Genomic DNA, 57,671 nt, shown 5'->3' with positions numbered 1-57,671 from the left:
CGCCACCGCCCTGCTCCGCGAGGCGCTCGACGCCTCCGGCATCCCCTACGAGGCCGCCGAGGGCGAGGCCGCGTTCTACGGTCCGAAGATCGACGTCCAGATCGCCGACCCGGCCGGTCGCGAGGCCACCCTCTCCACCGTCCAGATCGACTTCCACCAGCCCGAACGCTTCGACCTGCGCTACATCGGCCCGGACGGGGCGAAACACCGCCCGGTCATGGTCCACCGGAGCATCATCGGCAGCGTCGAACGAGTCGTCGCCCATCTCGTCGAGCGGCACGGCGGCGCGTTCCCGGTCTGGCTCGCCCCGGTGCAGCTGGTGATCCTGCCCGTGTCCGACGCCCAGACCGAGCCGGCGGAGAAATTTCTGCACCGGGCCCGCCGAATGGGTCTGCGCGCCGAACTCGCCGGGCCCGAGCACGGCACCCTGGGCGCCCGCGTACGCGCGGCACGCCTCGTGCCGTACCTGGCGGTCATCGGTGAGCGGGAGGCGCAGGGCGACCTGGTGGCCGTACGGCTGCGGGACGGGCGCAGGCCCGGTGTCGTACCGGGCGCCGAACTGGTGGACCGGATCGCCGCCCGCGTCGCGGCCCGCGGCCTCGCGCTGTGGGACGGAGACGCCGCATGACGCCGCGCGCACGCTGCCGCACGGCGACGCCATACGGCGACGCACTCCACCTGTACGACACCGTAAGGTCGGGTTCGCGGAACCCGCCACCGCAGAACCGCCAACGCACCCGTGTGAGGAGCCTCGCCGTGACGAACGCCGAAGGGCAGCCCATCCCGGTGATCATCGACTGCGACACCGGTGTCGACGACGCTCTGGCGCTGCTGTTCGCCGTACGCCATCCGGGGCTCGACGTACGCGCCGTCACCTGCGTGGCGGGCAACACCGACGTGGACGGCGTCGTACGCAACACCCTGACCGTGCTGGAGCTGGCCGGGACCCCGGACATCCCCGTCGCGCGGGGCGCCGCACGTCCGCTGATCGAGCCCGCGCGCTCGGCACGGCATGTGCACGGCGAGGACGGCATGGGCGACATCGGCCTGCCCGCCCCGACCCGCGCCCCGGCCGACGTGGACGCGGTGACGCTGCTGCGCCGCGAGATCCTGGCGTCCCCGCGCCCGGTCACCCTCATCCCGACCGCGCCCCTCACCAACATCGCCCTGCTGCTGCGCACACACCCCGAGGTGACCCGCAACATCGAGCGGATCGTCTTCATGGGCGGCGCCGTGGCCACCGGAAACGCCACGCCGGTCGCGGAGTTCAACGTCTGGCACGACCCGGAGGCCGCCGCCGTCGCGCTCACCGCGGGGGTACCGATCACCATGTACGGCCTGGACGTCTTCCAGCGGGTCGTGATCCCCGGGGCGGACGTACGGCGGCTGCGGGCGAGCTCGGATCCGGGTACCCGGCTCGCCGGTGACCTGCTGTCCCACCGCCCGGCCACCCCGGACGTCGCCGCCGACTCCGAGGCGGGCGGCATCGGCGACGCGGGCGCCGTCTGCACGGTCGTGGACCCGGCGGGCATCACCACCCGCCTCCTCCCCGTCGAGGTTTCCCTCGCCCCGGGGCCGACGCGGGGCCAGACCATCGTCGACCGGCGCCCCCGTCCCGGTGAGTCCGAGATCCACGAGGGCCTGCGCGAGCAGCAGTTGGTGGACGTGGCCCTGGACGTGGACGTCGACCGGTTCGTGAAGCTGTATCTGGCGACGGTGGAACGCGTCTGACCGGGTGGCCACCGGGCACAAGGGCCCGGTGCCCGTCGTGCACGGCGACCGCTCCCCCGCCGGGCACGCCCTGCGCCCCACGCAGGTGGATGCGGCCGACCGCGTCGGTGGCCCGCCGTCACACCGCAAAGGGGCCCGGGGTGATCACCCCGGGCCCCTTCACACACCATCGGTTTCACACCGTCGGTCAGGAACGCGTCGCGCGCTTCCGCCTCGACATCACGACGAACGCCGCGCCGCCCGCCACCAGCGCCACCGCGCCCAGGGCGATCGGGCCGGTCGCGCTGCTGCCGCCGGTCTCGGCGAGGTTGTCGCCGCCGCCGTTCGGCTTGGGCGCCGGGGGAGTCGTCGACTCGGAGGTCTCCGGCGTCGGGGTTCCGGGGGACGGCGTCTGAGAGGCCGGCGGCGTCGTCTCCTCGGCCGGGGTCGACGGCTCGTCCGTCGCGGGCTCCGACGGCTCCGCCGGCGGCGTGGTCGGGGGCTCCTCGGTGGCCGGAGGCTCGCTCGTGCAGTCCTTCGTGCCGCCGTTCCAGGCCGCGATCAGCTTGTCCTTGATGACCGGGCGGTCCGGGCCCTTGGGTACGTCGCCGTGGACGAAGCCGTCGTTCGCGTCGAGCTTGCCGTCGAACCTGACCGCGCCCCGGTACAGGTCGATCTGCGCGAAGCAGCCCGCGTCCGGGACGGCGATGTCGAGGGAGTCGGTCTGGCCGGGCTTGACCGTGACCGTGTCGAAGTCGACGAAGACCTGCTCGCCGGAGGTCGCGAAGGTCGCGCCGTGGGCGAGGTAGGAGGCGAGCGAGGCGGTGCAGGTCGTGGCGTCGGCGGCGGCGCGGACCTTGATGTGGACCTTGCCGTCGTCGGTGACCTTCAGGTTCTGGTCGTCGACCTTGACGGAGTCGTAGAAGTTCGAGCCGTCGAGCGAGAACTGGCAGCGATCGGTGGCCGTCTCCGTGCCGGCGCCGGTGCCGGGCTGGTAGGTGCCGCCGGACTTCCAGCCGTCGCCGCCGGGCGAACCGGTGGCCCAGGCTCCGGAGGCGGAGGCGACGGTGGCCGCGCAGAGGGCGAGCGACGCGGCGCCCGTCCCCAACAGGCGTCGCGCGATGACACGTCTCGCTATGGACATGCGTATCCCATCGTGGGGTGGTCGAAGAAGAATCACTGGGCTCATTGGTCACACACGCCACAGTGTCTGCACATCGTCGGGCGACGTGAGAAGGCTGTCAACCTGCGATAACGCCAGGGAAGTTCAAAAAGAAATCACAATTGCGTCACGCGGGGAATGATCTACTCCGCTCCTCCCGGTGTTCGCTTTTCCGGCCAAGTGGACAGAGTTCTCACTGTCGCCCGTACACACCCGACGAGGAGACCGCGTGACCGTCCGCACCACCACGATCGCCGACTCGACCCCCGACCTCTCCTCCAGCAACCCCGACTGGTGGCGGCAGGCCGTCATCTACCAGGTCTACCCCCGCAGCTTCGCCGACGGCGACGGCGACGGGCTCGGTGACCTGAAGGGCGTCGCCCAGCGGCTCAACCACCTCGCCGCCCTCGGAGTGGACGCCCTGTGGCTCAGCCCCTTCTACCCCTCCGAACTGGCCGACGGCGGCTACGACGTCGCCGACTACCGTGCCGTCGACCCGCGCCTTGGCACCCTCGACGACTTCGACGTCCTGGTCGCCGAGGCCCACCGGCTCGGGCTGAAGGTGATCGTCGACCTGGTCCCCAACCACACCTCCCACCAGCACGTCTGGTTCCAGGAGGCGCTGCGCTGCGGCCCCGGCTCCGCCGCCCGCGACCGCTACGTCTTCCGCCCCGGCCGCGGCGCGCACGGCGAACTCCCGCCCACCGACTGGCAGTCCGTCTTCGGCGGCAGCGCCTGGCGCCGGGTCCCCGACGGCGAGTGGTACCTGCACCTCTTCACGCCCCAGCAGCCCGACCTGAACTGGGAGAACGACGAGGTCCGCGCCGACTTCCGCACCACCCTGCGGTTCTGGTCCGACCGGGGTGTCGACGGCTTCCGCGTCGATGTCGCCCACGCGCTGGCCAAGGACCTCAGCGAGCCGCTGCGCGACCTCGGCGCCCCGGAACTCAGCCGCGAGGAGGCGCTCCCGGACCTCCCGCCCGGCACCCACCCCTTCTACGACCGCGACGAGGTCCACGAGATCTACCGCGACTGGCGCAAGATCCTCGACGCCTACCGCCCGCCGCGCATGGCGGTCGCCGAGGCCTGGGTGACCCCGGCCGCCCGCCGCGCCCTGTACGCCCGCCCCGACGAACTGGGCCAGGCCTTCAACTTCGAGTACCTGCAAGCGGGTTGGGGTGCCGAGGAGCTGAAGCAGGTCATCGCCGACTCGCTCGCCACGGCCCGCGCGGCGGGCGCCTCCGCCACCTGGGTGCTGTCCAACCACGACGTCGTACGCCACGCCTCCCGTCTGATGCTCCCGCCCGGCACGGACGACAACGCCTGGCTGCTGTCCGGCGGCCACGCACCGGCCGTCGACGAGGCGGCCGGCCTGCGCCGCGCCCGCGCCGCGACCCTCCTCATGCTGGCGCTGCCCGGTTCCTCGTACGTCTACCAGGGCGAGGAACTCGGCCTGCCCGAGGTCGCCGACCTGCCCTTCGAGGTCCTCCAGGACCCGATCTGGGAACAGACGGGCCGCGTCCGCAAGGGCCGCGACGGCTGCCGGGTGCCGCTGCCGTGGACGACGACGGGGCCCTCGTACGGGTTCGGCGCGGGCAGGTCCTGGCTGCCCCAGCCGGCGAGCTTCGCGGCGTACGCGGTCCAGGCCCAGGACGGGGTGGAGGGTTCGACCCTGGAGCTCTACCGCAGGGCCCTGCGGCTGCGCCGCAAGCTGCTGGAGGGGGAGGAACTTCAGTGGGCGCCGGACACCCCGCCCGGCGTCCTGCACTTCACCCGCTCGGAGGGCTGGCGGTGCGTGGCCAACCTGTCCGGTACGGCCGTGGAGCTGCCGCCGGGTGAGGTGCTGCTCTCGAGCGCGCCTTTGGAGGAGGGCGGCCTGCTGGGCCCGGACACGACGGTCTGGCTGACGTGACGGGAGGTCGTTTCAGGGCTTCAGGGTCACCCGGGGTTCGCCCGTATCGACCGACGGCCGACGCCCGGACGGGTGGTGCACAGGGCGCCGCGGGCCCGTACGGCCGAGCAGAGCGCGCCGTTCGCGGGGCCGGCCGCGAGAATCGCGGGCAAGGGTGCCGCCGAGGTGTGTGAGGAGCTCCGCCGACGATGAGCAGGTCCTGGAAGACGACGATCCTCGGTTTGCTCGCCGTCGCGGGCGTGGTGATCACGCCGGGGACGGCCCACGGCGGTGACGACCTGTGGGCGAGCGCGACCATCGAACCCGGACGGGAAGGCATCGTCGAGGTCGGCGGCTACGCGGGGACACCGCTGGGCGCGGGCTCGGTCCTGACCCTGACGGCGCCGTCGACGACGACCGTGACGGGGACGCCGATCACCGGTACCGGGTACCGGGGATCGGTGGCTCCGGGCGGGAGCACGGGGACGTACACCTTCGAGGGGGCGCCCGCCGCGGCCGAGGAACCGCAGGAGTCGGCACCGGTGGCCTGGAAGGACCGTAAGTACCCCTTCCTCCTGTCGGTCCCCGCGGACGCCGAGCCCGGCACCCGGCTCCCCGACTGCGCCCTGGTCCTGCGCGACGCGGACGGCACCGTACGGCAGAAGGGCACCTGCACCGTGACGGTCGGACTGCCCGCGCCGTCCTTCTCCCGCCCCCACTCGGGCGTGCCGCTGAACGCGCGGCCCAAGATGGTGGGGACGGCCTATCCCGGCGCCCAGGTCACGGTCCGCGACGCCGGGGAGGAGGAGATCTGCGCGACGACCACCGCCCCCAGCGGCGTGTGGTGGTGCACCCCGGGCCGCGCCCTCCCCCCGGGCACGGGCCGCCTCCAGGCGACGGCCACGCTGAACGGCGTGAGCGCGACGAGCGAACAGATCGACATCCTGGTGACGGGCTCGACGGACGGGCGGACGGACACGGTCTCGGACAGCGCCGGCGGCCGGCTTCAGAGGTAGGGGCCCGGTTGCCGCGGTCCCGCTGTCAGTGCGGGGTGCAAGACTCCCCGCATGATGGCAACGGACCCGAAAGCGGACCTCCTCCGCTATCTCCAGGACGCGCGTGACGCCCTCGTGTGGAAGCTCGACGGGCTCTCGGAGTACGACGTCCGCCGCCCCCTGACCCCCACCGGCACCAACCTGTTGGGGCTGGTCAAGCATGTCGCCGCCGTGGAGCTGGGCTACTTCGGCGACACCTTCGGCCGGCCGTTCTTCACCGAGGAGCCGCCACCGCCCTGGTGGTACACCGAGGACGCCGAACCCAACGCGGACATGTGGGCCACAGCGGACGAGTCGCGGGAGGAGATCGTCGGCCTGTACCGCCAGGCCTGGCAGCACGCCGACGGCACATTCGAGGCGCTGCCGCTCGACGCGACCGGTCACGTCCCGTGGTGGCCGGAGGAACGGCGCGAGGTGACGCTGCACCACCTCATGGTGCGCGTGATCGCCGACAGCCAGCGGCACGCCGGCCACGCCGACATCGTGCGCGAACTCATCGACGGCAGCGTCGGGTACGGCAAGGGCAAGGAGGACCTGCCGCAGGGCGACCGGACCTGGTGGGACAACCACCGAAGCCGACTGGAGCGGGCGGCGCGGGAGGCAGGCAACGGGAGCGGCAGCGGCTGATCAGGGGGTGCCGGCGCTTCAACGCCCGGTAGCGGCTCAGCCGTGCCCCAGGCCGCCCCCGCCGAAGGAACCGCTCTTTCCGGGCAGCCAGCGTTTGCGGTGCTGGTCCTCGCTGCGCCTGCTGCCGGCGTGGTGCAGCTCGTGCGGCAGGAGTCGTTCCCGGCCCTGCGAGTGCGGCACTTCGTCCGGCTCCCTGATCTCGCGCTCCTCGTGGACCGGGCCGGTCTCGGGGAGGTGCGGCTGCTCGTCGGGCGTGGGCCGGGGCAGTTCTCGATCACGGACCCGCATGCCGAGCTGCACGGCCCAGACCAGGGCGCCGGCGATGAACAGGCCACCCGCGAAGGCGGCGATCACGTTGAGTACTTCACTCGACGTGGCCGCAACTACAAACGTCGCTGTACTCATGCCCCAATTATCACAGAAACGGACGAATAAGCTCCCGGTAGGAGGGCCGGAATCGCCCCTGCCGCTTGTTCTCGCGGGTCTACGCGCGTTCCCCGGCCTAGGGCGTGTTGCGAAAGTCCCGCCTGCCGGGCGACGCCTGGCACGCCCTCTCGCCGCACCGGGCGAAAGCCCACGTACAACCAGTACGAGGGCTTCCGCCCGGCACGCCGAGAGCACGCACCAGACGCCGCCCGGCCCGCCCTTCGGGCGGACGACGGGACTTTCGCAACACGCCCTAGGCCTGACCGTCGACGCGCCGCCGGCCGCGCGGCCCGCCCGGCCTTTGTCGCGATCGTGGACCGGGCGGGTCCTGAGGCGTCGTAACAGCGCCGCCTGGGCCTGAAGTGAACGCCCCGGTGCGTCAGCTCCCGGTGTTGCCGGCGTTCTTGCCGAGCAGCTTGTTCATCTCCTCGATCTCGGCGGTCTGGGCGGTGACGACGGCGTCGGCCAGACCGGTCGCGGGGCCGTACTCGCCCTTCGCCTTCTCGTCCTCGGCCATCTCCACCGCGCCCTCGTGGTGCTCGACCATCAGGTTCAGGAACAGCGCGTCGAAGGCCTTGCCGGAGGCCTTCGACAGCTTGGCCATGTCGTCCTCGCCCATCATCCCGGGCATGCCGGAGGCGTCGGACCCGCCCGAGTGACCGGAGTGGTCCATGCCGCCGGGCGCCGCCGACGGCACGTCCTCGCCCCACGTCTTCAGCCACCCGGTCATCGTCCTGATCTCCGGGTCCTGGGCCTTCTCGATGCGGGCGGCGAGGTCCTTGACCTGAGCCGAGGAAGCGCGGTCGGCGGCCATCTCCGCCATCTGGAGGGCCTGCTGGTGGTGGGGGATCATGCCCTGCGCGAAGGAGACGTCCTGCGCGTTGTGGGCCTCGGTGGTCTGGCCCGCCCCGGAGGCCGCGGTGTCCGGCTGGTCGTCCGCGCCGCAGCCGACGAGGACGAACGCGGAGGTGACGGCGGCCGCGGCCAGGGCGGCGCGACGAAGCACGGTGGTACGGATGCTGGTCATGCTGGGAACTCCTGCGATGTACGTGAGTCGCCGCACCGCTCGCGGCGCGGCATGGGCATGGCTGAGTGCCGTACGCCCGCAGGTGACGGGGACGGACGGCTCGGCCTTGTCCTAGGTCCGCAGGATCTGAAGTTCGGCCAGCGAGGGAGGCGCGCGCCCGCCCTCGGTCGCGACGGTCACGGAACGGCGGTCGAGGCCCCCGGTGACCGCAGCGCCGCCCGGGTCGGGTGCCAGGGCGGGCAGCACGGGGCCCGCGCCCAGGGCACTGGAGGCGCAGGTGGGGTCGGCGTGCTGGGCGTGTCCGCCGCCCGGGTCGGCGCCGTGGCAGACGGTTTCGTCGGTCATGGACGTCGTAGGGCCGCCGCCCATGATGTGTGCCGACGCGTGATGCGGCGAGGCATGAGAGGCCTGAGAGGCATGTGACGCATGCGAGCCGGCCGCGACCACGTTGCCGGGTGCGAGCGCGTGCATCCCGAGCAGTCCGGCGAGCAGCCCGAGCAGCAGAAGCATGCGCCACGGCCCCGTCACGGGGAGCCGCGGCGCACGGTGGTGCTGTGCGCGGGCTGTCACGCCCTCATCGTACGTAGCCCGCGCGGGGCCGGTTCACCACCGTCGAAGGCGAAGCTGTTCCGGAGCCGACCCCTTGACCTCGGTGGCCCCGGCCACTAATTTGCGGTAAACGTCGACCCAAATCACCGAAAGGAGGCGACCGGCGGATGAACACCACCTCTGATCTTGGTCGCCTCGCCCAGAGCACGGTCTGGGTTCCGGGTCGCATCGCGCACGGCTGCTGAGTACGCCGTTCTGACGTGCCCTTTCGTGGCACGGTCCGGGTTTCCCGTCACCACCTTCCGGCACGCCGCGCTTGCGTGCCGTTCTGCGCCCGCTCTTCTCACGTGGCGCGTCTGCACACAGAAAGCTGCCTGGAATTGGCGAACATCATGAATCGACCTGTCACGCTCCGAAACGAAGGCCTGTCATGACAGAGGCGCGGATCACGGTCAACGGGAAAGAAACACCGATTTCACCGGCTGCACCCCACACCACCGTGCTGGATTTCCTGCGCGAGCGTGGTCTCACCGGCACCAAGGAGGGCTGCGCCGAGGGTGAATGCGGCGCCTGTTCTGTCCTGGTGGCCCGGCCCGGGGTGAACAAGCCCACCGACTGGGTGGCGGTCAACGCCTGCCTGGTCCCGGCCGCGGCGCTCGACGGCCAGGAGGTCATCACCTCCGAAGGTCTCGCCACCGTCGGCGAACCCGGCACGCCGCCCGCCCTGCACCCGGTGCAGGAGGAGATGGCGGTCCGCGGCGGCTCCCAGTGCGGTTACTGCACGCCGGGCTTCGTATGCAGCATGGCCGCGGAGTACTACCGGCCGAACCGCTGCGCGCACGCGGACCCGGCCGACGGCGCGGACTCGGCCGAGAGCGCCGACGCCGAGCACGGCCCGAACGGTTTCGACCTGCACGCGCTGAGCGGAAACCTGTGCCGCTGCACCGGTTACCGCCCGATCCGCGATGCCGCCTTCGCCGTAGGGGAACCCACCGAGGACGACCCGCTGGCGCAGCGCCGCGAGCAGTCCCCGCCCGCACCGGTCGCCACCGAGTACGCCCAGGACGACAGCGCGTTCCTGCGGAAGGACACCCTGGCCGAAACGCTGCGGCTGCTGCGCGAGCGGCCCGAGGCCGTGGTCGTCGCCGGCTCCACGGACTGGGGCGTGGAGGTCAACATCCGTGGCCGCCGGGCGGATTGCGTGGTCGCCATCGACCGGCTTCCCGAACTGCGCGAGCTGCGCGTCGAGTCCGACCACATCGAGATCGGGGCGGCGCTGACGCTCACCGAGATCGAGCGGCGGCTCGACGGTGACGTCCCGCTCCTCGCAGAGCTGTTCCCGCAGTTCGCGTCCCGGCTCATCCGCAACGGCGCGACCCTCGGCGGCAACTTGGGTACCGGATCGCCCATCGGAGACAGCCCGCCGGTGCTGCTCGCCCTCGACGCGGCGCTGGTGCTCGCCGACGCCGACGGTGAGCGCGAGGTCCCGCTGGCCGACTACTTCACCGGGTACCGGCAGAGCGTGCGCCGTCCCGGCGAGCTGATCCGCGCGGTGCGCATCCCGCTGCCGCTGTCGCCGGTCACGGCCTTCCACAAGATCGCCAAGCGGCGTTTCGACGACATCTCCAGCGTGGCGGTCGCTTTCGCGCTCGACATCGAGGACGGGATCGTCCGCAAGGCACGGATCGGCCTGGGCGGCGTGGCCGCCACCCCGATCCGCGCCCTCGCCACCGAGGCCGCCCTGGAAGGCAGGCCCTGGTCGGCGGAGACTGTAGAGGCAGCGGCCCGGGTGCTGCGGGGCGAGGGCACGCCGATGGACGACCATCGCGCCAGCTCCCTCTACCGCTCCGCCATGCTCGGCCAGAGCCTCAGGAAGCTGCACGCACAGACCACCGAGGCGGTGTCGTCATGAGCCATCTGTCCGAGCGCCCCGAGAAGCCGGTCGTCGGCGTCTCCATGCCGCACGAGAGTGCCTTCCAGCACGTCACCGGCACCGCGCTCTACACCGACGACCTGATCCACCGCACCAAGGACGTGCTGCACGCCTACCCGGTGCAGGTCATGAAGGCCCACGGCCGGATCACCAAGCTGGACACCAAGCCCGCGCTCGACGTGCCCGGCGTGGTCCGGGTGCTGACCGGTGCCGACGTGCCCGGCGTCAACGACGCCGGCATGAAGCACGACGAGCCGCTCTTCCCCGACGAGGTCATGTTCTACGGCCACGCGGTGGCCTGGGTGCTCGGTGAGACCCTCGAAGCGGCCCGGCTCGGTGCCGCGGCCGTCGAGGTGGAGCTCGACGAGCGGCCCGCGCTGATCACGCTGCACGACGCGATGGCGGCCGAGAGCTACCACGGTGCCAGGCCGCTGATGGAGACCGGCGACATCGACGCCGGCTTCGCCGACTCCGCGCACGTGTTCACCGGTGAGTTCCAGTTCGCCGGCCAGGAGCACTTCTACCTGGAGACCCACGCGGCCCTCGCCCAGGTCGACGAGAACGGGCAGATCTTCATCCAGAGCAGCACCCAGCACCCGTCGGAGACCCAGGAGATCGTCTCCCATGTGCTCGGCGTACCCGCTCACGAGGTGACCGTGCAGTGCCTGCGGATGGGCGGCGGCTTCGGCGGCAAGGAGATGCAGCCGCACGGGTTCGCGGCCGTCGCCGCGCTCGGCGCCAAGCTGACCGGCCGCCCGGTCCGCTTCCGGCTCAACCGGACGCAGGACCTGACCATGTCCGGCAAGCGGCACGGCTTCCACGCCTCGTGGAAGATCGGCTTCGACGCCGACGGCCGTATCCAGGCGCTCGACGCCACGCTGACCGCGGACGGCGGCTGGAGCCTGGACCTGTCCGAGCCGGTCCTGGCCCGCGCGCTGTGCCACATCGACAACACGTACTGGATCCCCAACGCGCGGGTCGCCGGTCGTATCGCCAAGACCAACACGGTCTCCAACACCGCCTTCCGCGGCTTCGGCGGACCCCAGGGCATGCTGGTGATCGAGGACATCCTGGGCCGCGTCGCGCCGCGGCTCGGCCTCGACCCCATGGAGCTGCGCGAGCGCAACTTCTACCAGCCCGACCAGGGCCAGACGACGCCGTACGGCCAGCCGGTCACCCAGGCCGAGCGGATCTCCACCGTCTGGCGGGAGGTCCAGGACAACGGCGGGATCGCCGATCGCAAGCGCGAGATCGCCGCGTTCAACGCCGCGCACCCGCACACCAAGCGGGCCCTCGCGATCACCGGCATCAAGTTCGGTATCTCGTTCAACCTCACCGCCTTCAACCAGGGCGGCGCGCTGGTGCTGATCTACAAGGACGGCTCCGTCCTGATCAACCACGGCGGCACCGAGATGGGCCAGGGCCTGCACACCAAGATGATCCAGGTGGCCGCGACCACCCTGGGCATCCCGCCGCACAAGGTCCGCCTCGCCCCGACGCGCACCGACAAGGTGCCCAACACCTCGGCGACCGCGGCCAGTTCGGGCGCGGACCTCAACGGAGGGGCGATCAAGAACGCCTGCGAGCAGCTGCGCGGGCGGCTGCTGGAGGTGGCCGCCTCTCAGCTGGGCGTCAACGCCTCCGACGTGCGCATCGTCGAGGGCGTCGCACGCGCCCTGGGCAGCGACAGGGAGCTGGCCTGGGACGACCTGGTGCACACCGCGTACTTCCAGCGGGTGCAGCTGTCGGCGGCCGGCTTCTACCGGACCGAGGGGCTGCACTGGGACGTGAAGTCCTTCCGCGGCACGCCGTTCAAGTACTTCGCCTACGGCGCCGCGGCGACCGAGGTGGAGGTCGACGGGTTCACCGGCGCGTACCGCATCCGGCGGGTGGACATCGTCCACGACGTCGGCGAGAGCCTGTCCCCGATGATCGACATCGGTCAGGTCGAGGGCGGCTTCGTGCAGGGCGCGGGCTGGCTGACGCTGGAGGACCTGCGCTGGGACACCAGCGACGGGCCGCACCGCGGCCGGCTGCAAACCCAGGCGGCGAGCACGTACAAACTGCCGAGCTTCTCCGAGATGCCGCAGGAGTTCAACGTCACGCTGCTGGAGAACGCCACGGAGGAGGGCGCGGTCTACGGCTCCAAGGCCGTGGGCGAGCCTCCGCTGATGCTGGCGTTCTCGGTGCGCGAGGCGCTGCGGCAGGCCGCCGCCGCGTTCGGGCCGAGCGGGGTCAGCGTCGATCTGGCCTCGCCCGCGACGCCGGAAGCGGTCTACTGGGCGATCCAGGAGGCCCGCGAGGGCGCCGCCGACCGGGTCCGGACCGACGTAGAAGCGCTGAGCGGTGCCTGACATGACATGGATCGCCGCGGTCGCGCGGTTGCGGGCACGCCGGGAGACCGGCGTCCTCGTGACCGTCGCGACCGTGCGCGGCCACGCCCCGCGTGACGCCGGTGCAAAGCTCGTCGTGGGGCGGACCGGGACATGGGGCTCGATCGGCGGCGGCAACGTCGAGGCCGTCGCGATCGACCGGGCCCGGGAGATGATCGCCGCCGCAAAGCCGGAGCCGGAGCTGATCGACTTCGCCCTGAACGACAAGGTGACCAACCAGCACGGCGTGCAGTGCTGCGGCGGCACGGTCCAGGTGCTGCTCGAACCGCTGCCGGTGGTGAAGGCGGTGGCGATCTTCGGTGTCGGGCACGTCGGTCTTGAACTGGCGCGCATCCTGGCACGTCAGGACCTCGACCTCCATCTGGTCGACAGCCGCTCCGACATCCTCACCGAGGAGCGGCTCGGGGTTCTGGCGGACGCGGTGGCGCAGGTGCACGTGCATCACACGCCGCTGCTGCCCGAAGAGGTGCTGGAGGAGCTGCCGCGCGGCACCCACGTCCTGATCATGACCCACGATCACGCCGAGGACGCCGCCCTGTGCGACGCCGCCCTGCGCACCGATCACCTCGGCTCCATCGGGCTGATCGGGTCGGCGGCGAAGTGGGTACGGTTCCGTAAGCGACTGTCCACCGAGGGCGGTCACGACGACGCCACCATCGACCGGATCAAGACCCCGATCGGACTGGCCGACATCACCGGCAAGGAGCCCGCGACCATCGCCGTGAGCGTCGCCGCCGATCTGCTGCGCACCTTCGAGACCGGGGAGAACTGACTCGCCCGCTGTTCATACGAATCTCCAAGCGGCGTCGGCCGGCCAGTCAACTCCTTCATGGTTTCGGTGACTGACCCTCGACGGGGCCCGGCGGGTGTACTTGCGCTGGGAGTGGCCCATAGGAGAAGGAGCGACCGTGACCGCGTACACCCAGGAAACGTCCGTCCAGGAGACCGAGCGCGTCTGGATGGAGGAGGCCATCGGCCTCGCCGTCAGCAGCGTGCAGAGCGGCGGCGGTCCGTTCGGCGCGCTGATCGCCAAGGACGGTGAGATCGTCGCGATCGGGAACAACAAGGTCACCGCGAACCTGGACCCCACGGCGCACGGCGAGGTGAGCGCGATCCGTGCCGCCTGCCAGAAGCTGGGCACCTTCTCGCTCGAAGGCTGCGTCCTGGTCACCTCGTGCGAGCCGTGCCCGATGTGTCTGTCCTCCGCGCTGTGGGCACGGGTCGACCGGATCATCTTCGCCGCTGACCGGGATGACGCCGCGGTGGCCGGTTTCGACGACCGCAAGTTCTACGACCTGTTCGAGAAGCGGCCCGCGGAGCTGTGGCCGATGGCCATCGAGCGCGTGGACATGCCGAACCGTACGGCGCCGTTCGACGCGTGGCTGGCCAAGTCCGACCGCGTCGACTACTGAGCGCCCCTTTGAACGAGGCCCCCGGGCCGCTGTGTTGTGACGTGCGACGTCTCCATACGGCGGCCCGGGGGCCTCGTCGGCTCTCTCCCCTTGTGTGCTTGTCCAACTCGCCCTGAGCTGCGGTTCCGTAGAAACCCACAAACTGCGGCCCCCAGGCCGATCAAGGTTTCATGTTTTCAACGCCTGGCTGGAATACGCCTGTTGGCGATGGACTCCTCGGACAAGCCGAAGCGACGAAGGGGAAAAGCCTTGTCCGAGAAGCTGCCTGCCCGTCAGATCGAGATCTCCTGGCCCGACCTCGGCATCACGGTCACCGCCGACCTCGACGACCGCAACCCGGCACTCGCCGCGGCCCTGTGGGACTCCCTGCCCTACCGGAGCCTCCAGGGACACGCCCTCATCGCGGGCGAACACCTCTACCACGTGGCGCCGATACCCACCCTCCTGCACACCCCCCACGCCACCCGTATCCCCGACCGGCGCGAGGCCCCCGACGGCACCGTGTTCTGCTCCGGCTTGCAGCACCTGGGCATCAAGTACGGCACCCTGACCGAGCCGATGCCCGCCACCCCCGTCGGCCGGATCCGTGCGGCGGACATGCCCGCCCTGCTGGAAGCCGGGGCCGCGATCTGGGACGCCGTCTACTCCACGAAGAAGCAGATCCTCGCCGAAGTCCGCCGCGCGGGCGAGCCGGGCGGCCACCGCATCCCGATGCTCCACGCCGCCAACACGGCCGCCAGCCACCTGATCGCCGACATCTACGCCGAGACCGAGAAGATCTGGCTCGCGCCCCCGGCCGAGCTGGACGACCTCCACCAGGGCATCATCCCCTCCCGGGCAGGCAACTTCGGCACCGTCCTGCCCACCTTGCTGTTCGTCAACGGCGAGACCCGGCCCCTGGGTTACGCCGCCTACGGCGGACTCGTCCGCGCCGCGGTCCAGGACATGCCCATGGACTCCCTCGTCCGCATGACCCGCCTCCTGGTCGGCGTCCCCGCCGAGTTCCTGGGCTACTGCGGTCTGGAGAAGCTGTGGGCGTTCACCCAGCGCTTCCTCGAGGTCCTCGACCGCCTCGACCGGGACGACTTCTACGCCGTCACCAGCCAGATGGCCCTCTACATCAACTGCCTCGGCGGCTGGAACCTCCAGCTGTACCCGTGGGAGACCGGAGACCACCTGCGTCAGCAGGGCGCCGGCGTCAAGGAAGGCGTGTAGACCGTGAGCGCCCTGCCTGCCCGCGCCGACGCCGTCGTCATCGGCGGGGGAGTGATCGGAACCTCCGCCGCCTTCCACCTCGCCGAAGCCGGCGTGGACACCGTGCTGCTGGAACGCGGAAGCCTCGGCGGCGGGGCGTCCGCGCACACGGCCGGCATGGTCCGCACCTACTTCCCGGGCGACCCCCGCACCGGGCGGACGGCCGTGCGCAGCCTGAACGCCTATCACGACTTCGCCCGCCGCACCGCGGCCCCCCTCGCCCTGAAGCGGCTCGGGTTCATGGCGCTGTTCACCGACGAACAGCAGATCGCCGACTTCGAGGCCGGCCATCAGGCCCAGCAGGCCGCAGGAGTCCAGGTCGACCTGATCAGTGCCCGCGCAGCGGCCGAGCTCAACCCGCTGGTCGACGAGCGCGCCGTCCTGGCCGCCGCCTGGTCACCGGAGGCGTACCACGTGGACGGCCTCGACATCGTCCGCGGCTACGCCGCCGCCGCCCGCGACCACGGCGCCCGCCTGTTCACGCACACACCCGTCACACGCATCGGCGACGACAACACCGTCCACACCGCGCAGGGCAGCATCAAGGCGGACAGCGTCGTGTGCGCGGCCGGGCCCTGGTCGGGCGAGGTGGCATCGATGGCATCGGTCGACCTGCCGCTGACGCCCCACGCGATCGAGATGCTGTTCACCGACATCCCGCCCTCCCCGCACCGCGAGATGCCCGAGATTTCAGAGATGCCCATGACGATGCACGCCGCGTCCGGGCTGCGGCTCCGCTCGTGGCAGGACCGCATCCTCCTCGCCATGGGCGCACCCAAGGCCGGCGAAGCACGCGAAGCCTGGCTCGGCCGCATCGCCGGCCATCTCGGCACCCTGTTCCCCGCGTTGGACGGCATCGGCCTGCATCGCGCGTGGAGCGGCGACTTCGACGCCAGCCCCGACAACGCCGCCTTCATCGGCGCGCACCCCACCCGCCGCTTCCTGTACGCGGCCGGATTCACCGGCGCGGGCCTGTGCCAGGCACCCGCGGCCGGGGAGAAGCTCCGCGATCTGCTGATCGCCAAGTAGCCCCATAACAGGCCGTAGCGGGCCATCGCAGGCCCCATGACCGGAAAGACTGCCGTGATCGTTCTCGGATGTAATGGTTTCAGCCAGGTGTCGGAGTTCTTCTCCGAACGCCTCGGCGCGACCGGCATCAACAAGCACTACCTCTTGGGCCACGACGCCGCCGCCGCGCTTCTGATCGACGGCCGCCTGGTCGCCGCGGTGGAGGAGGAACGCCTCAACCGGGAGAAGAAGACCACCGACTTCCCCGCGAACGCGATCGACTGGTGCCTGGAGGAAGCCGGGATCACGTTCGGTGACGTCGACCTGTTCGCCTTCCCCTGGAACTGGTCCACCCAGGTTCTGAACGAGATCCTGGACGGCATCCGCACCTCGCCGATGCCGCAGGACGCGAAGACCCGCCTCATGGGCGACATGGCCGACCTGTTCGACAAGGTCGTCAGCCACGAAGCGATGCTCGCGGACTTCGAGGCCCGCACCGGGCACCGCCCCGACCCGGCCAAGGTCCGCTTCGTGCCGCACCACCTGGCCCACGCCACGACCGGCTACTACCTCGCCGGCATGACGGACTGCGCGTTCCTCGTCAGCGACGGCCGCGCCGAACGCTTCTCGACGCTGACGGGCGAGATCCGCGACGGCAGGATCACCGTCTTCGACGACACCGTCACCGGCGCCCAGTACTCCATCGGCACCCTGTTCTCCGCCCTCACCCGCTTCCTCGGCTTCGTCCCCAACAACGACGAGTACAAGGTGATGGGCCTGGCCGGATACACCACGCCCCCGACGCCGAACCCGTTCATCGAGCACCTGCTCCGGCTGCACGACGACGGCCGCTACACCTTCACCGAGCCCCTTCGGACCGACGACCCGCACAGCCACGACGCCCTGTTCGAGGAGTACTTCGGGCCCTTCGAGGACACCCTCGAATACAAGGCCCGCGTCGCCGCAGCCGCGCAGCAGATGCTGAACGTCGCCACCGCCCACCAGGTCGGCCACCTGGAGAAGAGGACGGATCTCGACCGGCTGCTGTTCGAAGGCGGCGTCGCCCTGAACTGCCTGAACAACACGCCGCTGTTGGAAGGCTCCCGCTTCGCGGACATGCAGGTCAGCTTCGGCGCCTCCGACACCGGCATCACCATCGGGGCCGCGGCCCACGCCTGGCTCAACCACCCCGGCACCGGCCCCGCGGACATCCTCGCCGCCTCCGCGCCGGTCACCCCCTATCTGGGTCCGGCCTACGACGAGGCCGCGATCGAGAAGGCCCTCGAAGGCTTCACCGGCCGCGTCGTCGTGTCCCGCCTGGACGACGACGAGGTGGTCGACCAGGTGGCGAAGCTGCTGACGCGGAAGGTCGTCATCGGCTGGTTCGAAGGCCGCGTCGAACACGGGCCACGCGCGCTGGGGCATCGCAGCATCCTCGCCAACCCCGGCTTCGCCGACATCAAGGACATCATCAACACCCGGGTCAAACACCGCGAACCCTTCCGCCCGTTCGCTCCCCTGGTCCTCGAGGAGCAGGCGCCGGAGATCTTCGACATGGGGCGCAAGACCAGTTCCCCGTACATGACGTTCGTCTTCCCCGTCCGCGACGCGTACAAGGACCGCATCCCCGGCGCCGTACACGTGGACGGCACCTCCCGGATCCAGACCCTGACGGACGAGGGAACCCCACGGCTCACGGCGCTGCTGCGGAGGTTCATCGAACTCACCGGCACGCCCTGCCTGATCAACACCTCGTTCAACGTCGCCGGCGAACCCATCGTCTGCACGCCCACCGACGCCCTGAACTGCTTCATGGGCACCGAGATCGACTATCTGGTCCTCGGAAACCACCTCGTCGCCAAGAGCTAGGAGCAGCACTCCATGCCGATCCAGATCCAGCGCAAGCACACCATGTACCACTCGACCGTCCTTGAGGCCGACCCGGACACCGTGTGGGCGACCATCCGCGACGCCATGCAGATCCTGGAGATCGTGTCCCCCGGCGACCTGGACGTCCACCGGGACGTCAGCTGGGTCGAGGGCGGCTCGGTCGAAACAGTCCCGGCGCGCTACGACTTCAAGCTCACACTCAGCGGCAAGGTCGTCCAGCAGGAGATCGCCGCCCGCGACGAGATCAACAGGACCCAGTCCTACCGGGCCGTCGCGCCCACCAGCGGAGTCGCCGGCTACGAGGCCACCATCCGGGTGTTCCCGATCACCAACGACCCGGCCCGCAGCTTCTTCGACTGGTCGCGGACCCTGGAGATCGCCGAGGACGCCGACCTGAACGTGGTCGAGGGCATCATCGACATCATGGAGAAGCAGACCGACGCCGTACGGGACCACTTCGCGCAGACCTCGAAGTGAGTGACGTGACGACGCTCGTACTGCTGCGGCACGGCGAGACCCTGCTCACCCCTGAGCGCCGGATCTCCGGCAGCGGAGGATCCAACCCGGGACTCTCACCGGCCGGACGCCGGCAGGCCCGGGCGGCGGCGGACGCCCTCGCCCACCGCGGCGCCGTCGAGGCGGTCGTCACGTCACCGATGCGGCGCTGCCGGGAGACCGCTCAGTGCGTGGCCGCGCGCCTCGGACTGAGCGTCCGGATCGACCGGGACCTGCGGGAAGCGGACTTCGGCGCCTGGGAGGGGCTGACCTTCGCCGAGGTCCGCGAACGCTACCCGGACGACCTGAGCGCATGGCTCGCCTCGCCCGAGACTCCCCCCTCGGGCGCGGAGGAGACCATGCACCAGGTCGCCCGCCGGGTCACCGCCGTACGAGACGGCCTCCTGGCCCGGTACGCCGGCGCCACGGTTCTGGTCGTCTCCCACGTCGTCCCCCTCAGAACCCTGATCCGCCTCGCCCTCCAGGCCCCGCCCCACACCGTGTTCCGTATGGAAGTCGCGGCGGCCTCCCTGTCGACGGTGACGTACGACGAGGACGGCACCGCCACGGTGCAGGCTCTCAATGACACCCACCACTTGAACTGAACCGCATGCCAAGGGCGACCCGGTGAGCGTCCCCCGCACCAAACGCCTTTGCCATCTCTTTACAACCCACCCCACCCCCGCGTCGTCTCTCCGCTCGACCGTCACCCAGCCCGCCCGGTACGGCAGTACCGGGCGGACCGACGAAAGAGAGCGAACCGATGCGCCGAACCGTCCTCAGCGCCCTGGCCCTCACCTGCACAGCCCTGTTCGCGACCGCCGCGCCCGCGGTCGCCCACAGCAGCACCTCCCCGACCTCGGTTCCCAGCCCGACGGCCACGGTCCCCTCGGAGACGGCCGTCCCGACGCCGAGCGCGGAACCGACCCTTCCCCCGACCGCCGCCCCCTCCAACCCGTCGGAGACCCCGATGCCCTCGGCCGAGCCGACCCGGGCGCCCGGAGGCGGCCAAGTCTCCGTCGTACCGTCCGGAGCGCCCGACACCGGCGAGGCGGCGGGCACTTCGGGCTCCGGGAGCGAGCGGACCGGCCTGTTCGGCGCCGGCGCGGCAGCGGTCCTGGTCGCCGGGGGCGCGACGGCTTTCGTGGTACGGCGTCGGCGGGCGACCGGGGCGTGACGCCGTCGGCGACCGGCCCGCGACCCCTGTCCAGGCGGACGTTCACCACGGCGGCGCTGGCCTCGCTGCTGGTGGGCTGCGCCGGTCAGGGAGCGGAGCAGCAGGACGCGACCGCGGGTTCCCGGCGACGCAGGGACGCGGACGAGACCGGTGCGGACGAGTCCGGTGCGGACCGCACGCCTTCGGCGTCGGCGAACTCCTCGCGCGCACTGGGCCGTTCGGCCCCCGTCCGCTTGCGGATCCCGGCGATCGAGGTCGACACCCCGGTCATCGGGCTGGGCCTGGCGCAGGACGGCACGGTCGAGGTGCCGCCGCTCACGGCCGACGACCGGGCGGGCTGGTACCGGCACTCGCCGACGCCGGGTCAGGTCGGCCCGTCGGTGATCCTCGGTCATGTCACCGTGGGTGCGTACGGGGACGGAGTCTTCCGCGACCTGGGCCGGCTGCGCCGGGGCGACCGGATCGTGGCGGGCAGGAAGGACGGCAGCTCTGCGGAGTTCACGGTCAGTGCCGTACGGACGGTGGCCAAGGCGGACTTTCCGGCGGACGACGTCTACGGGGACGTAGCCCGTCCGGAGCTGCGGCTGATCACGTGCGGGGGACCGCGGGAGGGCGAGGAGTACCGGGACAACGTGATCGTGTTCGCGAAGCTGAGCGCCACGTCCGCCGTGCCGACTTCCTCATGACCATGGCGAGCGTGGGAGAGCGTTGAAACGGTCCCGAGACAGGGCGGCCTCCGAGCTGTTCGCCGCCCTCTACCCGCGCCTGGCCGGCTGGTGCCGCCGTCTCGTCGACGACGACGAGACGGCCCACGAGATCGCCTCCGAGGCCTTCACCCGGCTCTGGGCGCGCTGGAGCCGGGTGGAGGAGCCGCGCGGATTCCTCTACGTCACGGCGGCCAACCTGGTCCGGGACCACTGGCGCAAACTCGAGCGCGAACGGCGGGCGATGCGCCGGGCCACGACGGAGGCGGCGATCAACTCCCACACGGAACAGGCGGACCCCTCCGTACGTCTGCTGGTCCAGTCCCTCCCCGAACGCCTCCGCACCCCGATCCTCCTCCACTACTACGCTGACATGCCGATCCGGGAGGTGTCCGTGCTGACCGGACGTAAGGAAGGAACCGTCAAGGCCGACCTCCACGCGGCCCGCGAACTGCTCCGCGTCCACCTGAGGAGGAGCCTTGACCACACGCTTTGACGACGACGCGGACGACCCGGGGCCGGCCCCCGACGACCCCCTCGCCGTGATCCTCGCCCCGTCCTCGGACTACCTCGCCCCACCCCCCGGCAGCTACGAGTCGATCCGCCGCAGGGCGAACCGCCGACGCCTGGTGCGTACGGCGATCGGGGCGGGCGCGACCTGCGCCGTGGCCCTCCTGGCGGCCCTGCCGCTCCACCTGGCCACGTCCGACGGCCCGCCGACCCCCGTACCGCCTCTGGCCCCACCCCCGGCGACCGACCGCACGACGCCCCCGTCCCCTTCCCCGTCGGAGACCCCGACCCCTTCGGCGTCACCGCCCCGAACGGCCTCGCCCACTCCGACGGTTCCGCCACGGGCGACGCCCTCCGAGCCGACGGAGACCTCCGGTGCCGGGGTGTCCCGGGCCCCGAGCGGCCCGGCGGTGCCGACCGCGGAGCCGACCGCGGTGCCGTCGGTTCCGCCGACGGGGGAGCCGACCAGGGGTGTCACGGGGAGCGGAACGGGGGCGGCTCGGCCGTGAGGAGGGGACGAGAGATGCTCCACGCCTCCGACGGATCGTCCAGCCAGGCACGCTAACCCTCCGCAGTAACCGTCAGACCGAGCCGCTCATGCATAGCGGTAACTGCGCTCGGGAGTACGCGGCAACAGGGGAGCCACCCGCTCCCACAGGTAGTCCGGAACAAGATCAGCACGCACCCGGGCACCCTGCCCACCGTGACCGCCAACGGCAAGACCCGCAGCTCGACTTTGTCTCGGAAGGAGTCTGGTGGTGAGTTGGCGGGACGCGAATCGGATCAGCTCAGTTGTGGTGGGACCCAGGCGTGGTGCCGAAGGATCATGTGCGTTGCGGCGCGGGAGGGTGTCAGCCGCATCGCCGTGTTCCGCAGGGCGACGGCCAGTGGGTGGGAGAGCTGCTGGCCCATCCGCCCGGCCTGCCGGGCGGCCCGCGCGACGGCCTGGCTGCGCGGTCGGCGCTCGGCGTCGTAGCGAGCGAGCGCGGCCTTCACGGTGGGCTCGGTGGCCAGCGCGGCGGCCAGGGTGACCGCGTCCTCCAGCGCCTGGCAGGCACCCTGTCCGAGGTTGGGGGGCATCGCGTGTGCCGCGTCGCCGAGCAGCGCGGTCCGGCCGACCGTGTACGAGGGGAGCGGTGTGCGGAGTTCGTTGACGTCGTGGTGCAGCACGGCGGCGGGCCGGGTCGCGTCGAGCAGGGCGGGGATCGGGTCGTGCCAGGTATGGAATCGTCTGCGCAGTTCGTCCAGTGGGTCGGCGAACCGCGTCCCGGCGGGGAGGTCGAGGACGGCGTGCCACTCGGCCCGCCCGTCGTGGAAGGCGATGTGCCCGAACTCGGCCCCGTGCCCCCAGGTCAGCTCGAAGTCGGTGCGCAGGTCGACCGCCTGCTCGGTGATGGCGCGCAGCACCGTCGAGCCGCTGTAGACCGGACCGGGGTGGGCTGGGAAGAGATGGCTGCGGACTTTGCTGCCGATGCCGTCGGCCGCCACTACCAGATCGGCGTCCAGGACGGTCTCGCCGCAGCCGACTCGAACCGTCCCGGGGCCGGGCTGCTCGACCGAGTCCGCCTCGGAGCCGATCAGCAGTGCCTCGGCGGGCAGGGAGTCGCGAAGTAGTCGGTGCAAGGTGGAGCGGCGGATGCCCATGATCGGTGTGCCCACGGCCTTCTCCAGCGCCGAGCCGTCCATCCGGGTCAGCCATCCGCCCTGTGGTGTGCGAGTGCCGCCGTTGTACTGGCCTCGCGAGGCATCCCGTACCGCGTCGCCGACGCCGAGTTCATCCAGTGCCCGCAGGCCGTTGGCGGCCAGTGAGATGCCCGCCCCCGCGTCCTCCAGCATGGAGGCGCGCTCGACGACCGTTACTTCCCATCCGATGCGGCGCAGCCCGATCGCGGCGGCCAGCCCACCGATGCCCCCTCCGACCACCACTGCCGTGTTGCCCATGCCGAAGCCCTCACCCTTCTACATCTGTAGAAGGGTGACTCTATCTGAGGCTCTACAGGTGTAGAAAGGAGTCATGGCTTCGGATCGGCGCACCCTCCTCGCGGACGCGGCTCTCGACGTACTTGCCGACGAAGGGGTCCGCGGCCTGACCCACCGTGCAGTCGACCGCAAAGCCGCCATGCCGCCCGGCACCACGTCGGCCTACTTCCGCACCCGAGCCGCGCTGCTCACCGCACTGGTCACACGCCTGGTCCAACTCGACCAGGCGGAACTGCAAACGATGGCCGAAGAGCTTCCACCCCTTCGCACCGTCGAGGAACTGGTGGACGGCATGGTGCTGTTCACCCGACAGCGCCTCACCGGCGACGGCCGCCGCCGCTCGCTCGCTCGCTACGCCTGCGCCGTCGAGAGCGTGCGTGACCGTGAGCTGCGCGAGATCCTCGTACCCCGCGAGAACGCCGGCCGCGACGCTGTCCGGCTGTTCCTCGCCGCGCACGGCGTGACGGACGTCGAGAGTCGCAGTCACATCCTGCTGACCTGCATCGACGGACTGGTCTTCGACCGGCTGGTGAGCGGCGGCGAAGTACCGCGCGAGGCGCTCGAAGGCCTGGTCGCCGCCGCCCTACGTTAGGACCCGGGCGTCCAGGTCCCCCCTCGAGCTGGCCCGCAGCCTCATCTGTCTCCGCCACCCACGCGCTCATTCTGAAACGATCAGTTAGTCGAAGGCCGGGCCAAGTGAGTCCCGCATGGCAGCACGGAGCTTGCGCAAGGCGGTGTCGTACGGTGTGTGCAGCGCCTGCCACTCGACCGAGTCATCACCTACCAAGACCGTGGTGGTCGCGATGGCAACGCGCATCGCCCGCAGGAGGTCGTAGGCCTCACGGGCGGCGTCGTAGACGCTGGCTGGTGCCACCAGAAACAACTCGTACCTGGCCGCAATCACGCCGGTCGAGCGGAACGCAGCCACCACATCACTACTCGCGATTGGCGTTGGGTGACTCAACGCGAGTGTCTGTAATGCTGTCTCAGTCTCCGTCATCGCAGTGAGGTATCGGACATACGCAGTTCGCCGTAGCTCTGCATGCCGGAGTCGTTGGTCTCGCTTCGTACGTACTGACTCGACGACCAGCGTTGAGCCAACGCCGAGCACGCCGCCGCTCAAGGTACTGATCAGCGTCAGCCATCCCATGAAGCCACGCTATGAGTTCGGGGCTTCACACGGTAGGGCGCAGCCCATCTGCTCCGGCTACGGCGTCCGGGCCGACAGCTCCATCCTGCCGTGCAGTGCCTCTTCCGCACCCGGCTCGGCCGATACCCGCAGCCTCAAGGTGCAGCGTGCAGACGGCGTTTCGCTGTCCTCGCCCTTCTCCATGAGGCCATCGTCCCAACAACGGCGGCTGAACCCCCAGACGTCTCACATCCGTTGGCGTCGGAGACGTGGTGCATCCGGCGCATCATCGTGCCCGGCGTCCAGCAGCTGGGCATCCACGGCCGGCGGCTGACGCCGAAGCAGAGTCGGGGTCGCGGTGCTGCAACTCCTCACGGAGCCGGGCGAGCGCCCGGTGCAGAGTGCTCTTGACCGTTCCGGGCGCCATGCCGAGGGCGGCGGCCGTCTCCTGCGTGGACATCCGCTCCCAGTACCGCAGCACCACGACACTGCGCTGCTGGGGCGCCAGCACTCGCATGATGTCCATCAGCAGCGCGCGGTCGGCGTGCTGCTCGGCGGAGTCCTCGACGCTCGTGTCCGGCGGCTGTGCGGAGGGGAGCTCCTGGAGTTTCCGGGCCCGCCACCACTCCGTGCGGGTGTTGATCATGACACGGCGCAGGTATGCGTCTGCGAGTTGCTTGTCCGCTATGTGCTCCCACCGGCGGTAGGTGCGTAGTAACGCGGTCTGCAATAGATCCTGGGCGTCGAGCGGGTCGCTGACCAGGCTGCGGGCGCTGCGCAGCAGAGCGTCGTGCCGCGTGTGGACGTACTCCTCGAAGTCCAGCACCTTGGCAGGGCGCTTGCGGAGGTTCATGCCTGGGACTCCTTTCTTTCGAGGCCCGATCGAATCAGTGGGTCGCTCGTGTCTTCGGGGTCTGCGGCGGTGCTCAGCGACTGCTGGTCCGTCTCAGTTCAGCCGACCGGCTGTTGTTCGGCTCGGGCCCGGGTGGTGGTGAGGCGGTCGACGATGGCCGCGCAGAGACGGGGGTCGGTGAAGGTCCTGGTCCAGCCGGAGAAGGACTCGTCGGAGGCGATGGCGACGCTGTTCTTCTCCCAAGGGTGGCCGCGGCCACCAGCGTGAGGTGCTTGATCTTTTTCACTGCTGCATCTCCTTTGCTTCGCTGCGGGCCTGTGCACGCAGGCCGATGGGGATGGCCGTTCTCCTTGAGGCCCGCCTGATGGGGCCGGCCCCGGATCCCTGGACACGGCAGCCGCCTGCTCCCCCCTGCGAGACGGCCGCCGTGCTCCGTCCCCCTCGGCGCCAGGGCATCCGGGGCTGACGACATCGAGTTCAGCGGGGCCGGAATTGAATGGGCAGCCTGTTCCGCCGCTCTGATCAATGGCCGCGGTGCAGGTCACGGGCACGTCATTGCAGTGCTGGCCAAAGAAGGCGCTTTCGGATTGCCCTCGTGTCACGGGGATGCATAGTTTGACGAACCTTGCTCCGCATCCACGGGGGACGCGGGTGACCGGTGGAGGTGCTGTCGATGGCGGGGCGTCCGGAAAGCCCACTTGATGCGAGTCAGGGGCCGGTGCAGGGTTTCGCCGCCGAGTTACGGAAGCTGCGTTCGGAGGCCGGCAGTCCGTCGTACCGGGTGATGGCGCAGCGCACCGGGCAGGGGGCGAGCACGCTGTCGCAGGCGGCCGGCGGTGAGCGGCTGCCGACCCTGCCGGTCGTCCGCGCCTATGCCCAGGCTTGTGGCGGCGACCCGGCCGAGTGGGAGGGGCGGTGGCGTGAGGCGGCCGCGGAGGTGGCGGCCGAACCCCAGGCCGAGGACGGGGACACCGAGTCCCCATATCGGGGGCTGGCCCGTTTCGAACCGGCCGATGCCGCTCTGTTCTTCGGCCGTGACGGACTCACTGAGCGCCTGTTCCAGCGGGCCTGCTCCGGCCGGTTCACCGCGGTCTTCGGCCCGTCGGGCAGTGGCAAGTCCTCCCTGCTGCGTGCCGGCCTCATCCCGCTCCTGCGCAGCCCTGACATCGCCGGGCCGCGGCCGGCTGCCGTACGCGTGCTCACTCCAGGAGAGCAGCCGCTGCGCACACATGGGCAGCGGCTGGTGCCAGCGGATGGGGACGGTGACACGTGGCTGATCGTGGATCAGTTCGAGGAGCTGTACACCCTGTGCACGGACCCCGGTGAACGTGACCAGTTCATCGACTGCCTCCTGGCCGCCACCGACTCAGCGAGTCGGCTGCGCGTAGTGATCGCGGTACGCGCCGACTTCCTCGGCCGGTGCGCCGCACATCCCCGGCTGACCTCCGCGCTACAGGACGCAACCGTGCTGGTCGGCCCGATGGACCCCGCCGAGCTGCGCGAAGTGATCATCAAACCGGCCCAGGCCAAGGGCCTCATCGTCGAACGCGCCCTCACCGCCCGCCTCGTCGACGAGATCGCAGGCGAACCCGGTGGCCTGCCGTTGCTGTCCCACGTCCTGCGCGAGATCTGGCGGCGCCGCCGCGGCCGGGCACTGACCGAGGAAGCGTACGAGGCCGCGGGCGGCGTCCACGGTGCCATCGCCCAGACCGCCGAGGACATCTACGCCGGGCTCTCCGCCGAGCACGCCCAGCTCGCCCGCCTCGTCCTGCTGCGGCTGATCACCCCCGGCGAGGGATCGCAGGACACCCGCCGCCCCGTCGACCGCTCCGAGCTCGACTTCGCACCCGGTCCGACGAGCGCCGCGCACATCCCTGTCGAGGCCGCGCACATCCCTGTCGAGGCTGCGGACGTCTCCCCGGTCCTGGACCGGCTGGCCCGCGCGCGGCTGATCACCACCGACCAGAACACCGTCGACCTCGCTCACGAGGCGCTGATCACCGCCTGGCCGCGGCTGTCCGGCTGGATCGACGAGAAACGCGAACAGCTCAGGGTGCACCGGCGGCTGACCGAGGCGGCCCGCACCTGGGACGAACTCGGCCGCGACCCGGGAGCCCTGTACCGCGGCACCCGGCTGGCCATGGTCGAGGAGGCGTTCGCCACGCCCGAGTACAGGGGCGCCCTCACTGTGCTGGAGGCGGACTTCCTCACCGCGAGTGCCGCAGCGCGCGATCAGGAGCGGCGGGCGGCGACCCGGGCCACACGCCGGCTGCGCACGCTGGTCGGCTCGCTGTCCGCGGTGGTGGTGCTCGCCCTCCTGGCAGGTGTCGTCGCCTGGCAGCAGACTCAGCAGAGCGACCAGCAGCGGGTTCTCGCCGCGGCCCGCAAGGCCGCCACCGCGGCGAACGCGCTGCGCTCCTCCGATCCCCGGCTGGCACTCCAACTCAGTGTGGCCGCCTGGGAACTGAGCCGTACTCCGGAGACCAAGGCGGCGCTGATGGGCGCCCTGGAGCAGCGGGAGCGCGCGAGGTTCGAGGGGCCGGCCTCCGACTACGACGGCGCGCAGTTCCTGAGCGACGGCGGCCGCACCTTCACCAGCGTCGAGAAGCGGCGCATCACGGTGCAGGACGCGGAGACAGGCCGAGTGACCGGCACCTACCGCCCGTTGCCGCTTGACGTGGACCTGGAGGCAGGCGTCCAACACAGCCCCGACGGCGCGACGGTCGCCATCCCGACGGGCGCCGGAAGGCAGGTGCGTTTGTGGGACATCCGCGCCGGACGGTACCGCGGCCCCGCCTTCGGCCCCACCCGATCCGACTCCGACTCCACCTCGTCCTCCGTGGGATTCAGCAGCAGTGGGCGGGCGATGTACTTCAGCACCGACGACGGGGGCACAGAGGTGTGGGACACGCGCACCGGGCGGCGGCTGCTCTCCGCCCCGGACGCCCCCCATGTGCTGATGGCGGACGTCAGCGTGGACGCCCGCCTGCTGGCTTACTGCACCGACGATGGCCGCGCCGAGCTATGGGACCTGCGCCAGGACCGCCGGTCGGCTGCCGAGTGGATCACGCAAGTGCCCTGCTCGACCACGTGGGACATACACTTCGCGCCCGACGGGGACACCCTGGCGGTGCCGGATGAGCAGGGACTGCGACGCTGGCGGCTCTCCTCCGGGAAGGAGCTGCCCATGCTCAGCCAGACGTCCCCCGGGCAGTATGCCTTCAGTGATGACGGGGAGTTCGTGGCGGGCGCGGGCAGGAACGAGATCCTGCTCTGGCGCCTTGACCGGCCGCAGGCCCCGGTCTTCCGCCACGCGCTGGCCGACGAGTACGGGGACCCCGCCACCATCGAACTCGACATGAGTTCCCGTGCGATCCGCTACGTCGGAAACGGGAGCGGTACCCGACTCGTGGTGCATACGCTCGATCTGGGCAGGTCCGTCATCTCGTCGTGGCGTGCGGACACCGTCGACAACGCCACGTTCAGCGCGGACGGCAGCACACTGGCTCTGGCCCGCGCGGGCGCCCGGGCCGTTCGCTTCACTCTGCTCGACGCGCGCACCGGCAAGGCCACGGCGGATGTTCCCGGGATTGAGCGGCCTGCCCCAGCCGAGGACGACGACCGCTTCCTGGACATGTCGCTGAGCACCGACGGGGACCGCTTCGCCTACGGCCTCGACGAGTCGCCCATCCCGTACGGCGCAGACGGGATCCGCGTATGGGATACGAGAAGAAACCGGCAGGTCAGGGCACTCACCCCCGGGAACTCGGACTTCGGATTCATGGCAGTGGCCCTCAGCCCGGACGGACGGGAAGCGATGACCACCGGAGCCGATACCGGAATCGAGGTCTGGGACACCCGCAGCGGAAAGCGGCTGCGCACCCTGCCCGAGCCGAACCGTGGCAACCGCGGCGAGGAGGTCCGGAGAATCCGCGCGCTCAGCGCCGACGGCACGAAGCTCCTGACGGACACCGGTGCCCTGATGAGGGTGTCCGACGGCAAGACCCTGCCCGACGCACTCGGGGAATGCATCGAGTGCCTGTTCGCGGTCAGCCCGGACGCCCGCCGGATCGCCGTGGCGACGGACTGGGGAAAGGTTTCCCTGTGGGACGGCACCCTGCGTACTCCGCTGGGCACATTGTCCGGCACCCTCTCGCGCGCCGCACCCGGCGAATTCGAGGGGGCGACCGCGGTGGTCTTCTCCCCGGACGGCAGCGCCCTCGCCGTCGCCGGGAACCAGGGCACCCTCCAGCTGTGGGACATGACCTCCCAACAACCCCTCGGCCCGGCCCTGCGCACTCCGGGCGACGGCATCCTGTCCCTGGCCTTCAGCCCGGACGGCGGCACGCTGTATGCCGCGGGGGAACACGTGCCGTGGCAGAAGTACGACATCGATCCGGACCGAGCCGTCGACTCGGTGTGCGCACGCGCCGGAGCTCCGCTGTCCCCAGCCGCTTGGAACAAATTCCTCCCCGAAGTCCCCTACCGGCAGCTTTGCCGACCCTGAGCGCACGCGAGCGAAGCACTGATCACCCGGGCCGCGATCACTGTGTCACCGGTAGTACGTCTGCTCGGCGACCAGCTGATCAGCGTCGCGGGGGTGGCGACGGCGAGCCGTCTCGGCCACGCCCCCGTCCGGACCCGCACCCGGGAGTTCCCGTCGTAGGTCGACACCCTCGAAGTCTCTGAGTGCACCGGCCCGTTCCAGGGGTGCAACAGCATCCGCGTGCGCGAGCGGCCCGGGATGAAGGTTGCGCTCGCCGCGGCCCGCAAGAACCGACGTGATCAACGCCGCCGCGCCTGAGGCTGCTCAGGGCGGGGCGTGGTGGGACGCATCGCGGCGTCCCCCGTTCCGCCTCCCTGCCGGGTGAAGCCCGGCGCCGTCCGGCACGCCGCCGCGCATGCCTCCCGCAGCGGCGGGTACGCCCCCTTCCGTACGGAGCGTCGCAAGAGCGGCCGAAGAAGCGAGGGGTGTCGGAAGTGATCCGGAAGTTGCAGGCGGTCGCGCTGGACTGTGCAGATCCGCTACGGCTCGCGGAGTTCTACGCGGAGCTGCTCGGGGGCCGGGTGGTCGCGGACCCCGAGGCGCCCGAGTGGGTCGAGGTGCACGGGTTCGAGGGGACGCCGTTGGCCTGTCAGCGGGCGGAGGGTTACCGGCCGCCCGAGTGGCCCGGGCAGGAGCACCCGCAGCAGGTCCATCTGGACTTCGACGTGGACGACCTCGACGCGGAGGAGAAGCGGGCGCTCGCGCTCGGCGCGACCGTGCTGGAGCGGACGGACCAGCTGCGCCCGGGGGCCAACTGGCGCGTCTACGCGGACCCGGCCGGCCATCCGTTCTGCTTCTGCCTCCACTGAGGCCGGCGGGCCCTTGACTGGACGTTCTCCCGCATGCTGAAGGGCGACAAGGTCGGGCTCAGGGCCCGGCACGAGGACGACATACCGGGCCTGCGGGCCGAGCTCTACGACGACGTGGTCAACGCCTCGCGGGCCGAAGGCGGGCCGTGGCGGCCGATCACGCCAGGCGTCAAGGATCCGCAGCTCGTGGTGGACGACACGAAGGAGGCGTCCGTCCCGTTCTCCGTGGTGGAGCTGGCCGGCGGCACGCTGGTCGGCACGGCGACGCTCTGGGGCATCGACCTGCACAACCGGTGCGCGCACATCGGGCTGGGCCTGCGCCTTCACCTGCTCGACGGTCCACCCCTCCCTATTCTCCTCTCGAAGAACGGAAACCTCCGAAACTGCCCGAAGAGACACCGAGTCTGACCGGCCTTACACGGAGACGCGCTGAGCACCTATCCAAGTCCGCCCCCGCCGACGTCGTGAAATGGGCCGTGGCCCGTGTCGCACCGGCCACGTGACCGAGCATGACCTACCCCACCCGCCACCTGCTCGCCACGGGCCCGCTACAGCTACGCCGCTCCGTCAACCCGGGAGTACAGCGGGGCTACCGACCGGGCAGGTGAGATCCAGCGGCAGACGGATCGCCGTCGTTACGACGGCTGTCGAGGATGGCGAGGTCTAGACCCCTTTCCGGCTCATGAATTTTCTGGCTCGTGAATTCTGTGAGAAGTATTGACGCCGGTGGCCGGATCTTTATTATCCACTTGCTCGATACTACGACCTGTGTTCGAAATGACGAACATAAGCGGGGTCGTGCAGCACCACCCTTCGCACAGCCTCCCAGGGACCGGCAGAGCCGCGCCCTCAGAAACACGAGGTCCCCATGCACAGACTCAGCTCCAGCCGCAGACGTCCGTCCGCGGTTCTCGCCGCAACGACCGCGACCATCGTCTCGGCGGCGGCGCTGCTGGTCGCCGGCCCGGCCGCCCAGGCGGCCACCAGCGGCGCCCTGCGCGGCGCCGGCTCCAACCGGTGTCTCGACGTGCCGGGCGCCAGTCAGACCAATGGCACCAGCACCCAGATCTGGGACTGCTGGGGCGGGAACAACCAGCAGTGGACGCTGACGGACAGCAACCAGCTGACCGTGTACGGCAACAAGTGTCTGGACGTCCCTGGCCACGCCACCACGTCCGGAACCCGGCCGGTGATCTGGGACTGCAACGGCGGTACGAACCAGCAGTGGCGGGTGAACGGCGACGGCACGGTCGTCGGCGTGGAGTCAGGGCTGTGCCTGAGCGTCGTGGGTGCCGGTACCGCCAACGGCACTGCGGTGGAGATCGCGACGTGCAACGGCGGCAGCAACCAGAAGTGGTCCGGCCTGTCCGCGTCGGGCACCACGTGTTCTCTGCCGTCGACGTACCGGTGGACCTCGACCGGCGCGCTGGCGCAGCCGGCGAACGGGTGGTCCGCGCTGAAGGACTTCACCACCGTGACGTACCAGGGCAAGCACCTGGTCTACGGGACGTACTCCGACGGCACCAACTGGCGCTCGATGGGCTTCGGTGCCTTCACGAACTGGTCGGACATGGCGACGGCCCCCCAGACCGCCATGAGCCAGGGCGCGGTGGCGCCCACGCTGTTCTACTTCGCGCCCAAGAACATCTGGGTGATGGCCTCCCAGTGGGCCGGCGGCTGGCCCTTCAACTACCGCACGTCGAGCAACCCGACCGACCCCAACAGCTGGTCCGCGCCGCAGCCGCTGTTCACCGGCACCCTGCCCACCAAGGTCGCCTCCCCCACCGACGGCTCCCCCACCGGCCCGATCGACCAGACCCTGATCGCAGACGACCAGAACATGTACCTGTTCTTCGCCGGTGACAACGGCAAGATCTACAAGGCGAGCATGCCGATCGGAAACTTCCCCGGTAACTTCGGCTCGTCGTACACGACGGTCCTGAGTGACACGGAGGACAAGCTGTTCGAGGCGCCGGAGGTCTACAAGGTCCAGGGCCAGAACCAGTACCTCATGATCGTCGAGGCGAAGGGCGCGAACGGGCGCTACTTCCGCTCGTTCACCGCCACCAGCCTGAACGGGACCTGGACCGAGCAGGCCGGCACCGAGAGCAACCCCTTCGCGGGCAAGGCCAACAGCGGTGCCACCTGGACCAACGACATCAGCCACGGTGACCTGGTCCGCAACAACCCCGACCAGACCAAGACCATCGACCCCTGCAACCTGCAATTCCTGTACCAGGGCAGGGGCGCCACCGCGAGCGGCACCGACTACTTGAAGTGGCCGTACCGGCCGGGTGTCCTCACCCTTCAGCGCTGACCCGTCTGATACGCACCGCCTGAAGGAACCCCGGCCGCACGTCGGCCGGGGTTCCTCCCCTTTGGCCCTTTGGCGGCCGACGGGCACCGTCGGTCATTCCGCCGTTCCGGCGATCTCCACGGTCTGCGCGGGGCGCCGCCCCGCCGCCGCCCGGGCACCCGGCGAGGGCCTCCCGTACGGCTGTTCATGCTCCGTCGTCTCCGCTCGTTCAGGGGGTCGCGCACACCCCCTGAAGTCACGGGATGGCCGTGGCGCCTACCGCCTGCGGGTCAGCGCGCCGCGAACTGGACCCCCGTCGGTTGCACGACGTCCGGGCGTATCGCGATCCCCTTCACCGTCAACGTCTCCCCGTAGATGTCCGTGATCCTGATCGCGCCCCCGCATCCGCTCCCCTGCTCGGAGAGGAAGTAGTTGTAGTCGGTGCGAGGGAGCTGGCGCCACGTGCCGCCCGCGTCACGGACCTCCAGGCGGGCCAGCGGGTTGCGGTGGTCCAGCGCCTGGATGGCGCACCAGTGGACGCTGGAACCGGTCTTGTAGCGGATCGCGATCTTGTCGGACGTGCCAGGGCTCAGCAGGCTCCAGGTGACCGGTATGCGACCGGTCGAAGGCGTCGCGAGCTTGGCGAACGCCTGGGCGCTGAGGTCGAGTTGGCCGGGAGCGCAGGGCAGGGGGCACTCGTTGGTGATGCGGACGGTGACCGAGGCGCCGTTCGCCGCGCGGACCAGGACGTGCGCCCCGCAGGCCTTGGACGTCTCGTAGTCGGTGTGGTTCATCGCCGCCGTCATGACGTCGGCGGTGGGGCCGTACAGGCAGGCGCCGTTGCCGTTTCCGGCGTCGTAGAAGGTGGCGACTCCTTCGTAGCTGGCACCGGGGCGGATACGGCCCGCCAGTGGGGCCGAGCCCGAAGCGCGCTGCGGGGTGGTGGACTTGGCCGCGGAGTCCGCCGGGGGTGCGGTCGGCTTGCCGGGCGGTGGGGTGGTCCTCGTGGTGCTGGGGGTCGGGGACGCCTTGGACGGTTTCGGCTTGGGGGTCGGTCTCGGGCTCGGTGTCGTCCGCGCGGGTGCCGACCTGCTGTCGGCGGTGGGCGTGGTCGCGGTGTGGCCGGCCGTGGAGGTGCCGTCGGGGCGCAGGGCCATGAGGAGGGACGCGGCGAGTGCGACGGCCGCCACGACCACCGCGGGGACGAGGGCGCCGCGCCACTTGCGGGGTGGCCGGCGGTGGGAAGGGGATGCCACGGGTGAGTCCTTACGGGGTGGGTGGGGCTGGGGTTCCTGGGGAGGGAGTCGGAGTCGTCCGTGTGTCAGTGGTCGCCGAGGCCCGAAAGGTTGCCGGGGAGTTGAGGGCGCGGAAATTCCCTCGCGTCCCGGCGCGGGCAGCGTTACGCGCACCCGCGATGACGACTCACTCTGTTTCCCGGGCGTGTGCGTCGAAGTGGGCCAGCCGATACCGGCGCCACGACCGAACTCGGGCTGGAGCACCGCTCTCCTACAGGATCGCCTTCGAGCGGGCCCAGGCCGGAACGCTGATCAGCCGAAGGACCGAAAGCAGGCACAGGGACCGAAAGTAGGCCCTTGGCCAGGCCGTATCCCTGACGGCGGAGGCTGGCGCGTGCACGGGTGGCAGCGACCATGTACCCGAGGTGGCGCCTTTCGGCCGAGCCTCGGCCGAGCGCCCCACCGGCGCGCGGGGGACCAGGCAGCGAGTGAGCGCCGTACGACCGACGCTCCCCGGGCCTGGTCCCTTGGGTGGACCCTTCGCCCCGCCCGTACTGCGTTCTCAGTACCGGCGATTGTCGGCAGCCGCACGACGACACGGCACACCCGGTCCCGAGAGTCTGGGCAGACGTTCGAGTCCCAGATGTGGAGACCCCCTGCCGTGGCTACTTTCCTGTATCGAGTGGGCCGTCTGGCCTTCCGGCGACGCTGGTACGTCGCCCTGGTCTGGGCGGCCGTGCTGGCCGCCGTCGGACTGGGTGCGCTGAAGGCCCCGGGCGCGGCCGACGAGGAGTTCTCGATGCCGGGCATCGAGTCGCAGAAGGCCTTCGACCTGATGGAGGAGCGCTTCCCGGGCGCTACCGCCGACGGCGCCACCGCGCGGGTCGTGTTCGTCGCGCCGGGCGGTGAGAAGGTGACCGCAACCGAGAACAGGAAGGCCGTCGAGGAGGCCGTGGCCGAGCTGGGCCAGGGGTCGCAGGTCGCCGGGGCCGTCGACCCGTTCCAGGCGCGGGCCGTCAGCAAGGACGGTACGACGGCGTACTCGACCGTCACCTACAAGGTCGGCGCCAACGACCTCACCGACGCCGGCAGGAGGCACCTGGAGGAAGCCCTCGCGCATGCCCGGGACTCGGGGCTGACCGTCGAGGCCGGCGGCACCGCCCTCCAGGACGGCGGCGGTCCGGGCGGGGCGGCCGAGGGCATCGGCGTCGCCATCGCCGCCGTCGTGCTCCTCGTCACCTTCGGTTCCCTCGCGGCCGCCGGGCTGCCGCTGCTCACCGCGGTCATCGGCGTCGGCGTCAGCATGGCGAGCATCCTGGCGCTGTCCGACGCGCTCGGGCTGTCCACCACGACCGGCACGCTCGCCATGATGCTGGGCCTCGCGGTCGGCATCGACTACGCCCTGTTCGTCGTCTCGCGGTACCGCGAGGAGCGAGCCAAGGGCCGCACGCCGCAGGAGGCGACCGGACTCGCGGTCGGTACGGCCGGCTCCGCGGTCGTCTTCGCCGGGCTCACCGTCGTCATCGCGCTGGCCGGGCTCTCGGTCGTCGGCATTCCGATGCTCACCAAGATGGGGCTGGCCGCGGCGGGCGCGGTCGTCGTCGCCGTACTCATCGCGCTGACGCTCGTCCCGGCGTTCCTCGGTTTCTGGCCGAACGCCGTGCTGTCCCTGCGGGCCCGCAAGAGCGGCCGGGTGGAAGAGGACGCCGCCGACAACGGCGGCACCCGCTGGGCCCGGTTCGTGCTGCGGCGGCCCCTGCCCGTGCTGCTGCTCGGCGTCGTCGGACTCGGGGCGCTCGCCGTGCCGATGACCGACCTTCAGCTGGGCATGCCCGGCGATGAGGCCAAGTCGACCGCCACCACGGAGCGGCGGGCCTACGACGCGCTCGCCGAGGCCTTCGGGCCGGGCTTCAACGGGCCGCTCACCGTCGTCGTGGACGCCAAGGGCGACGAGGACGCCAAGGGCGCCGTCAGCACGATCTCCGAGGAGATCGGGGGCACGAAGGGCGTCGTGTCCGTCTCCCCGGCCCGCTTCAACGAGGCCGGTGACACCGCCGTGTTCTCCGTCGTGCCGTCCACCGCGCCGACCGACGAGAAGACCAAGGACCTGGTCACCACCATCCGGGGCGAGCGGTCCGGGGTCGAGGCCGAGACCGGGGCGACCTTCGAGGTCACCGGCACCACCGCGATGAACATCGACATCGCCGACAAGGTGCAGGCCGCGCTGGTGCCGTATCTGATCGTCGTGGTCGGGCTGGCGATCGTGCTGCTCCTCGTGGTCTTCCGGTCGCTGCTCGTCCCGCTGAAGGCGGCCCTCGGCTTCCTGCTGTCGGTGCTGGCGTCCCTCGGTGCCGTGGTCGTGGTGTTCCAGCAGGGGCACGGCGCCGAACTGCTGGGCGTGGAGCAGACCGGGCCGATCATGAGCCTGATGCCGATCTTCCTGGTGGGCATCGTCTTCGGGCTCGCCATGGACTACGAGGTCTTCCTCGTCTCGCGGATGCGGGAGGCGTACGTCCACGGTGAGCCGGCCCGGCAGGCGGTCACCTCCGGCTTCCGGCACAGCGCCCGCGTGGTCGCGGCCGCCGCGCTGATCATGATCGCGGTCTTCGCCGGGTTCATCGGCGAGAGCGACTCCATGATCAAGATGATCGGCTTCGGTCTCGCCACTGCCGTACTCCTCGACGCTTTCGTCGTACGGATGGCGATCGTGCCGGCCGTGCTCGCCCTGCTCGGCGACAAGGCCTGGTGGCTGCCGAAGTGGCTGGACCGGATCCTGCCCCGGGTGGACGTGGAGGGGGAGGCGCTCAGCCGACGGTCCGAGCCGCCGGCGCAGGCCGACGCGGAGGCGGAGGTGGAGGCCGGGGCGGATCCGGCCCGGGCGGCCGAGATGGACGTGGCGCGCACCTGATCCGACCGGCGTAGCCCGCCCACCCCGCCCCACAGAGACCGCCCGTGACCAAGGACACGGGCGGTCCCGTCGGCCGTTCGTACCGCAGGCGGCCACCATGGACCGAGCCCACCGACCGGAGAGCACGATGACGACCAGCCCGGAGCGGCGCTATGCGGACCGCATCGAGGAGTTCTCGGACCGCCATCCCTTCGCCATCGACGTGGTGCTGGTCATGGCGCTGATGGGCTGCGCGACCCTCGGCAGCATGCTCACGCTGCCCGGCGCGGACCCGCCGGACCAGGACCGGACCGCCGCCGCCCTCATGGGCGTGTCCTGCCTCGCGCTGCTGAAGCACCGCACCCACCCGCGGGTCGCCGTCGTCGTGTGCGCGCTCTGCGCCACGATCGTGGTCGGGCTCGGGTACCTGCTCACCCCCCTGCTGCTGGCCCCTGTCATGGCGGCGCTCTACTGGCTGGCCACCTTCACCGACCGCAGGACCACCCGCGCGTACGGCATCTCCACCCTGGTGGCGGTGATCGTCGCGGCGGCGATCTCCGACTCCATGGACCACATCTCGCTGCTGCTGAGGACGCTGGGCCCGTTGTTCTGGCTGCTGCTGCCCCTCGCCGCCGGCAACATGACCCGGCTGCGCCGCGCCTACCTGGCGGCGGTGCAGGCCCGGGCCGAACACGCCGAGCGCACCCGGGAGGAGGAGGCCAGGCTGCGGGTCACCGAGGAGCGCATGCGGATCGCCCGTGAGCTGCACGACGTGGTCGCCCACCACATGGCGCTGGCCAACGCCCAGGCCGGTACGGCCGCACACCTCGCGCTGACCAGTCCCGAGCAGACGAAGGCGATCCTCACCGACCTCACCGGCACCACGTCGTCCGCGCTGCGCGAGCTGAAGGCCACGCTGGGGCTGCTGCGGCAGAACGGCGACCCGGACTCCGCCTCGCTGGAGCCGTCGCCGGGGCTGGCCCGCCTGCCCGAGCTGGTCTCGGCGTGCGCGTCGGCCGGGCTCAAGGTCACGGTCACCACCGACGGCGAGCCGCAGCACCTGTCCCCGGGCGTCGACCTGACCGCCTACCGGATCGTTCAGGAGGCGCTCACCAACGTCACCAAGCACGCCTCCACCCAGGCCGCGCACGTCCGGTTCGTGTACACCGGGTCCCGGCTGACGATCACCGTCAGCAACGACGGTCCGGTAGCCGCCGGGGCCTCCGCGGCCTCCGGGGCCCCCGAGGCCGACGCCGCGCAGAGCAGGGGCTTCGGCGTCATGGGCATGCGCGAGCGCGCCCGCTCCATTGGCGGCGACCTGTGTGCGGGGCACCGTCCGGGGGGCGGCTTCGAGGTCACCACCGCGCTGCCGCTTCAGCCGTACGCCGCCGAAGGGGGCGGCCCGGCGCCCGCGTAGGGGCCTGGGCCCGCCGTGCGATGACGCGGATCCGCTCCTCTCCGTGGTCCGTCCGTCCGTCCGTTCGCCGTCGGTCCGGTCCATCTCGGCGGCCTCCTCGGCGAGAGCCTCCAACAGCGCGCCGCAGTTTTTCCCGTTCGCGCGGGCTGAGTCCGTACGGCACTTCCGTGGGCGTCTCGTGGACCGGCACCGCGTCCGCCGCGAACCCCGGGCCAGGCCGGTGCCGGCGTAGGACGACGCGGTACCAGGCACCGCCGGCACCGGACGGGGTTCCGGGGGCGCTTACCTGCGCGGAGTACGGTGCGGCGAGATCACTCGCGCCCCGGCGGCCCGGCCGCCACCGCCCGGAAGGACCGAACCTGAACACCCCGCTCGCGGAGACCCTGTCCGTGGCCATGCTCGCGCTCGTGCTGGTCTGCGCCGTCGTCCGTCCCTTCAACTGGCCGGAGGCCGTCGTCGCCGTACCGGCCGCCGCGCTCGTCGTGGCCACCGGGGCGATCTCCCCGGCCCACGCCCTCGACGAGGCCGAACAGCTCGGCCCGGTGATCGGTTTCCTCGCGGCCGTACTGGTCCTCGCCCAACTCTGTGACGACGAGGGGCTGTTCCAGGCCTGCGGGGCGTGGATGGCGCGTACGGCGCAGGGGCGGCCGCGTCGGCTGCTGGGGCAGGTGTTCCTGGCCGCCTCGGCGATCACGGCCGTACTGAGCCTGGACGCCACGGTCGTGCTGCTCACGCCGGTGGTGTTCGCCACCGCCGCCCGGCTCGGCGCCCGCCCCAAACCGCACGTCTACGCCTGCACGCACCTGTCCAACACGGCCTCCCTGCTCCTGCCGGTGTCCAACCTCACCAACCTGCTGGCGTTCGCGGCGAGCGGGCTCAGCTTCACCCGGTTCGCCGCGCTGATGGCGCTGCCGTGGGTGGCCGCGATCGTCGTGGAGTACGTGGTCTTCCGGCGTTTCTTCGCCACCGACCTGGACGCCGGGGCCCAGGCCCCGCCCACCGGCGACGCCCCCCGACTGCCGCTGTTCGCCCTGGTGACCGTCGCGTGCACGCTGGCCGGTTTCGTGCTGACCTCGGCGCTCGGCGTCGACCCGGCCTGGGCGGCGCTGGCGGGCGCGACGGTCCTCGGCGCGCGGGCCCTGCTGCGGCGCCGTACGACGCCGAAGGCGCTGCTGCGGTCGGTCTCGGTGCCGTTCCTCGCCTTCGTCCTGGCGCTCGGGATCGTGGTCCGCGCGGTCGTGGACAACGGCCTCGGCACGGCCTTGGGCCACCTGATCCCGGACGGCACCGGGCTGCTCGCCCTGCTCGGCATCGCCGTGCTGGCCGCCGTACTGGCCAACGCGATCAACAACCTGCCCGCCGTCCTGGTCCTGCTGCCACCCGCCGCCGCGACCGGCCCCGGCGCCGTCCTCGCCGTGCTCCTCGGCGTGAACATCGGCCCCAACCTCACCTACGCCGGTTCGCTGGCCACCCTGCTGTGGCGGCGTATCGTGCACGCCCACGACGCGGAGGTGCGGCTGGGCGAGTTCACCCGGCTCGGCCTGTACGCGGTACCGGCGAGCCTGGGCGCCTCGGTGCTGGCACTGTGGGCGTCACTGGCCCTGATCGGAGCCTGACCGGAGGAGGCTGGACCCATGGCGGTGGTGGTCGTCTGGATCGTCGAGGGCACCTGGCCCGCCTGCGTGGACGCCGCGCGGCGGCACGCCCCCGAGGACGCCGAGGTCGTCCTGCTGCACGTCACCGGTCCCGATGTCGCGGACGCCGCCCACGGCGCGTTCGCCGGGCTCCTCGGCCGCGGCCACCCGGAACGCGATCCCGGCACCCGCGTGGAACACCTCGCCGCCGCCTCCGCCGAAACCCTCCTCCAGGCCGCCGCCGACCGCCTCGCCCGCTCCTGCCGCCGCGTCGAACGCACCGGCCGGACCGAACACGAGGTCATCACCGCGACGGCCGACGCCGACCTCCTCATCCTGTCCCGTGACGGGGACCGCACCCGCCTCGGCCCGCACAGCCTCGCCCCACCCAGCCGCTTCGTCGTCGACCACGCCCCCTGCCCCGTCCTCCTGGTCTGGCCGGAACCGGCCCCACCCGTGACGACACTGCCCCCTGCGCCGCCGCGGCCTCCCGTGCCGTGACGGACGGTGGCTGAGTTGTTCAGCCCGTCCGGCGTTTGAGGACGAGGCCCGAAGGGCCGACAGCGGGGGTCAGGGGGCGCAGCCCCCAGGGACGGGACGGGTAGGGGCGGCGGGGGCGAGTGATCCTGCCCCGCGACGGCGACCGCGCGGAACCTCCTAGCCGCCCTCCCGGGCACCCGGCGGCGCGCCCGTGCTCGCGCGGCGTACGAGACGCGTCGGGACCAGTGTCGTGCCGTGGGTCGTGCCCCCGTGGCGGATCTTGGTGATGACGCCCTCGACGCAGAGGCGGCCGACCTCGGCGAAGTCCTGGTGGATGGTGGTGAGCGGGGGGAGGAAGGATGCGGACTCGGGGAGGTCGTCGAAGCCGATGACGCTGACGTCGTCGGGGACCTTGCGGCCGCGTTCGTGCAGGGCGCGCAGGAGGCCCAGGGCCATCTGGTCGTTGGCCGCGAACACGGCCGTGCAGTCGTGGTCGTCGGCGAGACGCAGCCCCGCGCGGTAGCCCGACTCGGCCGACCAGTCGCCGCGGACCAGGGGCGGCGGGGTGACGCCCGCCTCGGTGAGGGCGTCGCGCCAGGCGTTGGCACGGCGCTGTGCGGCGAAGGAGCCCTGGGGGCCGGCCAGGTGCCAGACCGTGTCATGGCCGAGGTCCAGCAGATGCCGTACGGCGTCGCGGGCGCCGCCCGCCTGGTCGGTGTCGACGACGGTGTAGCGGTCGCCGGCGTCCGAGTCGGCCACCACGACCTGGACGCCGGGCGGCAGCGAGACCGTCGCCGCGTCGAGGAGGTGGATCTCCATGATGACGATGACCGCGTCCACGGCGAGTTCCCCGAGGCGGGAAAAGGCGCCGTTCACCTCGTCCTGCGTGGGGACGGCGACCGGCAGCAGCGTGACGGCGTAGCCGTGCTGGGCGGCGGAGGTCGCGATGGCCTCCAGGGTGCGGATGTTCCCGTGGGTGGAGAGCGAGAACGTGATCACGCCCAGGGTGCGGAACTCGCCCCGTTTGAGGGCCCGCGCGGCGCTGTTGGGCCGGTAGCCCAGCTCCCGCATCGCGGCCATGACCTGCTGCCGGGTCTCCTCGGTCACCCCCGGGAAGCCGTTCGAGACACGGGAGACCGTCTGGGAGGAGACACCGGCCAGCTGTGCGACGTCGGCCATGGAGGCGCCCTGGCGTGGGCGGGCGGCACGCCCGCGCGTGCGGCCTCCCGCGGGGCGCGTGTCCATCGGCGCGCCGTCTCTGTCCGTAGTCCCCACGCTGCCCCCTGGGTGCGCAACTTTCGGTTCCGGCCAACTCCTTGACCGCCGAGATTCGCACAGTGTAGACATCCCGCCAGCGGATGTTTACGTAAACATTACGAGCCGAAACCGGACGAGAACACACCGAACCGCATCGAACCGAACCGCATCGAATCCCGCACGGGACGCGCGGCGCACGGAAGAGCTGGAGTACTCGAGATGGCACACCGCACCCGCAAGAGAAGACTCCTGGGCATCGGCGTCACCGCCCTCGCGACCGGCACCGTGCTGGCCGCCACCACACTGCCGGCCACGCCCGCGGACACGACCGCCGCCGCTTCGGTCACCGTCCGGCCCGACCCGTCGTACAAGCAGGAGAAGTTCGAGGGCTGGGGCACCAGCCTGGTCTGGTTCGCCAACGCCACCGGCGACTACCCGCCCGCGATCCGCGAGAAGCTCGCCAAGCTGCTCTTCGGCGACGACGGGCTCGCCCTGAACATCGCCCGCTACAACATCGGCGGCGGCAACGCCCCGGACGTCAAGGACTATCTGCGGGCCGGCGGCGCGGTCGAGGGCTGGTGGAAGGCCCCGGCGGGCACCACCCGCGAGGACGTCGACTGGTGGGACGCGGACGACCCCGCCGACTGGAACAACAAGGCCGACAAGACGCAGCGCTGGTGGGTCGACCGCATCAAGAAGGACATCACCCACTGGGAGACCTTCAGCAACTCCCCGCCGTGGTTCATGACCGAGAGCGGCTACGTCTCCGGCAACTTCGACGCCGGCAAGGACCAGCTCAAGACCGAGTCCGTGGACGACTTCGCCAAGTACCTGGTGGGCGCCACCGAACGCCTCGAGAAGGCGCACGGCATCAAGGTCGACACCCTCGACCCGTTCAACGAGCCGAACACCGACTACTGGGGCACCAAGCTCGGTGCGGACGGCGAGCCCGTCGGCGGCCGTCAGGAGGGCGCCCACATCGGCCCCGAACTCCAGCAGAAGGTGCTCCGCGCGCTGGCCCCGACCCTGGCCGAGTCCCGTACCGGCGCGGAGATCTCCGCGATGGACGAGACCAACCCCGGCACCTTCGCCACCAACTGGAACTCCTACCCCCAGGAGGTCCGCGACCTCGTCGCCCAGATGAACGTCCACACCTACGGCACCAGCCGGCGCACCACCGTCCGCGACCTGGCCAAGGCCGCCGACAAGCCGCTGTGGATGAGCGAGGTCGAGGGCGACTGGGGCGACGGCCAGAGCTTCACGGACATGCGCCCCGGCCTGGGCCTCGCCCAGCGCATCGTCGACGACCTGCGTGAACTGGAGCCCCGCGCCTGGGTGTTCTGGCAGCCCGTCGAGGACTACGACAACATGAAGCCGGGCGGCGAGTCCGCGAAGGGCGGCAACTGGGGCGAGATCCAGCTGTCGTTCAGCTGCACCTCGAAGGACACGCTCGAAAGCTGCCCGATCCACACCAACACCAAGTTCGACACGGCCCGTAACTTCACGCACTACATCAAGCCCGGCGACCGGCTGATCAAGACGAACGACACCTCCAGCACCGCGGCGGTCTCCCGCAAGGGCGACGCGGCGACCGTCGTCCACGTCAACAGCACCACCGAGGCCCGCGACGTCACGCTCGACCTGTCGAAGTTCGGCCGTATCTCCCCCTACGCCACCGTCACCCCGGTGGTGACCAGCGCCGACGGCAAACTGGAGAAGCAGAGGGCCGTGCGCGTCACCGGAAAGCAGGCCACGGTCGCCGTGCCCGCCCAGTCCGTGACGTCGTTCCTGGTCAACGGCGTCTCCGGCGTCGCGAAGGACGCGGCCGAGCTGCGCCAAGGCCACACCTACCGGCTGACCGGCGTCCAGAGCGGCAAGGACCTCACCATCGCCGACAACGGCACCGGCCTGGTCATCAGGAGCGCCGACGCCTCCGACCCCACCGGTCAGCAGTGGCGCCTGGAGCAGATCAGCGGCAACGGCAGCGACAACCGCAAGCGGTACGCCTTCACCGAGGTGACCGAGGACAAGCGCCTGGCCGTCCGGGACGGCGCCCTGGTGGCCGAGCCCGACGAGGGCCGCCGTGACAGCGCCGCCCAGTGGATCATGTCGACGACCGGCGACGGCACCTGGACCCTCGTCAACGCCGCCACCGGCCGCCTCGCGGACGTCTCCGGGGAGTCCACGAGCGACGGCGCCTCCGTCGGCGTGTGGCTGGCGAACTCCGGCGCCAACCAGCGCTGGACGGTGACCGACGTGACCGGTGACAACGCCGCGTAGACCGAGCAGCGCGTCAGCCCCCGGCTCCTCCCCGCAGGCGAGGGGAGGAGCCGGGGGCTTTCACTGGTCCGAGTAGCCGATGTCCCCGATGGTCCAGGCGCTCACGTCCTTCAACGCGACGCGGTACATGCCGCCGCTGTCGGGGATGCCGAAGCTGCCCTGGAGGATCCGGGCGACATGGAAGTGGAGATGCGTGGGTCCGGTCCCGTCTTCCGGCCGGTGGCCGCCGTCGTCCTGGGGCGGGGTGAACGCGGCGGCGAACGGCCGCAGGTGGTCGGAGTCCCGCAGGACTTCGGCCACGCGTTCCTTCCACAGGCCCTCCGGGGCCAGCCGTCCCGTGATGACGGCTCCCGGGATCACCACGGTCAGGGACATCTGGCTGCTGTGCCGCGACTCCACCATCGCGGCGATCGCGACGAGCAGGTCGTCAGGGTGCGTCATGTCTCAGGAGCCTAGCCCGACCACGGCCGTCACGGTGCGGGCAGCGACGCAGACGTCACCAGCCCAGCGCACCCTCGGCGCCTCGCGTGCCCGCGGCCGGCGCGACCGGAGGGGTGTCGTGGCAGGTGAAACCCAGCCGGGTCAGCGCCCGGCGCATCTCACCGGCGGTGAAGTCGCGACGGTTCTGCCGGGTGATCACTTCCCCGACCTGCATCACCGGGTAGACCCGGCGGCCGATGGTGACGGCGACGCCCACGAGGGGTTCGGGCGTGACGCCGCTCATCGACTGCTCGACCTCGCTCTTGATGAGGTCGAAGGGGAAACGGGCGATGACACAACGCATGGGTGCCTCCACGGAGTTGCCTGGGCTACGGGGTGTTCCTCGGGGTGTTCCTCGGAGCAGAGCGACGGTTCCGGGTGGTGGAGCGTCCGTTTCCGCTGCGGTCGGCTGTCCGCCCGTTGGTGCCACGGCCGGTGCCGCCCCGTCCTCGCCGGCCGCGGCCGGGGGTTCCCGTGCGTTCGCTCTGCTCGGCGGGCGGCGGAGTGAGGCTGACGGGCACGCCGGACGGGGTCCGGGCGCCGGTGATGCGGTGCAGTTCGGCCTCGCCGGGCCGGACCTGCGCGGAGCGCGGTTTGATGCCGGCGTCGGCCATCAGACGGTCCATCGCGCGCCGCTGGTGCGGCAGGACGAGGGTGACGACGGTGCCGGACTCGCCGGCGCGTGCGGTACGGCCGCCCCGGTGCAGATAGTCCTTGTGGTCGCCGGGCGGGTCGACGTTGACGACGAGGTCGAGGTCGTCGACGTGGATTCCGCGGGCGGCGACGTTGGTGGCCACCAGGACGGTGACCTCGCCGTCCTTGAAGCGGGCGAGCGTCTTGTTGCGCTGCGGCTGGGACTTGCCGCCGTGCAGGGCCGAGGCCCGCACCCCGACGGACAGCAGGTGCTTGGCCAGCTTGTCCGCGGCGTGCTTGGTGTCCAGGAACATGATCACCCGGCCGTCACGGGCGGCGATCTCGGTCGCGGTGGTGTGCTTGTCGGCGTCCTGCACGTGCAGCAGATGGTGTTCCATGGTGCTGACGGCGCCCGCGGACGGGTCGACCGAGTGCACCACGGGGTCGTGGAGGTAGCGGCGCACCAGGAGGTCGATGTTGCGGTCCAGGGTGGCCGAGAACAGCAGCCGCTGGCCGCCAGGGGCGACCTGGTCGAGCAGGGCGGTCACCTGCGGCATGAAGCCCATGTCGGCCATCTGGTCGGCCTCGTCCAGGACGGTGACGCCGACCTGGTCCAGCCGGCAGTCGCCCCGTTCGATGAGGTCCTTGAGCCGGCCGGGGGTGGCGACGACGACCTCGGCACCGCCGCGCAGCGCGGTCGCCTGCCGGCCGATCGCCATGCCGCCCACGACGGTGGCGAGCCGCAGCCGCAGGGCGCGGGCGTAGGGGGTGAGCGCGTCGGTGACCTGCTGGGCCAGTTCCCGGGTGGGGACGAGGACGAGCGCGAGCGGCTGTCGGGGCTCGGCCCGCCGGCCGTTCAGCCGGGCCAGTACGGGCAGGCCGAAGGCGAGCGTCTTGCCCGAGCCGGTGCGGCCCCGGCCCAGTACGTCCCGTCCGGCCAGCGCGTTCGGCAGCGTCGCCGCCTGGATCGGGAAGGGCACGGTCACGCCCTCGGCGGCGAGCGCGGTCAGCAGCCGGGCCGGAAGTTCCAGCTCGGCGAAGGTCGCGACCGCGGGCAGCGGCTCGGTGAGGGTGACCGGCAGGGTGAACTCCTGCGGACGGGTGGTAGTGGTGCGTGCTCGGGGGTTCTGCCGGCCCGTCTTGTGGGCGCGGACACGACCTGAGCTGCCGCCGGTACGGCGGGTGCGGTTCATGGGGAACCTTCCTCGATCCGGCGTATCGAGGAATTCTGCCCAGCGGTGGGGAACCGCACGCGGATTCACAAGAATGAGCCGAGGGAAATACGAAAGGCCGCTCGGCGGGGAAGCCGGGGCTGTCAGTGATCCGGGGACTCCGGGATCGCCGAGGGCTGAGAGAACTCAGGGAACTCGGGGAAAGCAATGAGCTGGGGCCCGCACCCCAAGAGCGCGGGCCCCAGCTACATGTTCGCGACAGTCAGCGTCAGGCGGGAACGATGTTCTCGGCCTGCGGGCCCTTCTGGCCCTGCGTGACGTCGAAGGTAACCTTCTGGCCTTCCTGAAGCTCGCGGAAGCCGCTGGTGGCGATGTTCGAGTAGTGGGCGAACACGTCAGCGCCGCCGCCGTCCTGCTCGATGAAGCCGAAGCCCTTTTCCGCGTTGAACCACTTCACGGTGCCAGATGCCATATTGAATCTCCCTTGGGGGGCAGTACCGGAATCCGCACTTTACGGATCCGAGTCGCCGCGATGATCACCCCTCCGGAAAGATCCGGAAAGCTCTGCAAAGAAACAAGTCTCTGGCAACCAAAACTGCAACTGCTATCACGCTAACACAGTCGGGGCGGAAGCCTCCGTGCATTTTCGGCACCGTCCGGTAATTCTCGTCCCGCCGTGGGCCGTAATTCTGTGCCGGCCGGACCAGGTATCTAGGCGTCCGCGTCCCGTTCGTCCAGCCTTCGGCGCATGTCCCGGACCAGCCGGAGGGCGTCCTCCAGCTGGTCCTCCAGGGAGACGATGCGGCAGGCGGCCTCGATGGGGGTGCCCTGGTCGACGAGCTCACGGGCGCGGGCGGCGATACGCAACTGGCGGCGGGAGTAGCGGCGGTGGCCGCCCTCCGAACGCAGCGGGGTGATCAGCCCGCTGCCGCCGACGGCACGGAGGAAGGCGGGGGTGATGCCGAGAACGTCGGCGGCTCGTCCCATGGTGTAGGCGGGATAGTCGTCGTCGTCGAGGTTCCCGGCGACGGGGGCGTTCTCAGCGGGCATAGCACCTTCAATTCGGGGACACGACGAGGCGCCCGGGCACCCTCTGCCTCGTCCGACAACCCTAACGCCGCCGGGCAGGGAGATGTGGTTCCGCGACGACAGACTTTCCCCGCCGCGGGAGGGAGGTGTCCTCATCCGGTGAGTCCGGCCTTCTGGCAGGCGGCCGCGAACTTCGGCGTGCAGATCTGCTGGAGCGTGTAGACGCCGTCCTTGACGACGGTGGACCTGATGTCGTCGACGGTCACGGGTACGGGGTCGAGCCGGACGGCCGGGACGTTCTTGGTGGTGGCCGTGTCGACCGTGGTGTCGGTGAGGTCGGTGATGTCCTCGCCGCGGCCCAGGGCGACGGCCATCCTCGCGGCCGCGTCGGCCTCGGCCTTGAAGGGCTTGTAGACGCTCATGTACTGCTCGCCCAGCACGAGGCGCTGTACCGCGGCGAGGTCGGCGTCCTGGCCGGTGACGGGGGGCAGCGGGTCGATGCCGGCGTACTTGAGGGCGGAGATCACGCCGGCGGCCAGCCCGTCGTTGGCGGCGTAGACGCCGTCGATGCTGTCGGCGCCCAGGGAGGCGAGGGCGTTGTCCATGTTGGTGTGGGCGGTCTCCTGGCTCCAGCCCGGGGTGTCGTACGACTTGCCGATCGTGACCTTGCCCTGGAGGACGGAGAGAGCGCCCTTCTTGAACGCGATGTTGGTCGGGGAGGTCTGCGGGCCGTTCATCATGACGACCTGCCCGTCGGCCGCCCTGTCCCCCAGGGCCCGCAGGAGCGCCTCGCCCTGGAGCCTGCCGACCCGTTCGTTGTCGAAGGAGACGTGGGCCGAGATCGGGCCCTCGACGAGGCCGTCGTAGGCGATCACCGGGATCCCGGCGTCGTGGGCCCTCTCGACGGAGTGGCGCAGCGACCTGAAGTTCACGGCGCTCAGGAGCAGGACCTCGACATCCCTGTTGATCATGGCCTCCACCTGTTGCTGCTGGGTGGCGACATCCCCCTCGGCGTTGGCGTACTCCAGCGTGCAGTCCGCGCACAGCTCCGTGACCTTCTTCTCGATCAGCGGCTTGTCGAAACTCTCCCAGCGCGTCTGCACGTTCTGGCTGAGCAGCAGCCCGACCCTGAACCCGTCCTCACCGGAGGCGCTCCCGCCCGAGCCGCAGCCGGCCAGGGCCACGGCCACGGCCACGGTCGGCGGCAACGCGGCGGTGGCAAGGGCCCTACGACCCCGATACACACTCACGGGGGCCTCCCTGGCTCGTCCGGGAACGTCCGAGAACCCCCTGACCGCCCACGCCGGCCACTCACTTCAAGGATAGGCCGGGCAGGGACCGGTACCAGTTCGGCGCGCGATCGGCACGCCCGGCACGTCGGCGAGCGACGCCTTGATCAGAGCGGCCTGCCGCCGCACCGCTTCCCGCGTCCCCGGGCGGGGCCGTCGGGCCCGGCATCGAGAACCGCCTCGACCAGTAGGTCCTCGCAGGAGGCGGCAGCCCGGGCCGGCGCAGAACGCGGGGATCCCGGTCGGCGTCAGCTCGGAGTTCGGCGCCCGTCAGAGCTGATGCGGTCTCATTTCCCTTGATTCACAAGGTCGTTGGGCCGAAGCTGTGGTCCGTCTGTGAACCCTGATTCATGGAGGAGTGTCAGTGACGTCCAACCCCCCACTGATCCCGCGTGCGAAGGCGCGCAGGAGACTCGCTGTCGGAGCCGTCGTAGCCGCGCTGTTCGGTCAGTTGCTCGCCGGGACGGCCGTGGCCTCGTCGGACAAGACGCCCGCGACCGGGCGAATAGCCTGGAAAGCCTGTGAAGCACCGCCCGGACAGGGCGCTTTAGGCCGTTTCGAGTGCGCCACCCTCAAGGTGCCCGTCGACTGGAAGCGGCCAGGCGGTGCGACCTTCGACCTGGCGCTCGCCCGGCACCTGGCCACCGATCCCGGGCGACGGATCGGCTCGCTGCTGATCAACCCGGGCGGCCCGGGCGGATCCGGCGTGGACTTCGCGCTCGGAGCGCCCGACACCTTCTCGCCCGAACTGCTGGCGCGTTTCGACATCGTGGGCTTCGATCCGCGGGGCGTCGGCCGCAGCAACCCGGTGAAGTGCGACATGGACCGGGTGACGGCCCAGGACGCGCTGCTCTACCCCGACAGCGCCGCCTCCTTCGCCGCCCTCCGGCAGGCGAACCGCGCGCTCGGCGAGAGCTGCCGTGACCTCACCGGGCCGCTGGCCGACCACATGGACACCGGGAGCGTCGTCCGTGACCTGGACGCGATCCGCGCCGGCCTCGGCGAGCAGCGGATCAGCTACTACGGCGTCTCCTACGGCACCGCGATCGGCCAGCAGTACGCCGAGCGCTACCCGCACCGCGTCCGCGCGATGACCCTCGACTCGAACATGGACCACAGCCTGGGCAACCGGGGGTTCCAGAGGACCGAGACCGACGCGCTGGAGTCGTCGTACGGCCAGTTCGCCGACTGGTGCGCCCGTACGCCGTCCTGCGCGCTCCACGACCGTGACGCCCGCGCCCTGTTCGACTCGCTCTACAAGCGCGCGGACGCCGGTGAACTGGTCCTGCCGGGCGACCCGCCTCGGACGGTCACCCCCGAGGACCTCCAGACCATGGCCCTGGGCAACATGTACGACCCGGCCGGCTGGTTCGACTACGCTCAGACCCTCGCCGACCTGGACGCCGCCGACCCCGCGGCGGCACGGTCCCTGCGGAAGTACGGCGAGCCGGTGGACTACCCGTTCCACTCGGTGATGTGCCAGGACTACGACCTCGACGTCCCCTCGTACCGCACCCTGGCCCGCCTCGAACGCGAGCTCAACCGCCGGGCCCCCGTCACCCGGTTCAGCCCGCTCGGCTGGACGGTCCAGACCGGTTGCCAGAACTGGCCGGCCGAGGTGACCAACCCGCAGCGCAGGCTCCGCGTCGACGGGACCCCGCCGATTCTGATGACCAACAGCCGCTTCGACCCGGCCACCCCGCACTCCTGGGGCGCCAACGCGGCCCGGCAGATCGGCCGCGAGGCCGTGCTCCTCACGTACGACGGTGTCGGCCACGGCGACTACTGGCTGAGCCCGTGCGCACGGGACGCCATCGACACCTACCTCACCACCCTGAAGACCCCCCGCAAGGGCACCCACTGCCCCGCGGTCTGGCCGACGGCGACCCCGTCCGCCGAACGGCAGCCGCCGGCCGGCGACCTCGTCAACCCGCTGCCCGACCTGCTGGGCCCGGGGACGTACCGGTGACCGTGTGACGCCGAACGGTCGGGGCGGTAGAGGGCCCCGGCTCGAACTCGGGCCAGGTCGGAGGCGAACCGACCTGGCCCGGGTGTCAACGGACCGGGAAGCCGAACGCGTACCCCTGCTCCTTCAGCCACGGCAGGACCTCGCGCAGCGCGGCCACCGTCTGGGAGCGGTCGCCGCCCGCGTCGTGGAAGAGCAGGGTCGGGCCGTTGGAGATCTCGTTCTTGACGGTGGCGACCATGGCGGCGGTGCCGGGGAGTTCGAAGTCCTTGGAGTCGATGTTCCAGCCGAGCGGGCGCATTCCGCGGGACGCGGCGAGATGACGGCTGTACGGCGTGAAGGCGCCTCCCGGGGCCCGGTAGTACAGCGGGCGGACGCCCCCGGACGCCTCGGTGATCATGCGTTCGGCGTCCAGGATCTGCTGTGACTGGTAGGCCTCGGACTTGCGGTCCATGGTGACGTCGTGCGCGACCGTGTGGTCGCAGAGCCGGTGCCCGGCCGCCACCACCGTCCTGACCAGGTCCGGGTGGGCGCGAGCCTGCGTGCCCACCATGCAGAACGTGGCCTTCACACCGTTCTCCCGCAACACCTCCAGCACTTGGGGTGTCCACACGGGGTCCGGCCCGTCGTCGATGGTGATGTTGACGCTCCGGGCACCGCCGTCCGAGGCATGCGCGATCTCCGCCGACACCGGCGTCGACTTTCGGCCCTGCGGCTGCGCGGGCGACTCGGCGGGCGGCGCCGACACGCCTGCCTGGGCGGGCCGTCCCCCGGGGGAGCCAGCCTGCGCGTTCCAGAACGAGGTCATCGCGGCCACCGCGGTCACGCCGAGCGCCGCCGCGAGCACCTTGCCGTACCATCCCCGTCCGCCGCTTCGCACCATGTCCTCTGTTCCTCGCCGTCGCCGTGGCCTGTGCATCCGGCAAGAGGGGGGAAAGCGGCCGAGGGATCCGTCTGTTACCGATCACGCACAATTCGACCGGGCCGGACGGCGTGACCTGCGGGGTCATCAGTGCGTGCTGCTCTCACCTCACCTCACCGCAGCGCGCTCTTGTGCTGCCACTCGCTCCAGGAAAGGTTCCACGCGCCGAAGCCGTTGCCGGGGGCGACGACGCCCTTGGTGTCCTTGCCGGTGATCTCGAACGGGTCGCCCGGCCGCACCTGCCCGTAGAACCAGGCGGCGTTCGCGTCGCTCATCCCTATGCACCCGGAGCTCTGGTTGGAGTTGCCGAACCAGCGGGCGTTCCACGGGGCGGCGTGGGCGTACATGCCCGACCAGGTCAGCCGCATCGAGTAGTCGACCATCTTGTTGTACGCGTCGGCCAGGCCCACCGTCTCGGAGTTCATGTTGATCGTTCCTTCCTTGGCCATGAGCACGGCCGTCCCGCGCCAGGAGCGCTTGTCGCCGCCCGGGGTGCCACCCGAGACGGGTATGCGCCGGACGGTCTCGCCGTCGCGTTCGAGGGTGAGCTGGTGGCGGTCGAGGTCGACCTTGACGATCTGCCGGGCGCCGATGGTGAAGGTGGTCGAGTAGTCGCGTACGAACCAGCCGCCGTCGGCGCCCGAGTCGGTGCCGTTCAACTCGGCGTTCAGGGTGACCTTGGTCCCGGGCTTCCAGTACTCCTTGGGCCGCCAGTCCACCCGGTCCCGGCCCGAGTAGTCGCGGATCCAGCCCCAGGAGCCCTCGGTGTCGTCCGAGGTGGTGATCCTCAGCTGCTTCTCGACCTCGGCGCGGTTCTCGACCGGGTTGTCGAAGACCAGGGAGATCGGCTGGGCGATACCGACGGTGGAGCCGGTGCCCGGCCGCCAGTCGACCTTGTTGACCTTGCCGGCCGGGGCCGTGGTGAAGGAGGCCCTGGTGCTCTTGGCGGTGCCGCCCTCGCTCCGGGTCGCCGCCGTCACCGCGTACGCCGCGCCGGGTACGGCCTTGCGGTCGGAGACCCACGAGCGGCCGTCGGCGGCGACCTTGCCGGTGAGCCGGTGACCCTCGCCGTCGGTGACGGTCACCGAGGTGAGCCGGCCGCCCGAGGCGGTGACCTTCACGGGCTCGCCGGCCGGGACCCGTCCTCCGGTGGGCGTGACGGTGACCGTCACAGGACGGTCGTCGGCGGTCGGCTGCTTCACCTTGGTGCCGGGGGCACTGGGGGAGCCGTTCGAGGAACAGGCGGCGAGGGGCAGCAGCAGGGCGGCCACGACGGCGGCCCGGACGCGGGCAGGGGCGAGTACGCGGCTGCGCGGCAGTACACGGGTGCGCGACAACAGGACCTCCGGGAGGGCGGGAAAGCAGTGGGCGGTTCGGCGATGTCGTGACTGTAGAGCCGTAAAACCCGAGGTCAGCCGCCCTGGGGCAAGGTGACGGCGACTGGTGCGGAACGGTCATGGTCCGGTCACATTCGCCGGACGGAGCGGTCATGGACCGCTGTGAGCCTCCTGTTGTGTCCCCGCGACCGGGCCGGGGAGAAGGAGAGGCTCAGACTGTGTCAGCGCTGCTCGTGCCGCCCAGCCGCGTGTGCCAAGCACGGAACCGGGGCTTCGCCCTGCGCCCCGTCACCGCGGAGACCTACCGCGCCTTCCTCGCGTCCCCCGACGGCGCCGCACTCGGCGCCGGATTCCTGCAATGTCCGTCCTGGGCCGACGTCAAGGAAGGCTGGCGCGCCCAACTGCTCGGCTGGGGACCCGATCCGCAGGCCGGCGCCCTGACAGGGGTGGCCCTGGTGCTGCTACGGCAGTTCCCCGGCACCCGCAAGTACTTCGCGTACCTCCCCGAAGGACCCGTCGCCGACTGGACCGACCCCGACATCGACGGCTGGCTCGGCCCGCTGCTGGACCACCTGCGCCGCGCCGGCGCCTTCGCCGTACGCATCGGCCCGTCGCCCGCCTACCGCCGCTGGGACGCCGCACTGCTCAAGCCGCTCACCGGACCGGGACGGCGCCTCGGCGACGTCCTCGCCAGCGAGGTCGACCCGCTCGGCACCGCCGTGGCCGAGCGGCTGCGCGCCCGCGGCTGGCGTCGCTGCGGCGGGGACGGCACCGGAGCGGACGGGGACGCCCAGCCCCGGCACGTCTTCCACGTACCGCTCGCCGGCCGCGGCACCGAGGACCTGTGGACCGGGCTCAACCAGGAGTGGCGCCGCAATGTCCGCCGCGCCCAGAAGGAGGGCGTGGAGGTCGTGGTCGGCAGCGCGGCCGAACTCCCCGAGTTCTACCGGCTGTTGGGTGTCACCGAGCGGCGCGACGGCTTCCGGCTCGGCCGCTCGCTCACCTACTACGAGCGCCAGTACGCGGCCCTCAACGCCGAGGAACCGGGCCGGATGAAGCTCTACCTCGCCCGGCACCGAGGAGAGATCCTCGCCGCCCACACGATGATCACGGTGGGCCGCCGTGCCTGGTACCAGACCGGCGCCTCCGCCGACCACCGCCGCGAGGTCCGCCCCTCCAACGCCCTTCAGTGGCGGATGCTCCAGGACGCCCACGCCCACGGCGCCGACGTCTACGACATGCGCGGGGTACCCTCCACACTCGATCCGGACGAACGTGCGTACGGACTGCTGCGGTGGAAGCTCGGCACCGGAGGACAGGTCGTCGAGACGTTGGGGGAATGGGAGAGGCCCTTGGCCGGCAGCGCCAACCACACGCTTTACCGCGCCTTCCAGGCGTACCTGAACCGCCGATGAAGCTGATCACGAGGGCGGCCCCTGCGGCCTCCGAGGCCTCCTCCGCGGCGCGCGGCAGCGCGGTCATGGCCGCCGGGTCCGTCGTCGGGAGGGCCACCGGTTTCGCCCGGTCCGCCGTCGTCGCGGCGGCGATCGGCACCATCGGGCCGGTCCCCGACGGCTACGCGGTCGGCAACGCCCTGCCCACCATCGTCTACATGCTGCTCCTCGGCGGCGCCCTGAACGCGGTCTTCGTGCCCGAGCTGGTCAAGGCCGCCAAGGAGCACGACGACGGGGGCGCCGCGTACACCGACCGGCTCGTCACCGTCTGCGTCCTCGCCCTGCTCGCGATCACCGCGGCCGCGGTCTGGGCGGCCCCCGCGATCATCGACGTGTACACCGACTACACCGGCGAACAGGCGGCCATGACCACCGCGTTCGCCCGCTACTGCCTGCCCCAGATCTTCTTCCTCGGACTCTTCACCTTGCTGGGGCAAGTGCTCAACGCGCGCGGCCGGTTCGGCGCGATGATGTGGGCGCCGGTGCTCAACAACCTCGTCGTCATGGCCGTGTTCGGCCTGTACCTGGCGATGGCCCTGGGCGGCGGGGACACTCTCACCCCGGCCGAGACCGCCGTCCTCGGCTGGGGCACGACCGCCGGAATCGCCGCCCAGGCCCTCGCCCTCGTCCCCGCCCTGCGCGCCGCCCGCTTCCGCTGGCAGCCCCGCTTCGACTGGCGCGGCAGCGGACTGACCCGGCCTCTGCGCGCGGCCGGCTGGCTGGTGCTGCTGGTCCTGGCCAACCAGGCCGCCTACTGGGTCACCACCCGGCTGGCCACGACCGCGGGCCTGCACGGGGGCCCCGGCTACGGCGCCTACAACAACGCCTACGCCCTGTGGGTCGTACCGCACGGCATCGTCACCGTCTCCGTGGTCACCGCGCTGATGCCCCGGATGAGCGCGGCCGCCGCCGACGGGGACACCGCCGCCGTACGCCGCGACGTCTCCCACGCGCTGCGGGTCTGCGCCTCGGCCGTGGTCCCCGCCGCCTGTGCGATGTTCGCCCTCGCCCAGCCGGTGATGGCCCTCGTCTTCGGGTACGGCAGGACCAGCGCCGCCGACACGGCCGCCATGGCCGGGATCCTGATGGCCTTCGCGCCCGGACTGATCGCCCTGTCCGGCCAGTACGTCCTGTCCCGCGCCTTCTACGCGCTCTCCGACACCCGTACGCCGTTCCTGCTCAACCTCGTCATCGTCGCCCTCAACGCGGGACTGTCCCTGGCCGCCGCGCACCTGCTGCCGGCCCGCTGGGCCGTGACCGGCATGGCGGCGGCGTACTCCCTGGCGCTGTGCGCGGGCTGGGCGCTGACCGGCCGGGTCTTGGCCCGCCGCCTCGCCGTCGCCCGCCCCCTGCGCTCTACCGCCGCCGGCGCCCACGCCCGCCTGCTGCTCGCCGCCGTCCCCGCCACCGCGCTGGGCCACCTCGCGGTCCTGGGAACCGCATCGGCGGGTGCGGTCATCTCCACGGTTGCCGGCGCGACCGCCGTCGTCCTCGGCTTCGCCCTGCTCGCCCGTCCACTGCGCCTCACCGAACTCGACGCGCTGCTCGGCGGCGTACGCCGCAAAGTGGCCCGTACCCGTACCCGTACCCGCACCCGCCCCTGACCATCACCGAGGGAGAACCGCTGATGTCCCGCGTGCTCCTCATCGAGGACGACCCTTCCGTACGCGAGGGGGTCGAACTCGGTCTGCGCCGCCGCGGCCACGAGGTACGGGCGGCCGCGACCGGCGAGGCCGGCCTCGCCGCGATGGCCGAGTTCCGCCCCGACCTGCTCCTGCTGGACCTGATGCTGCCCGGCATGAACGGTGTCCAGGTCTGCCGGCGGGTCCGCGAGCGCAGCCAGCTGCCGATCATCATGCTCACCGCGCGCGGCGACGACTTCGACGTGGTCATCGGCCTGGAAGCCGGGGCCGACGACTACATCGTCAAACCCGCCCGCACCGAGGTGATCGAGGCCCGCATCCGTGCCGTACTGCGCCGCCTGGACGACGACGGCCAGGACCGTGCGGCCGTCGAGGTCCACGGCGAACTCACCATCGACCGCGGCGGACTGACCGTCGCCAAGGCCGGCCGGCCGCTCGCGCTCGCGCCCTCGGAGCTCAAGCTCCTGCTGCACCTGTCCGCCGCCCCCGAGCAGGTGTTCAGCAGACAGCAGCTGCTGGAGCACGTCTGGGACCACAGCTACCACGGCGACGCCCGGCTGGTGGACGCCTGTGTCGCCCGGCTGCGCGGCAAGATCGAGGACCAGGTCGGCAGCCCGCGCTACGTCCAGACGCTGCGGGGCTTCGGCTACCGCTTCGGTCCGCTGTGAGCACCGGCCCCCAGCGGTCGCGGCGGGCCAGGGCGTTCGGGCTGCGCACCCGTCTGCTGCTCGCCTTCCTGCTGGTCGCCGCCGTCAGCGCGGGCACGACGGCCGCGCTGACCTACCGCGAGGCCCGTAACGCGGTGCTGCAAACCGCGCAGGACACGGCGGTCACGTCGTTCCGCGACCACGTCCAGCAGACGGGCTTCGCGCTGCCCGTGCAGGGAGGGGAGGGCCTGGAGCAGTTCCTGCGGGACATCGCCCGCAAGGGCAAGCCGCACCCCTGGGTGGTGTTCGCCGAATACGGTTCGGTCCGCGCCTCCTCGGGCGAGAACCCCGTGTCCACCGTCATCACCCCCGAACTGCGCCGCGCCGCGCGGGCCGACCCGCACGGAAGCTTCCAGCGCGTCGTCAAGGACGGCGTCCCCTACCTGACCATCGCCATGCCCATGGTCTTCAAGACCGGCCCGTACAGCCTGCTGCCCAGCGGACTCGTCCTCTACGCCGTCATGCGGATGACCGACGAACAGGTCAACGTCGACGCCCTCCTCATGGCCGCCCGCGACGGCGCCCTGCCCGGCCTCGCCGTCGCGCTGCTACCCGGCCTGATCGCCGCGCGCAGCGTGCTGCGCCCGGTCCGCGAACTGAGCCAGGCCGCCCGGAGCATGGGCAGCGGCCGGCTCGACACCCGGATCCCGGTGCGCGGCAGCGACGAACTGGCGGACCTGGCCCACACCTTCAACGAGTCCGCCGCCCAACTCGAGCACTCCGTACGGGAGCTGCGCGACGCCGAGGCCCGCGCCCGCCGCTTCGCCTCCGACGTCTCCCACGAACTGCGCACCCCGCTCGCCGGAATGCTCGCCGTCACCGAGGTCCTCGACGAGGACGCGGACCACCTGGACGCCGACACCGCCCGGGCCGTCCGGCTGGTCAGCGCGGAGACCGGAAAGCTCGCCGTGCTCGTCGAGGACCTCATGGAGATCTCCCGCTTCGACGCCCGCGCGGCCGAGTTGAACGCCGACGAGGTCGACGTCGCCGAGACCATCCGCAAGACCCTCCAC

General features: G+C 71.2%; 50 protein-coding genes and 2 pseudogenes (2 of these 52 only partly in view). 33 read left to right on the top strand and 19 right to left on the bottom strand.

Features of this window, described 5'->3' with window-relative positions; all coding sequences use genetic code 11:
- Together thrS and KUM44_RS24105 are read left to right on the top strand one after the other, a co-directional pair.
- On the top strand, window positions 1-628 hold the 3' portion of the coding sequence (gene thrS, locus KUM44_RS24110) for a threonine--tRNA ligase (RefSeq protein WP_217210897.1). It extends 611 nt beyond the left edge of the window; the window shows 628 of its 1,239 coding nt (coding positions 612-1,239); its start codon lies beyond the left edge, outside the window; it ends in the stop codon at window positions 626-628.
- Window positions 629-756: 128 nt separating this feature from the next.
- The gene (locus tag KUM44_RS24105; protein WP_217210894.1) at window positions 757-1,731 is read left to right on the top strand and encodes a nucleoside hydrolase; all 975 of its coding nucleotides are present in this window, start codon (window positions 757-759) and stop codon (window positions 1,729-1,731) included.
- 187 nt (window positions 1,732-1,918) lie between these two features.
- On the opposite strand, the gene KUM44_RS24100 is transcribed toward KUM44_RS24105, so the two are convergent.
- The gene (locus KUM44_RS24100; RefSeq protein ID WP_217210893.1) at window positions 1,919-2,854 is read right to left on the bottom strand and encodes an LAETG motif-containing sortase-dependent surface protein; all 936 of its coding nucleotides are present in this window, start codon (window positions 2,852-2,854) and stop codon (window positions 1,919-1,921) included.
- A 247-nt stretch (window positions 2,855-3,101) separates the two neighbouring features.
- Here KUM44_RS24100 and KUM44_RS24095 point away from each other — a divergent pair, with 247 nt between their 5' ends.
- The 3 genes from KUM44_RS24095 to KUM44_RS24085 all read left to right on the top strand — a co-directional run bounded on the left by KUM44_RS24095 (window position 3,102) and on the right by KUM44_RS24085 (window position 6,445).
- Window positions 3,102-4,784: a glycoside hydrolase family 13 protein gene (locus KUM44_RS24095; RefSeq protein WP_217210892.1), complete on the top strand. Its 1,683-nt coding sequence runs from the start codon at window positions 3,102-3,104 to the stop codon at window positions 4,782-4,784.
- 188 nt (window positions 4,785-4,972) lie between these two features.
- The gene (locus tag KUM44_RS24090; RefSeq protein ID WP_217210890.1) at window positions 4,973-5,779 is read left to right on the top strand and encodes a carboxypeptidase regulatory-like domain-containing protein; all 807 of its coding nucleotides are present in this window, start codon (window positions 4,973-4,975) and stop codon (window positions 5,777-5,779) included.
- Window positions 5,780-5,830: 51 nt separating this feature from the next.
- Window positions 5,831-6,445 carry a DinB family protein gene (locus KUM44_RS24085; RefSeq protein WP_217210888.1) on the top strand — a complete coding sequence of 205 codons (615 nt, stop codon included), beginning with the start codon at window positions 5,831-5,833 and terminating at the stop codon, window positions 6,443-6,445.
- 36 nt (window positions 6,446-6,481) lie between these two features.
- Here the strand turns inward: KUM44_RS24085 and KUM44_RS24080 are convergent, their stop codons facing one another.
- The 3 genes from KUM44_RS24080 to KUM44_RS24070 all read right to left on the bottom strand — a co-directional run bounded on the left by KUM44_RS24080 (window position 6,482) and on the right by KUM44_RS24070 (window position 8,468).
- The gene (locus tag KUM44_RS24080; RefSeq protein WP_217210887.1) at window positions 6,482-6,850 is read right to left on the bottom strand and encodes a DUF6479 family protein; all 369 of its coding nucleotides are present in this window, start codon (window positions 6,848-6,850) and stop codon (window positions 6,482-6,484) included.
- A 400-nt stretch (window positions 6,851-7,250) separates the two neighbouring features.
- Entirely contained in the window at window positions 7,251-7,898 is a 648-nt protein-coding gene (locus KUM44_RS24075) for a DUF305 domain-containing protein (RefSeq protein ID WP_217210884.1), read from the bottom strand.
- Between the two features lie 111 nt (window positions 7,899-8,009).
- A complete protein-coding gene (locus KUM44_RS24070) occupies window positions 8,010-8,468 on the bottom strand; it encodes a DUF6153 family protein (protein WP_308402708.1) in 459 nt (152 codons plus the stop codon).
- Window positions 8,469-8,877: 409 nt separating this feature from the next.
- On the opposite strand from KUM44_RS24070, the gene KUM44_RS24065 reads away from it, so the two are divergent.
- From KUM44_RS24065 to KUM44_RS24010, 13 genes are all read left to right on the top strand, one after another.
- Window positions 8,878-10,359 (top strand): xanthine dehydrogenase small subunit, encoded by a 1,482-nt coding sequence (locus KUM44_RS24065; RefSeq protein WP_217210882.1) that lies wholly within the window; start codon window positions 8,878-8,880, stop codon window positions 10,357-10,359.
- Window positions 10,356-12,734, top strand: a complete 2,379-nt coding sequence (xdhB, locus tag KUM44_RS24060) for a xanthine dehydrogenase molybdopterin binding subunit (RefSeq protein ID WP_217210880.1) — start codon at window positions 10,356-10,358, stop codon at window positions 12,732-12,734. The genes KUM44_RS24065 and xdhB overlap by 4 nt, the downstream gene beginning before the upstream one ends.
- Window position 12,735: 1 nt before the next feature.
- Window positions 12,736-13,545 (top strand): xanthine dehydrogenase accessory protein XdhC, encoded by an 810-nt coding sequence (gene xdhC / locus KUM44_RS24055; protein WP_217210878.1) that lies wholly within the window; start codon window positions 12,736-12,738, stop codon window positions 13,543-13,545.
- A 136-nt stretch (window positions 13,546-13,681) separates the two neighbouring features.
- The gene (locus KUM44_RS24050; protein ID WP_217210875.1) at window positions 13,682-14,185 is read left to right on the top strand and encodes a nucleoside deaminase; all 504 of its coding nucleotides are present in this window, start codon (window positions 13,682-13,684) and stop codon (window positions 14,183-14,185) included.
- A gap of 249 nt (window positions 14,186-14,434) precedes the next feature.
- Entirely contained in the window at window positions 14,435-15,400 is a 966-nt protein-coding gene (locus KUM44_RS24045) for a hypothetical protein (RefSeq protein ID WP_254389977.1), read from the top strand.
- A 3-nt stretch (window positions 15,401-15,403) separates the two neighbouring features.
- Complete coding sequence (locus KUM44_RS24040; protein ID WP_217210873.1) at window positions 15,404-16,468, top strand: FAD-binding oxidoreductase; 1,065 nt, start codon at window positions 15,404-15,406, stop codon at window positions 16,466-16,468.
- A gap of 36 nt (window positions 16,469-16,504) precedes the next feature.
- Window positions 16,505-18,316, top strand: coding sequence for a carbamoyltransferase C-terminal domain-containing protein (locus KUM44_RS24035; RefSeq protein ID WP_254389976.1), 1,812 nt, complete (start codon window positions 16,505-16,507; stop codon window positions 18,314-18,316).
- A 12-nt stretch (window positions 18,317-18,328) separates the two neighbouring features.
- Window positions 18,329-18,814, top strand: a complete 486-nt coding sequence (locus KUM44_RS45650) for an SRPBCC family protein (protein WP_254389975.1) — start codon at window positions 18,329-18,331, stop codon at window positions 18,812-18,814.
- Between the two features lie 5 nt (window positions 18,815-18,819).
- On the top strand, window positions 18,820-19,437 hold the full coding sequence (locus KUM44_RS24030) for a histidine phosphatase family protein (RefSeq protein ID WP_374202069.1): 618 nt from the start codon (window positions 18,820-18,822) through the stop codon (window positions 19,435-19,437).
- A gap of 158 nt (window positions 19,438-19,595) precedes the next feature.
- A complete protein-coding gene (locus tag KUM44_RS24025) occupies window positions 19,596-20,009 on the top strand; it encodes a Tat pathway signal sequence domain protein (RefSeq protein ID WP_217210871.1) in 414 nt (137 codons plus the stop codon).
- On the top strand, window positions 20,006-20,695 hold the full coding sequence (locus tag KUM44_RS24020; RefSeq protein WP_217210869.1) for a class F sortase: 690 nt from the start codon (window positions 20,006-20,008) through the stop codon (window positions 20,693-20,695). Before KUM44_RS24025 ends, KUM44_RS24020 begins: the two co-directional genes overlap by 4 nt.
- 22 nt (window positions 20,696-20,717) lie before the next feature.
- A complete protein-coding gene (locus KUM44_RS24015) occupies window positions 20,718-21,209 on the top strand; it encodes an RNA polymerase sigma factor (protein WP_217210866.1) in 492 nt (163 codons plus the stop codon).
- Window positions 21,193-21,732 carry a hypothetical protein gene (locus KUM44_RS24010; protein WP_217210864.1) on the top strand — a complete coding sequence of 180 codons (540 nt, stop codon included), beginning with the start codon at window positions 21,193-21,195 and terminating at the stop codon, window positions 21,730-21,732. Before KUM44_RS24015 ends, KUM44_RS24010 begins: the two co-directional genes overlap by 17 nt.
- 274 nt (window positions 21,733-22,006) lie before the next feature.
- Here the strand turns inward: KUM44_RS24010 and KUM44_RS24005 are convergent, their stop codons facing one another.
- A complete protein-coding gene (locus KUM44_RS24005) occupies window positions 22,007-23,164 on the bottom strand; it encodes an FAD-dependent monooxygenase (RefSeq protein ID WP_217210863.1) in 1,158 nt (385 codons plus the stop codon).
- A gap of 73 nt (window positions 23,165-23,237) precedes the next feature.
- Here KUM44_RS24005 and KUM44_RS24000 point away from each other — a divergent pair, with 73 nt between their 5' ends.
- Window positions 23,238-23,795 carry a TetR/AcrR family transcriptional regulator gene (locus KUM44_RS24000; RefSeq protein WP_217210862.1) on the top strand — a complete coding sequence of 186 codons (558 nt, stop codon included), beginning with the start codon at window positions 23,238-23,240 and terminating at the stop codon, window positions 23,793-23,795.
- Window positions 23,796-23,879: 84 nt separating this feature from the next.
- Here the strand turns inward: KUM44_RS24000 and KUM44_RS23995 are convergent, their stop codons facing one another.
- The 4 genes and pseudogenes from KUM44_RS23995 to KUM44_RS23985 all read right to left on the bottom strand — a co-directional run.
- A complete protein-coding gene (locus tag KUM44_RS23995; RefSeq protein WP_217210860.1) occupies window positions 23,880-24,353 on the bottom strand; it encodes a hypothetical protein in 474 nt (157 codons plus the stop codon).
- 57 nt (window positions 24,354-24,410) lie between these two features.
- Window positions 24,411-24,536 carry a hypothetical protein gene (locus tag KUM44_RS46850; RefSeq protein WP_302186038.1) on the bottom strand — a complete coding sequence of 42 codons (126 nt, stop codon included), beginning with the start codon at window positions 24,534-24,536 and terminating at the stop codon, window positions 24,411-24,413.
- Between the two features lie 82 nt (window positions 24,537-24,618).
- Window positions 24,619-25,185, bottom strand: coding sequence for a SigE family RNA polymerase sigma factor (locus KUM44_RS23990; protein WP_217210858.1), 567 nt, complete (start codon window positions 25,183-25,185; stop codon window positions 24,619-24,621).
- A 98-nt stretch (window positions 25,186-25,283) separates the two neighbouring features.
- Window positions 25,284-25,424 (bottom strand): annotated as a pseudogene (locus KUM44_RS23985) (ATP-binding protein); the annotation flags it as partial.
- Between the two features lie 479 nt (window positions 25,425-25,903).
- Here KUM44_RS23985 and KUM44_RS23980 point away from each other — a divergent pair.
- The 4 genes and pseudogenes from KUM44_RS23980 to KUM44_RS23965 all read left to right on the top strand — a co-directional run bounded on the left by KUM44_RS23980 (window position 25,904) and on the right by KUM44_RS23965 (window position 32,857).
- On the top strand, window positions 25,904-29,692 hold the full coding sequence (locus KUM44_RS23980) for a helix-turn-helix domain-containing protein (RefSeq protein ID WP_254389974.1): 3,789 nt from the start codon (window positions 25,904-25,906) through the stop codon (window positions 29,690-29,692).
- Window positions 29,693-30,165: 473 nt separating this feature from the next.
- Window positions 30,166-30,540, top strand: a complete 375-nt coding sequence (locus KUM44_RS23975; RefSeq protein WP_217210986.1) for a VOC family protein — start codon at window positions 30,166-30,168, stop codon at window positions 30,538-30,540.
- 33 nt (window positions 30,541-30,573) lie between these two features.
- Window positions 30,574-30,858, top strand: a pseudogene (locus tag KUM44_RS23970) (GNAT family N-acetyltransferase); the annotation flags it as partial.
- 550 nt (window positions 30,859-31,408) lie between these two features.
- The gene (locus KUM44_RS23965) at window positions 31,409-32,857 is read left to right on the top strand and encodes a non-reducing end alpha-L-arabinofuranosidase family hydrolase (protein WP_217210853.1); all 1,449 of its coding nucleotides are present in this window, start codon (window positions 31,409-31,411) and stop codon (window positions 32,855-32,857) included.
- 269 nt (window positions 32,858-33,126) lie between these two features.
- Here the strand turns inward: KUM44_RS23965 and KUM44_RS23960 are convergent, their stop codons facing one another.
- A complete protein-coding gene (locus KUM44_RS23960; protein WP_217210852.1) occupies window positions 33,127-34,092 on the bottom strand; it encodes an RlpA-like double-psi beta-barrel domain-containing protein in 966 nt (321 codons plus the stop codon).
- A gap of 640 nt (window positions 34,093-34,732) precedes the next feature.
- Here KUM44_RS23960 and KUM44_RS23955 point away from each other — a divergent pair.
- The 4 genes from KUM44_RS23955 to KUM44_RS23940 all read left to right on the top strand — a co-directional run bounded on the left by KUM44_RS23955 (window position 34,733) and on the right by KUM44_RS23940 (window position 40,510).
- Window positions 34,733-36,979, top strand: coding sequence for an MMPL family transporter (locus tag KUM44_RS23955; protein ID WP_217210850.1), 2,247 nt, complete (start codon window positions 34,733-34,735; stop codon window positions 36,977-36,979).
- Window positions 36,980-37,106: 127 nt separating this feature from the next.
- Window positions 37,107-38,375, top strand: a complete 1,269-nt coding sequence (locus KUM44_RS23950) for a sensor histidine kinase (protein WP_217210849.1) — start codon at window positions 37,107-37,109, stop codon at window positions 38,373-38,375.
- A 359-nt stretch (window positions 38,376-38,734) separates the two neighbouring features.
- A complete protein-coding gene (locus KUM44_RS23945; protein WP_254390020.1) occupies window positions 38,735-39,991 on the top strand; it encodes an arsenic transporter in 1,257 nt (418 codons plus the stop codon).
- Window positions 39,992-40,009: 18 nt separating this feature from the next.
- Entirely contained in the window at window positions 40,010-40,510 is a 501-nt protein-coding gene (locus KUM44_RS23940) for a universal stress protein (RefSeq protein ID WP_217210846.1), read from the top strand.
- Between the two features lie 156 nt (window positions 40,511-40,666).
- On the opposite strand, the gene KUM44_RS23935 is transcribed toward KUM44_RS23940, so the two are convergent.
- The gene (locus KUM44_RS23935) at window positions 40,667-41,668 is read right to left on the bottom strand and encodes a LacI family DNA-binding transcriptional regulator (protein ID WP_217210845.1); all 1,002 of its coding nucleotides are present in this window, start codon (window positions 41,666-41,668) and stop codon (window positions 40,667-40,669) included.
- A 297-nt stretch (window positions 41,669-41,965) separates the two neighbouring features.
- Here KUM44_RS23935 and KUM44_RS23930 point away from each other — a divergent pair, with 297 nt between their 5' ends.
- Complete coding sequence (locus KUM44_RS23930; protein WP_217210844.1) at window positions 41,966-44,026, top strand: glycoside hydrolase; 2,061 nt, start codon at window positions 41,966-41,968, stop codon at window positions 44,024-44,026.
- 60 nt (window positions 44,027-44,086) lie between these two features.
- Here KUM44_RS23930 and KUM44_RS23925 read toward each other — a convergent pair whose 3' ends face one another.
- From KUM44_RS23925 to KUM44_RS23900, 6 genes are all read right to left on the bottom strand, one after another.
- A complete protein-coding gene (locus KUM44_RS23925; protein ID WP_217210839.1) occupies window positions 44,087-44,467 on the bottom strand; it encodes a hypothetical protein in 381 nt (126 codons plus the stop codon).
- Window positions 44,468-44,522: 55 nt separating this feature from the next.
- A complete protein-coding gene (locus KUM44_RS23920) occupies window positions 44,523-44,810 on the bottom strand; it encodes an SCO5918 family protein (RefSeq protein ID WP_217210837.1) in 288 nt (95 codons plus the stop codon).
- A 25-nt stretch (window positions 44,811-44,835) separates the two neighbouring features.
- Window positions 44,836-46,332: a DEAD/DEAH box helicase gene (locus tag KUM44_RS23915; protein ID WP_217210834.1), complete on the bottom strand. Its 1,497-nt coding sequence runs from the start codon at window positions 46,330-46,332 to the stop codon at window positions 44,836-44,838.
- Window positions 46,333-46,579: 247 nt separating this feature from the next.
- The gene (locus KUM44_RS23910) at window positions 46,580-46,783 is read right to left on the bottom strand and encodes a cold-shock protein (protein ID WP_007383480.1); all 204 of its coding nucleotides are present in this window, start codon (window positions 46,781-46,783) and stop codon (window positions 46,580-46,582) included.
- Window positions 46,784-47,022: 239 nt separating this feature from the next.
- Entirely contained in the window at window positions 47,023-47,361 is a 339-nt protein-coding gene (locus KUM44_RS23905) for a MerR family transcriptional regulator (protein WP_217210832.1), read from the bottom strand.
- Window positions 47,362-47,492: 131 nt separating this feature from the next.
- Window positions 47,493-48,590, bottom strand: coding sequence for a substrate-binding domain-containing protein (locus KUM44_RS23900; protein WP_308402707.1), 1,098 nt, complete (start codon window positions 48,588-48,590; stop codon window positions 47,493-47,495).
- A 403-nt stretch (window positions 48,591-48,993) separates the two neighbouring features.
- Here KUM44_RS23900 and KUM44_RS23895 point away from each other — a divergent pair, with 403 nt between their 5' ends.
- Window positions 48,994-50,598, top strand: coding sequence for an alpha/beta hydrolase (locus KUM44_RS23895; protein WP_308402706.1), 1,605 nt, complete (start codon window positions 48,994-48,996; stop codon window positions 50,596-50,598).
- 85 nt (window positions 50,599-50,683) lie between these two features.
- On the opposite strand, the gene KUM44_RS23890 is transcribed toward KUM44_RS23895, so the two are convergent.
- Together KUM44_RS23890 and KUM44_RS23885 are read right to left on the bottom strand one after the other, a co-directional pair.
- On the bottom strand, window positions 50,684-51,478 hold the full coding sequence (locus KUM44_RS23890) for a polysaccharide deacetylase family protein (protein ID WP_217210830.1): 795 nt from the start codon (window positions 51,476-51,478) through the stop codon (window positions 50,684-50,686).
- A 152-nt stretch (window positions 51,479-51,630) separates the two neighbouring features.
- Entirely contained in the window at window positions 51,631-52,854 is a 1,224-nt protein-coding gene (locus KUM44_RS23885) for an Ig-like domain-containing protein (RefSeq protein WP_254389972.1), read from the bottom strand.
- A 218-nt stretch (window positions 52,855-53,072) separates the two neighbouring features.
- On the opposite strand from KUM44_RS23885, the gene KUM44_RS23880 reads away from it, so the two are divergent.
- The 4 genes in view from KUM44_RS23880 to KUM44_RS23865 are tightly spaced (at most 23 nt apart) and all read left to right on the top strand, a layout consistent with a single transcriptional unit that may run on beyond the window.
- Entirely contained in the window at window positions 53,073-54,269 is a 1,197-nt protein-coding gene (locus KUM44_RS23880) for a peptidoglycan bridge formation glycyltransferase FemA/FemB family protein (RefSeq protein ID WP_217210828.1), read from the top strand.
- Window positions 54,266-55,912, top strand: coding sequence for a murein biosynthesis integral membrane protein MurJ (gene murJ / locus KUM44_RS23875; protein ID WP_302186037.1), 1,647 nt, complete (start codon window positions 54,266-54,268; stop codon window positions 55,910-55,912). The genes KUM44_RS23880 and murJ overlap by 4 nt, the downstream gene beginning before the upstream one ends.
- Before the next feature lie 23 nt (window positions 55,913-55,935).
- Entirely contained in the window at window positions 55,936-56,619 is a 684-nt protein-coding gene (locus KUM44_RS23870) for a response regulator transcription factor (RefSeq protein WP_217210820.1), read from the top strand.
- Window positions 56,616-57,671 carry the 5' portion of a HAMP domain-containing sensor histidine kinase gene (locus KUM44_RS23865; protein WP_217210818.1) on the top strand. It continues 423 nt past the right edge of the window, so the window shows 1,056 of its 1,479 coding nt (coding positions 1-1,056); it begins with the start codon at window positions 56,616-56,618; its stop codon lies off the right edge, out of view. The genes KUM44_RS23870 and KUM44_RS23865 overlap by 4 nt, the downstream gene beginning before the upstream one ends.

Source organism: Streptomyces sp. AC550_RSS872, from assembly GCF_019049285.1.
Lineage (GTDB): Bacteria > Actinomycetota > Actinomycetes > Streptomycetales > Streptomycetaceae > Streptomyces.
Note: the sequence above shows the minus strand (reverse complement) of the source record. Positions and strands in the feature narration are given on the sequence as shown.

Coding starts and splice junctions, on each gene's coding strand:
- KUM44_RS24100 (WP_217210893.1), bottom strand. CDS start 2,854: ATGTCCATAGCGAGACGTGTCATCGCGCGACGCCTGTTGGGGACGGGC.
- KUM44_RS24090 (WP_217210890.1), top strand. CDS start 4,973: ATGAGCAGGTCCTGGAAGACGACGATCCTCGGTTTGCTCGCCGTCGCG.
- KUM44_RS24085 (WP_217210888.1), top strand. CDS start 5,831: ATGATGGCAACGGACCCGAAAGCGGACCTCCTCCGCTATCTCCAGGAC.
- KUM44_RS24080 (WP_217210887.1), bottom strand. CDS start 6,850: ATGAGTACAGCGACGTTTGTAGTTGCGGCCACGTCGAGTGAAGTACTC.
- KUM44_RS24075 (WP_217210884.1), bottom strand. CDS start 7,898: ATGACCAGCATCCGTACCACCGTGCTTCGTCGCGCCGCCCTGGCCGCG.
- KUM44_RS24065 (WP_217210882.1), top strand. CDS start 8,878: ATGACAGAGGCGCGGATCACGGTCAACGGGAAAGAAACACCGATTTCA.
- xdhB (WP_217210880.1), top strand. CDS start 10,356: ATGAGCCATCTGTCCGAGCGCCCCGAGAAGCCGGTCGTCGGCGTCTCC.
- xdhC (WP_217210878.1), top strand. CDS start 12,736: ATGACATGGATCGCCGCGGTCGCGCGGTTGCGGGCACGCCGGGAGACC.
- KUM44_RS24035 (WP_254389976.1), top strand. CDS start 16,505: ATGACCGGAAAGACTGCCGTGATCGTTCTCGGATGTAATGGTTTCAGC.
- KUM44_RS45650 (WP_254389975.1), top strand. CDS start 18,329: ATGCCGATCCAGATCCAGCGCAAGCACACCATGTACCACTCGACCGTC.
- KUM44_RS24025 (WP_217210871.1), top strand. CDS start 19,596: ATGCGCCGAACCGTCCTCAGCGCCCTGGCCCTCACCTGCACAGCCCTG.
- KUM44_RS24005 (WP_217210863.1), bottom strand. CDS start 23,164: ATGGGCAACACGGCAGTGGTGGTCGGAGGGGGCATCGGTGGGCTGGCC.
- KUM44_RS24000 (WP_217210862.1), top strand. CDS start 23,238: ATGGCTTCGGATCGGCGCACCCTCCTCGCGGACGCGGCTCTCGACGTA.
- KUM44_RS23995 (WP_217210860.1), bottom strand. CDS start 24,353: ATGGGATGGCTGACGCTGATCAGTACCTTGAGCGGCGGCGTGCTCGGC.
- KUM44_RS46850 (WP_302186038.1), bottom strand. CDS start 24,536: ATGGAGAAGGGCGAGGACAGCGAAACGCCGTCTGCACGCTGCACCTTG.
- KUM44_RS23990 (WP_217210858.1), bottom strand. CDS start 25,185: ATGAACCTCCGCAAGCGCCCTGCCAAGGTGCTGGACTTCGAGGAGTAC.
- KUM44_RS23965 (WP_217210853.1), top strand. CDS start 31,409: ATGCACAGACTCAGCTCCAGCCGCAGACGTCCGTCCGCGGTTCTCGCC.
- KUM44_RS23950 (WP_217210849.1), top strand. CDS start 37,107: ATGACGACCAGCCCGGAGCGGCGCTATGCGGACCGCATCGAGGAGTTC.
- KUM44_RS23940 (WP_217210846.1), top strand. CDS start 40,010: ATGGCGGTGGTGGTCGTCTGGATCGTCGAGGGCACCTGGCCCGCCTGC.
- KUM44_RS23935 (WP_217210845.1), bottom strand. CDS start 41,668: ATGGCCGACGTCGCACAGCTGGCCGGTGTCTCCTCCCAGACGGTCTCC.
- KUM44_RS23930 (WP_217210844.1), top strand. CDS start 41,966: ATGGCACACCGCACCCGCAAGAGAAGACTCCTGGGCATCGGCGTCACC.
- KUM44_RS23925 (WP_217210839.1), bottom strand. CDS start 44,467: ATGACGCACCCTGACGACCTGCTCGTCGCGATCGCCGCGATGGTGGAG.
- KUM44_RS23920 (WP_217210837.1), bottom strand. CDS start 44,810: ATGCGTTGTGTCATCGCCCGTTTCCCCTTCGACCTCATCAAGAGCGAG.
- KUM44_RS23915 (WP_217210834.1), bottom strand. CDS start 46,332: ATGAACCGCACCCGCCGTACCGGCGGCAGCTCAGGTCGTGTCCGCGCC.
- KUM44_RS23910 (WP_007383480.1), bottom strand. CDS start 46,783: ATGGCATCTGGCACCGTGAAGTGGTTCAACGCGGAAAAGGGCTTCGGC.
- KUM44_RS23905 (WP_217210832.1), bottom strand. CDS start 47,361: ATGCCCGCTGAGAACGCCCCCGTCGCCGGGAACCTCGACGACGACGAC.
- KUM44_RS23890 (WP_217210830.1), bottom strand. CDS start 51,478: ATGGTGCGAAGCGGCGGACGGGGATGGTACGGCAAGGTGCTCGCGGCG.
- murJ (WP_302186037.1), top strand. CDS start 54,266: ATGAAGCTGATCACGAGGGCGGCCCCTGCGGCCTCCGAGGCCTCCTCC.
- KUM44_RS23870 (WP_217210820.1), top strand. CDS start 55,936: ATGTCCCGCGTGCTCCTCATCGAGGACGACCCTTCCGTACGCGAGGGG.